We start from the raw sequence: 57,671 nt of genomic DNA on the forward strand, positions 1-57,671 counted from the left end.
TTGGTGCCGGGGGTGTTGGCGGCTGCGTTGAACGGGCCGGCTTCGCCTTCCTTGGTGATGCCGGTGACGTCGGCGGTGACGGTGCCGGAGACCCAGGCGGTGCGGCCTGCGCCGTTGGCGGCCAGCGACGGGGAGATCAGGGCGCTCTCTCCGGTGCGGGAGACGACCGCACCCGGTCCGGCCTTCTGCCCGTCGGGCAGCGGGACGAAGGTGTCGGCGTGCGCCACGCCGGTGGACATCAGGCCGATCGCCAGGGTGGCGGCGCCGACACCGGCACGGAGACACGTTGCGCGGGCGCGGTGGGCGCCACGGCGCCCACGGGAGTAGTTCGAATTCATGGGTTCCTTCTCGATCTGGGTGGAGTTCTTGGCTTCGACAATGCAAAAGCGGTCGCCGAAGAGACCTGGCCGCAGATGCGGCCAAGCGGTGAAGAGTTGTGTGTTGCGATCGCTCCGTCGTCAGGTCGAACTGACGAGGGTTCCCCGAGGTGACTAGTCGTTCACTCCGTGGCGCTGAATGACGTGGCGATGAGTGTGGCCATCCGGGTGAGGGCAGTGACCTCGTCCGGATCGACCAGCCGCCGTTGTGCCTCTGCACGGCATGCGGCGCCGAAGAACGCGTCGTAGATGATCTCGGCCGCGGTGTGAGCGTTCTTCGGATCGTCGTCACCGCGGAGGTCGGCTATTGCGTGAACCAGTGGCTGCAGGAGTTGCTCGCGCATCGCTGCGAGTTCGGTGGGAAACATCGTCTCCCACCGGTAGGTGTGGAGCAGGATTGCTCGATACCCCTGCAGTACATCCTGGGTATAGGGGACGACGACGGCTCGAACCCATGCATCGATACGTTCGAGCGGTGTGCTCGCCGATGACATTCGTTCGATGACGTAGCTGGTTTTCGTGGTGGTGCCGTCTTGCAGGACGGCGATGATCAGCTCTTCCTTCGAGTTGAAGAGCCGGTAGAACGCGCGGGTTGCCAGGCCCGCGCGCTCGAGGATCGCGGCAACGGGGGGATCCACCTGACCGGTTTCGGCGATGAGGCTGCTGCAAGCGCGGATGAGGCGTTGCGCTTCGGTGAGGTATTCGTCGCGCTGCCGGTCGAACAGCCGATCGACGGCGGCGGTCGCGATGGGGTTCACAGCCTCTTGGTCTGCGGAAGTCACCTTGTGTCCCTCATGGTTGTGGCGAGATTGCCGTTCTCGAAGTCGAGGATAGCTATAGCGATCGGTCCGAGGAGCGGTGTCGAATTGCGGGTCGGGTTTGTTCGCTCGACGCTGCTCAGTGCGTTACGGCACCTCCTGTGGCGGGAGCCCGGCCGTGTCGCATCTTTATCGCGACGGCGAGGCCCGCGAGGCCGACCACCGCTGCGAGAATGAAGGAATGCTGGAATGCCGCGTCCGTGTAGGTGATTCGTCCCGTTTTGGGGTTCTGGCTCGCGATGTTCTGTGCCATGACGACGCTGAGGACCGTCACCGCGATCGCATTGCCGAGCTGGCCGACCACCCCGAGCATGGCCGCGCCCACCGCACTCTGCTCGGCAGGCACGGCGTCCATCACCAGGTTCGGTCCGGACGCGTAGTACAGCCCCATTCCGATGCCGAAGACCGCGGAGATCACCATGATCTGCCAACGATGTTCGGGCAACGCCGCGGCGGCGACCAGGCCGGTGATCATGGCGCAGACGGCACCGATGAGGGTCAGCCGGGCACCCCTTCTGCGTGCGATGGCGCCGCCGAGCGGTCCGCAGACCATGGTGAGCAATCCGGTGGGAAAGGTCCACAACGCGAGCGCTGTCGCCGTCAGCCCCACGCCGTACGTGATCCCGACCTGGGCCGGGGTCTGCAGCATCTGCGGCATGAGCAGCCCGTACCCGGCGATCATGAACCCGATGAACAGGTAGGCCACCAGTGTGGAACGCAGCGCACCGCCGGCCAGCAGCCGGAGGTCGATGGCGGGTGCGGCGACGCGTAGCTCCCAGGCGACGAATGCGATGAGCAGTCCGGCCCCGCCGATCAGTGTCCCGAGCGTCCCGCTGCTGACCCAGCCCCATTTGGGTCCCTGACTGACACCGACCAGGATCAGCCCGACCCCCGATCCGAGCAGTGCGACGCCGAGCAGGTCCAGGCGCTGATGGAGTCGCAGCGAAGACTCGGGCACGAGTACCGCCACCGCCGGGATCAGCAGTACGGCGTAGCCCAGCATGAACCAGAACAGCGATTGCCAGCCGTGGTTGTCGATGAACCAGCCCGCGACGAACGGCGACGCGAGCGAGCTGACGCCGATTCCGGCGGCCACGGTGCCGAGTGCGACCGGGACCCAGCGACGCGGGAACGTGTCGCGGACCAGCGCGTAGGACACCGCGACCATTCCGCCTGCGGTTCCCTGGAGAGCCCGGCCGGCCAGCAGCATCGGGAACGAGTCCGCGGTCGCGCAGATCAGGGAGCCGATGGAGAAGAGCACGGCAAGGCTCAGCAGCACCCGCTTCTTGCCGTAGGTATCGGCGAGTTTTGCCGACCAGAGGCAAGGTGACCACGGCGACCAAGCTCACCATCGTCAGGACCCAGCCGAGATGCAGGGTGCGGAAATCCTGCGTCATGTGTGGAATTGCCGGATACACCAGGGTGATCTCCATCGGCGCGAGCTCAGATATCAGCACGATGAGCGCGAGCGCGGCACCGTATCGCCAGCGCTGCCGCCGACTGATCGGCGGGTCGTCATCGGGTTGTGGGGGAGGTCGGTTGGTCGTGGTCTCAGTCATGTTGATCTCGATCCAGTAAAGCGGACCCGACCACCCGATCTGTCAGGGGCGTGTAGGTTCGCGCAGGTCGTCGGTTTGGGAGGATCCCGGAGGCAGTCGGTACTAGTGGCTGTTGCGTAGATGTGCGGACCGGCGACGGAGTCGAATCTGCTCCGTGCGCTCGGTGGGGGTCACGGTCGGCGTTTCCGAGGGCAGGTACTTCCGGACGTCCTCGAGGGGCACGAGCCGCATGGTCGGATTCGGAACGCTGTCGGTCAGCAGCAGGCGGCCGTTGATGGTGCCGTGGGTGTGCCCGCCGGTGTCCAGCCAGTTCGGCACGCCCGGATCCTGGTGGGAGATGACCGCGCGGAAGACGCCGTCCGCATCGAGGCGGGCCTGGGCATGATTGAGCGAGGACTGGCGAGAGAACCAGTTGACGGTCTCCCAGTACCAGTTCCCGGTACCGAAGCTCCAGTAGTGGCACTGCGGAGGAGTGAACTCCAGAATCACCGCTTCATCGGGGGCACACCGGAAACTGCCCATGCCGTATGCCTGATTCTGGAAGCCACCCCACGCACTCTCGCTGAGCGGAGTGAATTCCAGGGAGTTGGCGGGAGCGGTGAGAGACAGCTTGCACATGTTGTCCCAGTAGGATCCGGCCTTGTCCAGCCAGCGAACGAGCCGCTCGGCACGCGCCGCGACATCGGCCTCCGACAGCGGGGCGGGCGGCGGGTAGACGGCGTCCACGCACTCGATCACCAGGTTGGCCGGGCGCTCGGTCGCCCAGTCACTGAAGACCTGTCGAACGCACAGCGAGCCCGCATCGGCGTCGATCGTCAACCAGTTTCCGGTGTAGCCGGCCGGCCGCTCGGGACCGAGGAGCAATTCGAACGCCCCGTCACTTCCGGCCGTCAGGGTGCGACTGTCGATATTGGAGTTGATCCGGTAATCGGGAGCCTCGCAGAAGTGTGGCGAGTGGACCTGGACATCGAAGTAGTGGGCAGTTCCCCGGTCGCCGTGGATCCGGTAGGTGCGGTCGCCGCTGACCGCGGCGAGGGTGTAGATCACATCGGGGTTGTCGATGCCCCAGCTGCAGGTGGTGTCGGCCCAGCGGCCGAACTCCGGATAGGCCGGATCGGCCAGTTCCATGCTCAGGAGGGCGCCGGCCGCCAGGTACCGGGTGGCGAAGCGAAGACCTTCTGCCCGCAGCAGGGGCGTATCGGTATCCGGATCGTCGAAGACGATGGTGCGCCCGAACTGACGCCATGCCTCGCCCACCTGATCGAACAGGGCGCCTGAGCGAACCGATTCCACGCGTTCCGTCATGGGTCCTCCTCCAAGTTTCTGTGATGCCTCTCACTCGGAAGCTCCGAGTGCAAATGACATACTCAGAGTTGAAAACGTCATTGTCAACCCCCTTGTCCGCCTCCGCGGACCGGCAGGGCGGGATTCCCGATACCTGGTGAAGGCCCAGGTAGAGGCCCCTTGCCGGGGGAGTAGTCAGAAGGAGGTCCGGTGTCGCAGGAAGAAGCGGGTGCCGAGGAGCGTGAACCCGACTACCGATTCACGCTTGCCAACGAACGGACGTTCCTGGCGTGGATACGCACGTCGCTGGGGCTGCTCGCCGGCGGTGTGGCCGTCGATCAGCTCGCCGTCGCGTTCCATAACCCGGGCGCGCGCGTCGCCCTCGCCCTGAGCTGTATCGGTCTCTCCATTGCCCTTGCGGGCGGTGCGTTCTCGCACTGGCGCAAGGTCCAGAGGGCGATGCGGCGTGATGCGCCCCTGCCGGATTTCGGCCTCATCCGGGTCCTGGCCGCGGGGACATTCGCCGTCGCGGCGTTGGCGGGTGCGGCGGTTGTGTTCTCGTGAGTGCGCAAGCGTCGAGAGACGGTGGCCTGCAGGCGGAACGAACGGCGCTCGCCTGGCGCCGAACTGCGTTGTCCGCCACCGCCGTCACGGCGGTGGTCGTCGTGCACGGAGTGGCGGGCCGTGGCTGGGGGCTGTCGGCATTGCCGTTCGCATTCTCGGCTTGCGCGGCCTTGGTGGTCGTGGTCGTCAGCCTTGTGACGGCGCGGCGTAGGCGCGACGATGTCAGCGCGAGCCCCCGCGCGGTCGCTGTGGTTTCCGCGGCGGTGCTGTGTTGCGCGCTGTGGGTCGGAGTTGTGGTTGCCTGCGTGCCGCGATGAGATCGGCTCGGGAAACCAAGGGGGCCAGGATCTTTGCGGGTCGTGAAGTCGTGGGCGCGGACTGTGGAGAACCCAGCAGCTGTGGCTGGTCACGATTACCGACGAAACCAGCGGAAAAGATCTCGCCAGAGGACAATTGCGGCTCCAGAACGTCCCGCTACCTGCTGGGGGTCCTGCCCCGACGTAGCAGCGATCGGGCTGCGCCCTCACCGACCGACCGGCGACGTGAACGACAGCCGCGAGCGGCAGGATCGGCGCCAGGAGCAGCGACAGCTACGCGAGCAGCAGACGAGAATCTCCAGGAGCGGCGCGAGGCGTATATGCAGAACGCCGTCCTATCCGAGCACGCCGCCGATGGGGTAGTCAGCGCACTCAGAGTTGCGGACCGTGTTGGGCACGGATGTCGATCAGAGTCCGGTGGTCAGGACCACACGGAATCGAGCTTTGCCGCTGAGTGCGTGGCGGTAGGCGGCCGGAGCCTCGGTCAGCGGCACCTCCTCGATCATGGGGCGGATGCCTGTGAGAGCCGCGAAGTCGAGCGTCCGTTCGACATCGCGCGCGGTGCCGGCCGGATGCCCGTGCACCGAACGGGACTGGAAGATCAGTTGTAACGGGCTGACCGGTATCGGATCCGGGACGGCGCCGATGACGATCAGTTCGCCGTCCGCCGAGAGGCCGTCGATGGTGGCGGCCATGGCCGCCGAGTTCGCGGCGGTCGCCTGGACGACCCGAGCGCCGCCCAGACGGCGTAGTTCGGCGGCGACGTCCTGTGTCGTGGAGTCGATGTAGTGCCGCGCACCCAACTGGGTGGCCAGCGGTTCCTTGTCCGGGCCGCGGGCGATCGCGACGGTGTCGAAACCCATCTTCGCCGCGAACTGGACACCGAGGTGCCCGAGGCCGCCGAGGCCGAGGATCGCGACCAGGTCACCGGGGCGGGCCGAGCTCCGGCGCAGCGAGTTGTACGTGGTCACGCCTGCGCAGGCCATCGGCCCGGCATCCGCGGCGGTGAACTCGTCGGGGATGCGGGCGATCGCCGTGGCGGGTACGACCACGGCGTCGGCATAGCCACCTGGGTAGTGCCAGCCGGGTATCTGAAGGTTCTCGCAGTGCATGAAGTCGCCGTCGCGGCACGGATCGCAGTACAGGCACGCGCCGCCGAACCAGCCGACGGCCACCCGATCCCCGGGACGCCAGCGGGCGACGGCGTCGCCGACCGCGTCGATGCGGCCGGCGATCTCGTGGCCGGGCGTCACTGGGAACGTCACGCCGGGAAGGGCATTGGTGACGAACGCGTCGTCGGAGTGGCAGATGCCGCAGGCCTCGACGGTGACCCGCACCTGACCCGGACCGGGGTCGGGTATCTCGCGGGTGGTGAGGCGCAGTTCGGCGTTGGGATGGTCTACCTGGACGGTCCGGATGGTGGACATGACGAGATGTCTCCTCTCGGATGGTGAATTGAACCGAGTATGCGCAGGGAAACGTTTTGCGCGGCAAGGATTGTCGATGGCTCCGGAATCTGGGTGCGTGGGCACCGCCTCCGCGCGGACACGCTTCGGTAGGTATTCGGTCTCGAGCAGAACAGCCATGCGGCGCGTCCTGTCATGACGGGGCCCGCCGGATATTGGCGGCGATGCTTCGAGCGTAATGCGCATCCGCCCAGCGCGGGGGCGTTCCCGGACCGTCCGTGTGCACGGTTCGGCCGCCATCTCCTTTGCATAGCTACGGGATATGGACTTTCGGCGATTCGTGGTGGAAGTGTGGATGGGGTGCCCACCTCAGTGGCATCGACGCTGGTGACCGGCATCAACGGGAGGAACCGAGGCCGTGGACACGAAGCTAGAGATTGTGGTGTTGCCAGTCTCCGATGTGGACCGGGCCAAGGACTTCTATCAGGCACTCGGGTGGCGGGAGGATGCGGACGTCGCCACCGGCCCGGACTTCCGGGTGGTGCAGCTGACACCGCCCGGTTCGGCGTGCTCGGTCATCTTCGGCACCGGAGTCACTTCGGCCGCGCCAGGCTCGGCGGACGGCCTGCACCTCGTGGTGACCGACATCGAGGCGGCCAGGCCCGAGCTGGCGAGCCGCGGGGCGCCGGTCAGCGACGTCTTCCACGACGCCGGCGGGGTGTTCCACCACGCCGGGGCGACCGCGCGGGTCACCGGCCCGGACCCGAACCGCCAGAGCTACGGGTCGTGGCTGTCCTTCGCCGACCCCGACGGCAACAGCTGGTTCGTGCAGGAGGTCACCACGCGCGCGCCTGGCCGCGTCACGCCGGGGCCGGTGGCCTACGCCTCCGCCGTCGAGCTGGCCGGGGCGATGCGCCGTGCGGCCGCCGCACACGGCAAGTACGAGGAACAACTCGGTCGATACGACACGGACTGGCCCGACTGGTACGCGCAATTCATGGCGGACGAGTCGAACGCTCGGGCGACCGACGAATAGCCGGCCGCGGGCCTCTCAGTCGACTCGATGGCGTCCGCCGACGGCGCCGATCGGGACCTCCCGCATGCCCTCGGCGTGGCTCAATTCGGCTTCCGCGTTGCGTTCGACGAGTAGCGGGACGAAGTCCCGCACCCGGCGGCCATCGAAGTGCCTGTGGGCGTGGGCTACCGTGTCGAGCACTGTCGATGCTGAGAGTTCGGGGTGTTTCTTGGTGAGGCGTTCGACAACGAACTCGATGTGACGCCCCTCGTCGTCCGTGGTCATACCGAAGTGTTGAACATCTTCGTGGAATGGTCAAGACGATGGACCGTCCAATGTGGGGAGGGGCCGGTCAGAGATGTCCGGCGAAGAGCGCCGGTGCGACGCGGGCCGATCCGATACCGCGGTCCGACTTGCCGAGCCGGAACCGCACCCGCGACTTCAGCACGGTCCCCGACTGAGCCAATCCATCGATCAGCTCCTCACCGGCAAACAAAGTGAAGGTCCACCGATCATTGTGCTCAGAATCCGGAAGGAACGCGTTACCGGCCTGAAGCACGCGCGCACCCCACAACTGACGGGTCATGCCTGCACGAACGTCATTACCAGCGACGTCGAAATTCACCGCTTCGGCTCCCCGGATCTGCTGATAGCTACCCGCCGACACGCCATACCGACCAACACACGTGACGAAGAACGCCCCAGCCGCATCTTCCTGAACCGCGTCGACGCCGGCGTCCAAACGGCCATCGAAGACATCCCCGGTCAGGTCGGGATGCTGCTGCCGCCGAATGCCCGCCTCCACCGGCTGTCGGGTATCCAGCACCCGCACCGAGGGCACGAACAGCAGCCCGACCTCGACATCGTCGGCGAATCGCTTGTCCGCCACCCACTTCTCAAGTTCGCCCCCCAGCGTTTCAACCCTGCCCCACCACCGTCGCCCCTGCTTACTGAGGAATCGATGTGGATCGTTCGGCAGGAGCGTCCGCAACCCAAGAACCCGAGTCCACCCACTCTCCTCGAACCGCGCGACCTCCCGCTCCGCCGTCAGCCCACGGCGTGTGGTCACAGCCCTACACCGATCGTCTCGCATATATCGGGCGAGGGACGCGACTGAAAGAAACGGCGACGATCACGGCATCCACCTCCACTACGCACCGTACGACCCCACCCCGACAACCACCCCTGTGCGTGGGGTGAGGATTCGATGGGAGGGAGCCCGATGCACCGCGTTCCGGTACCTGCGGACCCGTCTGCTGGATATCCTCACTTCAGCCGGATGTCGTTTGTGACGGTCCGGGTCTGGGATTGCGGTGCTGTGCGGGGGAGTGCGCCCCGCAGGACGGGTATCGGTTCCGCCCCTTTTGGAGGGTGACGATGGATCTGCATCTCGACGGGAAGATCGCGGTGGTCACCGGCGCGAGCAAGGGCATCGGTCTCGCGATCACCGACCGCCTCGCCGAGGCGGGGGCACACATAGTCGCGGGATCACGCACCCGCAGCACACGGCTCGAGGAACTCGAGTCCGATGGACGGGCGACGTTCGTGCCCGCGGACCTGTCGACGAGCGATGGCCCTGTCGCGCTGGTCGAGGCCGCCGCGCGGCTGGGGGGCGTCGACATCCTGGTCAACAACGCGGGCGGGGTCACCCCGCGGCCGGGTGGGTTCGTCACGGTCACCGACGAAGACTGGAATGCCTCGTGGTCGCTCGGGGTGATGGCCGCGGTGCGCACCACGCGGGCGGCGATCCCGGAGATGGTCCGTCGCGGTGGCGGGGCGATCGTCACGATCGGCTCGGTCAACGCGTTCTACCCGGACCCCGGCGTTGTCGACTACTGCGCGGTCAAGGCTGCGGTAACGAACCTCACCAAGGCTCTGTCGAAGGAGCTCGGCCCGAAGGGTATTCGTGCGAACTCGATCAGCCCTGGCCCAGTGCTGACGGATCTGTGGCTGGGCGAGGGAGGTGTCGCCGAGGTGATCGCAAAGGCCAGCGGGGCCAGTCCGCAGGACGTCGCGGACGGCGCGGTGTCCGGCACACCCACCGGGCGGTTCACAACCCCCGACGAGGTCGCTGACCTGGCGCTTTTCCTGGCCTCGGACCGGGCGGCGAACATCACCGGCGCCGACATGACGATCGATGGCGGATTCATCACGACGGTGTGAGCAGGCGCAGCCCGTCCGTCATGGACCATCGGGGAGGTCCCCGGTTCAGCTCATCATGTCGGCAGCCGCAGTGAGGAATTCGGACGGTACAGGCGGCTGGCCCGATGGCCACCGGCCGGCACGCTGGTCCTCGAGGAGTGCCCGTAGAACAGACTGCAGCTGGGGGCCGCCGTCTGGAAGGAAGCGGATCATCCCGTGATCGGCGCACACTGACGCCGCTCCTGCGAGTATCGACTTGGCCTGGTCGGTCCGTCCAGCCGTGGCCAGGCAGGCTACGAGGAGCCGGGCGGATTGCAGGGCCGCGCGCTTACGGGCACCTCCCGCGAGTACCTGAACCCATTCCTCGGCCCACCCACACGCCGATTCGATCGAGTCCGGCTCCCCGGAGGCGAGCATCAGCCGGATCGCGGTGTCGTCCTCGAGTTGGGCGGTGATCGCCTCCGGGCCATCGGTCGAGCGGACCCGCCGCGGCCGCTGCACGGGCCGATAGCCGGGCCGCACCGGGAAATCCCACACCACCCGCTCGTTGTCCATCCGCGCCAACAGTCTTGGGAGCGAGAGCGATTCGGCCGCGGCCGTCCCGTCGCCCAGACGTAGCGCCGCCGCGGCGCGGTCGCCTCGGAGGGCCTTGATCCGGGCCCCGATGGCGTATTGGGAGATCATGAACTCGACCACCCCGCCACCCGAACCGAGCTCACTGCTCTCGTCCAGCAACCTCTCAGCCTCCTCGATCCGGCCCCGCTCGTAAAGCAACTGCCCGAGCAACGCGCCCCCCAGGCGTGCGGCGTGTGAGTGGGTCCCACCCGCCTCCACCGCGAGGCGACGAGCCGTCAGGAAACTGTCTTCGGCCTGATCGAGGTCGAGCTGCGCGTCCGAGACCAAGCCAAGGCAACAATGCCCGTACATCACGCTGAACGGGCCCCCTGTTCGATGGTGGTAGGTGCCGGCCCAGTGTTGGAGCCGGCGTGCGGCGTCGAAGTCGAAGCGGTGGAGGGCGAGAAAGGAGGCCACATTGGCCGCGACAGAGACGACCCAGGGGCGCAGGGTGTCCGGCCTGGACAGGCTGGGCGCGACGAGTTCGTCGACCCCGCTGACCTGGTCGGCGAAGACCATGAGGACGGCGCGCACCACATCGGCTTCGAGCTGCAGATCGGCGATCGCCTGATCGGGTTCGGCGCACTGGTCGAGCGCGGCGCATGCCCGATCGAGCGCGGACAGCCCGGCGGAGCCGCGCTGCAGGAGGACGTTCGCCCAGGCCTGCGCGAGTAGCAGTCGCGGCCGGGTATCCACGACGTCGGCGGGGAGCTTGTCGATCAGGGCGAGCAGGGTCGCCATCTGCGAGTGTTCGAGCAGGACGGTTCCGTCCCGCTCGACGAGCTCCACTGCGCGCCGTATGTCGCCTGCGGCCAGGCCATGGTGGACGGCCTCGCCGAGCAGACCGTGATCGGCGAACCACGATGACGCTGTGCGGTGCAGTGACCTGACACGGGCGGGCTGGTCGCGTTCGAGACGACGGCGTAGGTGGTCCGCGAACAGTCGGTGGTAGCGGAACCAGAAATCGTCCTCGGTTCTGCTCAGGAACAGGTCGCGCTCCTCGAGCGTTTCGAGCATCGCCTGCCCTCGGGGGATGTCGGCAAGATCCGCGGCGAGGTCGCCGCACACCCGCTCGGTGAGACACGTGGCAAGCAGGAAGTCGAGGATCTCCGGCTCCAGTGCGTCGAGTACGTTTTCGGCCAGGAACTCTCCCAGCACATGCTGGCGGCCTGCCAGCCTGCCGATCATCTCGGCGGGGTTCGCAGCCCCGCGCAAGGACAGTGACATCAGCTGTAGCGCGGCCGCCCATCCATCGGTCGACCGCGTCAGCTCGCTGACCTCGTCGGAATCGAGCGCCAGCCCGCCGACGTCGGTCAGAAAGGACATCGATTCGTCGAGATCGAATCGCAGGGCGGTGGCGTCTATTTCGATCAATTCGTCGTGTACCCGCATGCGGCTGAGCGGCAACCCGGTCTGGGTGCGGCTGGTCACGATGACCTGTAGGTGATGACAGGCGTTGTCCAGCAGGTAGGTCAGGGCCGCAACGGTTTCGGGTCCGGCCGCGCGGTGCCAGTCGTCGATGACGATCGCGAGACGCTCGCCGGTGTCGTGGAAATCGTCTATCAGCGAGGACAGTACGTACCGTTCGGCACGATCGGCGTGCTGCTCGAGCGTCTGCTGTAGTTCATCGGCGAGGGTCGGGCGCACCCGCCGAACCGCCTCGATCAGGTGCGCGAGGAACCACACCACGTTGGTGTCGTCCTCGTCGACGGCGAGCCAGGCGACGGTAACTCCCTCGTGGGTCAGTACTTCACGCCATTGAGCGGCGAGGGCGCTCTTGCCGAACCCGGCGGGTGCGTGGATCGCTACCAACCTCCGGCGCTCACCGCCGCGCAACATGTCGATCAGGCGGGTCCGGGGAACCAGCGGACGAGAGGAGGTCGGTGGCCGGAACCGGGTCGCCGGTGCCGGCGGCGTGTCGATCGAGACCATGCGAATTCCGCTGTGCCGAGCCGCCGACGCAACACGGCCTCCGTTGGTTTCGGCGCCCGGGAGGCCGGCGGCGAGGTCCGCGGGCAGTGGCAACTCGTCGACGACCAGTTCGTGGCGGGCCTGCACCGCACGAAACAGCTCACCCATTTCGAGGGCCGTCGCGGGCCGCTCGGTGGGATCGCGCGCCATCGCCTTCTCGACGGCCGCGGACACGTCCGGCGGTATGTCCGCCCCGTGCAGCACCGGAACCGGTTCGCGGGTGATCCGGACGAACTGGGCGATCAGCTTTTCCCCGCTGCGGCGTTCGAACGCGGCGTGCCCGGTGAGGGCGCAGAACAGAGTTGCCCCGAGCCCGTAAACGTCCGATGCGGGGGTCGGTGCCCGCCCCTCCAGTACCTCCGGAGCGGTGAAGGCAGGGGATCCGGCGATGTCGCCGGAGGTGGTCTCGAAGCCACCCGAGAGTCGGGAGATACCGAAGTCGGTCAGCTGCGGCTCCCCGTAGTCGGTGAGCAGGATGTTCGCGGGCTTGACGTCGCGGTGCAGCGCGCCGGCCCGGTGCGCGGTCTCGAGTGCGCCGGCCATCTTGATGCCGAGGTGCAGGGCCTCGCCCCAGGAGAGTGGGCCGCTGCGTCGGATCCGGGACTCCAGCGAATCGTGTGGGTGGTACTCCATCACCAGGTACGGGCGTCCCGATCCGGTCGCCCCCACCTGGTAGATCTTCACGATGTTCGGGTGCCCGGAGAGGCGCCCCATCGCCCGCTCCTCGCGCAGGAATCTATCGAGGCTCTCGGGATCCGGATCGGAAGTCAGCACCTTGATCGCCACCGTCCGGTCGAGGGACCGTTGCAGGCATCGGTAGACGACGCCGAATCCGCCGCGTCCGATCTCCTCGGCGTTCTCGAATCCCGCGGCCCGCAGCTCAGTCGCGATCCGCGGCGCCGGACCGCGCTGCGTCGCCAGCGGATCGGTCTCCGCCACGTCGGCTCACCTCTCGCTCGTCGCCCTCCCAGAATATCCCCGTCCGGGCCGCTGGGAATCGAGAAATCGCTCGATCAGGGGCCCGAACACGTCGGCACGGGTGAGCAGGTCGACGTGCCCGCCGGCGTGGAGTTCGAGGGTGGAGTTCGGGAGCAGTCGACGCATGATCCGGGCGTTGACGACCGGGATGATCGGGTCGTCGGTCCCGGCGATGAGGAGGGTGGGCTGCCGGATCAGGGGCAGCGTGAACAGGCTCGTCCAGACGGCACCGGCCGCGAGTTGGTGCAGGTAACCGCGCATCGACCCGCCCGTGCGCTGGTAGCCCAGTGTCTCCACCAGATCCGCGCCGCCGTGCCTCGCGGTGCCTCCGTAGATCGTGTCGGCGACCATGGCCAGATGGTCGGGGTCGGTGAACCGGCGTGGTGTCATCATCTTCGCCAGCACCTCGAGCCGCGCCGGAACCATCAGCACGCCGGTTCCTGTCGCCGCCAGCACCACGCGGCGGCATCGGCGCGGATTCTGTAGGGCGAACTGCTGGGCCAAACCGCCGCCCCACGAGTAGCCGAATACGTCGACGCGATCGTGCTCGAGTGTGTCGAGCAGGCGACCGAGAGTGCATGCGAGGCGGGGAAACCCCTGTGGCAGTGCGCCGGTCGGCGAACCGCCTGACCCGGGGGCGTCGAATCGGATGACGGTGCGGTCGGGGCTGAGGTGGTCGACCAGCGGATCGAGCACCTCGAGTGATGCGCCGATCCCATTGCACATCACCAGGGGAGTCCCCGTTCCCGCCCGCACGTCAACCCGTAGTGGCTGCCCGCACACGGTCACGATCCGTCGGAAGTCACCCGTGTCCGCCGTCATCGGTAGATCACGACGCACTCGGCGACGCAGGCCGGCCTGGGCGAGCCGTTGACCTCGAACACCACCCCGAGCACGGCCTCGACCCCGGCGTCGCGTTGCTGCGCCGAGACGACCCGCGCGCTCGCCCGGACCTTCGAGCCCACTGGGACCGGCGCGGGAAAGCGGACCTTGTTCAACCCGTAGTTCACGGCCGCCTGGAGGTTCTCGATCGCCAGCAGCTCGGCGATCGCCCGGGAGGCGAGGGCGAGGGTGAGGTACCCGTGCGCGATGGTGCCCCGGAACGGCCCGGTGGCGGCGCGGGCCGGGTCCGTGTGGATCCACTGGCGGTCGCCGGTGGCGTCCGCGAACTCGTTCACCTGTTCCTGGGTGATCGGGTACCAGTCGGTGGTGCCGAGTTCCGTTCCGGCGAGATCGATCAGGTCCGTGGGGCGTTCGATGCTGGTGGTCATGACGAGCTTCCCTTCGAGAGTGTTTGTGGAGGTTCAGCGTTCGCGGACGTACGAGCCGGGTGCGGGCATCAATGGCGGCAGGTCGTCGCCGCCGAGCGCCGACGGCGCGGCCTTCTGCGGCCCACTCCGGTCGGCGAGCCAGGAGGTGTAGTGCCGCCACCAGGAGTCCGGGTGCTTCCCGGCTGCCGCAGCCCACTCGTCCGGGCTCTCCGAATCGGGGGCGCCGACGCGGAACGACGCGCGGGGGTTGCCGGGCGGGTTCACCAGCGAGGCGATGTGGCCGCTGGTGGACAGCACGAAGTCGACGCCGCCGCCGAGGAGTCTGGCACTGCGGTAGCAGGCCTGCCAGGGACTGATGTGGTCGGCCACGCCGGCCACCACGTAGGAGTCCGCGGTGACCTTCGACAGGTCGACCGCGGTGCCGAGCATGGTCGCGGCGCCGGGCTCGGCGAGTGCGTTGGTCAGGCCCGTCTGCACCATGTCGCGGTGCAGGGCGGCGGTCATCCGGGTGGTGTCCGCGTTCCAGAACAGCACATCGAACGGGGGCGGCGTCTTGCCCTGGATGTAGTTGTTCACCACGTACCGCCACACCAGATCGGTCGGGCGCAGCCAGGCGAAGACCTCCGCGAGCGACCGGCCGTCGAGGTATCCCCGCGCCGCCGAGACGCGGACGGCCTCCTTGGCGGTGTACTCGTCCAGCGCGGCAGACGCGAACCCGGCGCGACTCTGGTCGAGTACCGTCACCGCCAGCGCCAGACTCGCCACCCGGTCGCCCTCGCCGGTGTCCGCCAGATGCGCCGCCACCATTGCGGCAAGCATCCCGCCCGAGCAGGTGGCGAACAGGTGGGTCCGATCGCTTCCGGTGATCTTCTCGACCGCGTCCAAAGCGTCGACAATGGCCTTACCGTAGGTGTCGAAACCCCATGTGCGGTGGCGGGTTTGCGGGTTCCTCCAGGAGATGGTGAACACCTGCTGGCCCTGGTCGAGGAAGTACTCGGTGAGGCTGCGTCCGGGAGACATGTCCACTGCGTAGAACTTGTTGATCACAGGCGGCACGATCAGCACCGGCGTCGTGCAGACCTTCTCGGTCCGCGGGGTGTACTGGATCAGCTCGAGCACGCGCGACTGAAAGATCACCGATCCCGGTGTCGCGGCGACGGTCCCGCCGACGGTGAACGCGTCGGGTTCGACCATTGCCGGCACCCGCGGCATGGTGGTGAGGTCGCGGATCAGGTGGCCGGCGCCGCGCACCGCGCTCGCGCCGCCGGTGTCGATGATCGCCTTGTAGCCGAGTGGGTTGAGCAGCGGGTTGTTGGTCGGTGCCGCCGCCTCGACGAGGTTGTCGACGACGAACTGCATGCGTTCGCGGTCGCGCCAGTTCAGATCGGCGTCGCCGAGCAACTGGTTTGCGGTCTCGGAAGTCGCGAGGTAGGACTGCATGATCCTCCGCAACAGCGGGTTGCCGGACCACGCCGGGTCGGCGAACCGCTTGTCGGACTTGGCGGGTTGCCGCGCCGAGCGGCCGCGCGCGATTTTGGCCAGCTCCACGGTGAGCCCGCGTCCGCGACCGGCCACGAAATGGGGTGCGGAGGCGAGGCTGGTGGCCAGGCGAAGCCACGAGCGGTTGGGCAGCATCCGTCGGGTCAGGCCCAGCGCCGACTCGGCCAGCAGGAGGTCGAGCGGCGCGGCGAGTTCGTCGGCGCCGGCTTCCCCGTTCTTCGTAGTGGTCACAGCCTTCTTGGTGGTCATGAGATGTAGTCCTTCGTGTCGTCTCGGGTGAGCGCGTTCAGCGCGGAGGTGGCGGCGTTGTATCCGCCCATGCCGTGCACGCCCGCCCCGGGCGGGGTGGCGGCGGAGCAGATGTAGACGCCGGGGATGCCTGTCTTGTAGGGGTCGAGCGCGATACGCGGCCGCATCGCGACCTGCAGTGGGTCGTTGGAGCCGGTGAGGATGTCGCCGCCCACGTAGTTCGGGTTGTAGGCGGCCATCGCGGACGCCGAGCGCGCGTGTCTGCCGACGATCCGATCGCGCAGGCCGGGCGCGAACTGTTCGATCCGGTCGATCACGATTTCGGTCGCGTCGACCGGATAGCCGTGCGGGACATGGGCGTACGCCCATACTGGGTGTACGTCACCCGCGGAGCGGGACGGGTCGGCCAGGTACTGCTGACCGACGAGAACGAACGGGCGCTCGGGCATCACGCCCGCCGCGACCGCCCGTTCGGCGGCGGCGATCTCGCCGAAGGCGCCGCCGACGTGCACGGTCCCGGCCCGGCGGGAGTCCTCGTTGATCCACGGGACCCCGCCTTCGACTGCCAGGTCGACCTTGAACGCCGATGGGCCGTAACGCCATCGCCGGTAGGCGCGGGCGACCCTGGGCGGCAATCGATCCCCGGCGATGTGGGCCACGGCGGTGGGCGAGAGGTCGAGCATCACGATGTCGGCGGCGGGCAGCTCCGACAGCGACCGGACGAACCTACCGGTCTCGATGCTGCCGCCGTTCGCGAGGAGCAGCGATGCGAGCGCGTCGGTGACGGCGCGCGAACCGCCCTTGGCTACCGGCCACCCGTATCGGTGCCCGGCGGCGATCATCATCAGTGCCACTGCGGAGGTGGTCGGCCGCGACAAGGGTTGAAGGGCATGCGCCGCGATCCCGCCGAACAGGGCCCTGGCCTCTGGGGTGCGCCAGCGCCGCGCGGTCCACGTCGCGGGGGTCGCGGCGTCGAGCCCGAACCGGGCGAGCGCCAACGGGTGCCGCGGCGCGTGCAGTATCGGCCGGAACAGCTCGCCCGCGAGGACGTCGAAGTTCGCCGCGCGAGGACCGAAGTAGCGAGCCCAGGCCGCGCCGTCGCGGCCGAGGCCTGTCGCGGTGTCCTCGATCGACCGGTGCAGGACCCCCGCCGCACCGGATTCCAACGGGTGCGCGACGGCGACCTCGGGGTGGAGCCACTGGAGCCCGTGCGATTCGAGGTCGAGGGACCGGAAGAACGGGGACGCCACGCCCATCGGGTGGACCGCCGAGCAGTGGTCGTGCAGTACGCCCGGCACGGTCAGTTCGCTGGTGCGGGTGCCGCCGCCGATCGTGTCGGCGGCCTCGACAACGGTGACGTCGATGCCGGCCTCGGCCAGGGTCACGGCGGCGGCGAGGCCGTTCGGTCCGCTGCCGACGATGATTGCGTTCGTCATCGCCGCTCACCCTTCGCGCTCAGCGCGCCAGGAACGTATCCCGGCCTGGTCCATTCGACGGTGAGCGGGATCGGACCATCGGGCAGCCACGGCTGCTCGCTGACGGCATCCGACACCCGCCAGGTCCCACGTTCGACCACCCCGAGTGCCGCGTCGATGACCCGGTAGGACTGGGTCTTGGACTGGACGGGCTGGGACTCGACGTACATCACCTGCAGTTCGCCGGGGGCGAAGTTCAGGCGGCTCTGGACCGCTCTGATCAGCCCCTCGTCGTGCAGGTGCCCGTCCCCGAAGTTCCAGCCGACCAACGTGTTGCACACGAACTCCGCCTCCCGCACGGTGCGGGTGTCGAGATCGTCGACGTGCCGGATCAGCAGCGAGTTCAGTCCTCGCCCCTGGCTGTGCATGGATCGCCAGGCAAGCGTCATCTGCATGGTGATCTCGGCGGCATCGGGCTCGTAGCCCATCGCCTGCAGCTGGTCGACCTGGTTGCGGGCTGGATTGTCGAGCTCGTTGAGTCGCGCCTCGCACCCGGGCGCGAAGACCCAGATCGCCGACGCCCAGTTGCCGGCGTACTGACGCATCGATGGCAGGAAGGAGACCAGGTCCGGACGAAGGTTTCCCAGCACCGGGAAGAACAGCAGTCCGGCCACGATCACGGGCAGCATCCAGGGCTGGGAGAAGTCGAACACGCTGAACCCGTCGCCTGCCGGGTACCCCACGAAGAGAAACACCGCGGCGAACGCGAACAGGACGTTCCATTCCAGCGGCACCGCCAATGGGAAGGTCGAGATGATGAACAGGTGGAACGCCACCATCGCGATTGCCGCGATCACGGTGATCGTGGGGTTGGTGGAGAACAACAGGACCAGCGGGATCGCGATCTCGACGGTGGTGCCTGCCACGTGCGCCATGAACCAGGCGAGGCGTGAGGGCCGCAGGTCCGCGGGGTACTCGCGGTAGTGCTCGCGCTTGAGTCTGCGGACCGGGTTGAACGGCGCATTGGAGACCATCGGCGGGATCACGTTGATGAAGTGCTCGCCGATCTTCGAGAACCCGGCGCCCATCCAGGCGACGAGGATCACCAGCTTGAAGGCGATGATCATGTCGACGAAGCCGAGAGTCGCCGAGAACAGCAGGACCGGAAGGTACTGCTCGGCCCGCGCGGCGAGGAAGACGACCTTGTCGCGCAGCCCGATGATCACGAGCAGCGCCATGATCGGCACCAGAGATCCGGCCCGCAGCAGGCCGCCGGTGCTGTCCGGGACGGCCTCGCTGAGGCCATGGCTGGCCACCCCGGGCAGGGCGAGCGCGACCACGAGGCTGATCAGCAACGCCAGGTAGAGCAGGACGTCGCCGGTCGTGCGACGGTCGCCGCCGGTGAAGGGGACCTTCGTCGGCCACGGCGCGAGGCGTATGGTGCCGGGGCGCAACCAGTAGGTGATCCCGCCGGTCATCGGCTTGAAGTGCCCGGCCAGCGGACCCCAACTGCCTGCCAGTCCGCAGACCTCGAGCAGGACGGTCCACAACACCAGCTTCTGGTAGACGATGGGTTCGTTCCACCAGGAAGCGATGTCGAACGGCGAGCCGACGTCCGAGGTGAGCGTCGCGACTGCCACGCCGCCGACGATGTACAGCAGCGCCAGCTTGGCCAGGTAGATGACGTGCACGATGCGGGGTGTGCCGAACCCGTTGTCGACCCAGTGAGTCGCCAAAGTTCGCATGCGGTCGAAGAACGGCTGTCGAAGGAAGGTCGACGGGTCGACCTGAGGGGATGTCTGTGTGAGGAATCCCATGACGTCACGCTCCTTGGCGTGTAGTGGAGGGGGTGGTGGGAACCGAGCGGCCGGCGGGCGTCAGCGTGCGCAGGGCACGTTTGTCCACCTTCCCGATCGGGTTCTTGGGGAGGTCGTCCAGGATGTGAATCGCGACCGGGACCTTGATCTTGGTGAGGTGGGTGCGGCACAGCGTGCGCAGATCATCGGCGTCGAGCGCGACGTCGGGATAGGTCGAGACGTAGGCGACGGGAACCTCGCCGTAGAGGGCGTCGCCGGCGCCCACGACCGCGGCCTCCAGCACATGCGGGTGGCTGTGCAGGACGGATTCGATCTCCTTGGGATAGATGTTCTCGCCGCCCCGGATGATCATGTCCTTGATCCGATCGACCAGGGTCAGGTAGCCGTCCTCGTCGAGCACGCCGACGTCGCCGGTGTGCAGCCAGCCGTCGCCGAGCGCGTCCGCGGTGGCCTCCGGACGATTCAGGTAGCCCTGCATCACGTTGGGGCCCTTGACGACAACCTCACCGCGCTCGCCGGGTGGCAGGACGGTGCCGTCGTCGCCCATGATCGCGACGCGTTGCCCGGGCAGTGGTACTCCGACGGTGCCGAGTTTGCGTGGCCCGTCGACCGGATTGGCGGTGCACGCGCAGGTGCTCTCGGTGAGCCCGTACCCCTCCACGAGCCCGAATCCGAATCGCTTCTCGGTCGCGGCGAGCAATTCCCTTGACGCGGGCGCCGCACCGCAGATCGCGAATCGGATCGAGGAGGTGTCGGCGACGACATTTGCGGGCTGCGAGACGAGGTGCGCGTAGATCGTCGGCACAGCCGAAAAATAAGTCGGGCGAAGGGTTTTCACCGCAGCCAGGAACTCCAGCGGGCGGAATCGCTCCTGGAGGGTGAGCTGTCCGCCCACCGAGATCGGCGTGACGAAGCCGACGCAGATCGCGTTGACATGGAACAGCGGCAGGACGAGCACGCAGTGGTCGTCTCGGGTGATACCCAGGTGCTCGGACATCATCGATGCCATCGACCCGACGTTCCCGTGGCTGAGCATGACGCCCTTCGGCCGGCCGGTCGATCCGCTGGTGTAGACGAGTAGCGCGATCTCGTCGGCGGTCGTGGCCGGTTCCGGCAGCGGACAGAGGCCAAGGGGTACCCACCGCAGGTCCCTCACCGCGATACTCGGGCGCCCGGCGTCGGGTGCTTCAGGTCCGGCGTTGACGACGACCACGGCGTCGGCGTCGTTGATCTGGTAGGTGGCCTCGGTGGCGGTGAACACGGGGTTGATCGGTGTCACCGCAGCGCCGAGCCGCCATGCCGCGACCATCGCGACGAGCAGCTCGACCCGGTTCGGGAGCATGATGGCGACGGTCGAGCCGGGGACTACGCGGTGGTCGGCGAGCTGCTCGGCCACTGCGTCCACCCACTGCGAGAACTCGGCGTAGGTCAGTGCGCATCGTTCGTCGCGCACGCAGGGCAGCTCGTCGAAGGCCCGCGGCCGCAGCCAGGGCAGGTAGGCGAGTGTTGTCACGATGAGGTCTCCTCAGGGGCTGGTGTGGGGAATTGCCGTCTCCCGCCGGGTCTTCGGCCGGGATGGGGTGGTGGCGATGAATTCACGCTAGGAGCGGGAGGCGTCCGGATTCCTGTGCCCGAGACACCAAGGTTCGCGACACGTTCGTGCCCGGCCGCCGATCTTGCGGCCGAATTGTCTTGTCAGAACCAGCGACACGGCGCAGAGTTGGTTCCGGGACACAAACGCGGCGATGTCGACGGGAGGTGTTCGATGGCTTCCGCGGAGGACCCCGACCTGCATCGCCGGGCGGCTGCACTGGTCGTGGAGGTCGCGACCACGCTCAGTATCGACGCGCCGAGGCTGACGAGGCCCCTGGCCGCTGAGCTGGCCCGATCCATCGAGGACGTCCGGGAGGGTCCGCAGATCCTCGACCTCCTGCGGGCAAGCGTCGAGAGCAACCTGGAGATGCTCGCCGACACGCTGCGGTACGACATACCCGTGGGCGAGATCTCGTCGCCGTCGGTGGCCAAGGAGTATGCCCGGCGGCTCGCCCAGCGGGGGATCTCACCGAATGCGTTGGTGAGGGCCTACCGGCTCGGGCAGCAGCACGTTCTCAATTGGGCCTTCGACGAGATCTCGAAACGTGAAACGGATGCCAGGGTGGCCTTCGCCGCCGGTCAGCTCATCATGGGAACCACGTTCGAGTACATCGACGCGATCACGGAGCAGGTCGTCGACGAGTACGAATCCGAACTCGAGCGTTGGCTGGCGACCCGCAACACCGTCCGGTCCGTCACGCTCGACGAGTTGCTCGGAGGCAGGCGGATCGATGTGGCCTCCGCCGAGGCCTCTCTCGGGTACCGCCTGCGGCAGCATCACCTGGGCGTGGTGCTCTGGAGATCCGATCGCGGGGATTCCGGCGCAGACCTGCGACGATTCGAACGCGTGCTGCAGCAATTGAGCCGGACGGCTGGCGCGGCGGGGGATCCGCTCTTCCTTCCGAAGGACAGTATTACGGCTTGGGGATGGATCGGTCTGGGACGCACACCCGCCCCGCCCGCCGTGGACGGCCTGGAAGCGGTGTTGGACCACGACGGGAGAGGCGTGTTCGTGGCGGCCGGCAGTCCTGTCGCCGGCGCCACCGGCTTCCGGGTCAGTCACCTCGAGGCGGTCCGTGCCCAACAGGTCGCCCTGGTCGCGCAGGGCGACGCCCGCGCGCTGACCAGTTTCTCGGATGCCGAGGTGCGGGTGGCCGCCATGCTCGCTGCGGATGTCGAGGGCGCGCGACGGATGGTCGGTCGGGCCTTGGGCCCGCTTGCCGCCGACACCGAGCACGCGGCCCGGCTCCGGGACACGCTGCTGACCTTCCTCGATGCGCAGGGGAGCTACACGGCGACTGCCGATCGCGTCCACCTGCACAAGAACACGGTCAAGTACCGCGTCGACAAGGCGCTCGAGGAGCGGGGCCGGCCGCTCGACGACGAGCGTCTCGACCTCGAGTTGGCCCTCATCGGGTGCCGGTGGCTCGGACGGTCGATACTCACGCCGCCCGCAACGTGAGTGTCTCAGTCGCTCCGAGGTCTGTTCCGTGGCCAAGGCTGTCCTTCGTGCACAGAACCCCGGAACGCCCGAATACGTGATGGTTCCTCTGCCAACACGTAGCGCCGAGCCAAGGCCAGAAGTGGCTATCTCGGAATGGAACATGCTGGGGGAGGCAGCTCAGTCCCGCAGGCTGGTCGCCGGGGCCGGGGCCGGGGCCGGAGCCGGAGCGGGTGGCCGTGCGCGGCGTTATGGACGTGGTGTTCGTACCTCGCACTCAGTTGGTAACCTCGACTGCGCGCTCTACGTCTGGTCATCGGACACCGTCGTCCGCAAGATCGCAGCCAACCATGCTCCCTCTGGTACGCGACACCCTCGCCGAGTCGGCGAGCGGAGGTCGGCAGGCAAAGCCGCCGCCGGCGCACTACTGACCAGCCTCACAAACACCTGGAGGTAGACAATGGACATCGTCGTTCTCATCGGCCGAATTCTCTTCTCCGCGTTGTTCCTCACATCCGCGCTGGGCCACCTGACCCAGTCCAAGACCATGGCGCAATACGCCGAGAGCAAGGGCGTACCCATGGCGCAGGTCTCTGTCTTGCTCTCAGGTGTGCTCTTGGTCGTGGGCGCGCTGAGCGTGCTCCTCGGCGTGTGGGCCGATCTCGGCTCGCTCCTGCTGGTGGCCTTCCTCGTTCCGACCGCGGCCATCATGCACAACTTCTGGTCCGAATCCGACCCTCAGGCCCGGCAGATGGAGATGATCCAGTTCAACAAGGACATCGCGTTGGCCGGTGCGGCACTGATGCTGTTCGCCTTCTTCGCCCACACCGGTGATCTCGGGCTGACCATCACCGGACCGCTGTTCACGATCTCCTGATCCGGTGCGTATGGGGAATCCCGTCCCTCCTCCGGATGGTTCACGGCGAGACGAGGACGACCTTGCCGAAGGCTCGGCCGCTGTACAGGAATTCGTGCGCCTCGGCGGCCAGGGGCATGGGTAGGACGGTGTCGACCACTGGGGCGATCACCCCTTGGTCGATCAGAGGCCACATGTACTTGCGGACCCGGGCGACGATGGCGGCCTTCTGGCCGGGTGGTCGGGAGCGTAGTGATGTTGTCGCCACGCTGGCACGCTTGCTGAACAGCAGTCCGAGGTCGAGTTCGGTGGGTGCGAGGGTTCCACCGATGATGACGAGATGTCCGTCAGGTCCGAGACATTCGAGGTTTTCCTGCAGATACGGCGCACCAGCGATGTCGAGGATCGCGTCGACGCCGCGGCCGTTGGTGGCGTCGAGCGCACGCGTCACGAAATCGTCGGTTCGATAGTTGACGGCGACGTCCGCACCGAGACGCATGACGGGGTCGAGCTTGGCGCGGTTTCCGACGGTGGTGATCACCCGGGCGCCGGATGCTTTGGCCCATTGGACGGCAATCGTCCCGATGCCGCCGCCGCCGCCGTGCACGAGAACCCACTGCCCAGGGCGCAGGTGGGCCTTGAGTGTCAGGTTGGCGTACGCCGTGCACGACGCCTCGGGCAGCGCCGCCGCGTGCGGAAAGTCCAGGCCGTCAGGGATGGGAAGCAGCTGGCGTGCCGGCACCACGGCCTGTTCGGCGTACCCGCCGCCGTTGAGCAGCGCGCAGACCCGATCGCCCTTCGACCACCCGATCACCCGATCGCCGACCCAGCGGATCGTGCCCGCGCACTCGAGGCCGAGAACGCGGGGTGCCCCGGTCGGGGCCGGATACCGGCCTTCGCGCTGGAGGAGGTCGGCCTGGTTGATCCCGGCGGCCCGGACGTCGACCACGACGTCGGACGGCGTCGGCTCGGCCAGTGCCGTCTCCCGCCACTTCAGCACCCCGGGAGGTCCCGGTTCGTCGAAGTCGATTCCTCGCATGTATCCACTGTCGACCAACCCGACCAGCAGGTCGAGCACATAGCTATCTCGGTGTCCCGGTCTGCTTCGCTGATGCGGGCGTTATGGCGCCACTCACGATCTCAGTCATCGTGGCCTCCCTCCGGGCCGGCGAGCGGAATGCGGACGACGAATTCGGTGTGTCCGGGCCGCGATTCCACGCGGATGTCGCCCCCATGTTTGTTGACGATCCGCCACGAGATGTCGAGTCCGAGCCCGGTACCTTCCCCGACCGGCTTCGTGGTGAAGAACGGCTCGAATATGCGGTCGCGGGCCTCGTCGGGGATGCCCGGTCCGGTGTCCCCGATGGCCACGCCCAGGCAGTCGCCGTCCCGGTAGGTGCGGATGGTGAGGGTGCCGCGGCCGCCCATCGCGTCCACCGCGTTGTCGATGAGGTTGGTCCAGACCTGGTTGAGTTCGGCGGCGTGCACGGGAACGTGGGGCAGGGCGCGGTCGTAGTCCTTGACCACGTCGATGTCGTGGCCGATCTTTCGGCTGAGCATGACCAGTGTGCTGTCGAGCAGTTCGTGCACATCCGAGACCTGGAATGGGGCGCGGTCCATCTGCGAGTACTGCTTGGCGGCGCCGACGAGCGAGGAGATCCGCTTGGTGGAGTCCGAGATCTCGTTCATCAACAGCTCGGTCTCGATGGTGTAGTTCAGCCAGGCGACGGCGCCCCCGAGGATGGACGGCGCGGTCGAGGCCGCGACCCGCTCGAGCCAGGCGACGTCGAGGCCGGCCTGCACGAAGGTCGGCGCGAGGTTCCACCCGCCGGCGATGCCGTGGTCGTCGAGCCACTCGCTCAATGCCTCTTCTCGGTCCGATTCCTCCAGCGGGCTCAGGGGCGGGGCCTTGGCGACCAGTCTCACGGCCTCCTCCTGGATCTCGATGAGCGCCTGGAGGGTGGCGGGTTCGTATGCCCCCGAGGCGATCATCCCCAGTTTGTGCCGCATGCCGGCGACCCGGTCCCGCAGCGAGTCCGTTGCCCGGACCGCGGCCGCGGCGGGGTTGTTGAGCTCGTGCGTGAGTCCGGCAGACAGGGATCCGAGCGCGAGCAGCCGCTCCCGTTGGTCGAGGATCTCGCGGGAGTTCTGGTTGCCGAAGAACAGCCCCTCCAGTAGATGAAGGGCCATCGGGAACCATTCCTCCATGAACCGCGCGAAGTCGCCGGCGTCCAGGACGAAGAAGGTGGAGCGCTCGGGGACGGTCATCGATGCGCTGTAGAGCTGCGGTACCCGGTCACCCATGTAGGCGGTCCACGCGCCCGAATACGAGCCGCGATGAGAGGTGCGCACCATCTCCACCTCGTGACCGCCCGAGAGTTTCGTGAGTACCACCGCGCCCTCGATGAGTACGTAGAAGCAGGTGGCCGGGTCGCCCTCGCGGTAGACCGGGCCCGGCTCGAGCACCTCGAGTCGCCCGGCGCGGCTCAGCTGCCCGAGTTGTTCGTCGTCGAGCTTCTCGAACAGGAACAGCGTCCGCAGTTCCTCTGCCGTAACCGCTCGTTCGGCGGTCACGGCTTGGCCAGGTATCGGTGCACGAGCATCACTGCCATTGCTCCCTCTCCCACCGCGGACGCGACCCGTTTCGCGGAGTCCGAGCGCACGTCCCCGGCCGCGAAGACCCCGGGCACGCTGGTCTCCAGGTGCTGGGGCATACGCTCGAGTTCCCAGCCGCGCGGCCGTTTGCCGTCGACGACCAGGTCCGGACCGGAGACGACGTACCCGTGGTCGTCGCGCACCACGACGCCGTCGAGCCAGTCGGTACGCGGCGCCGCGCCGATGAACAGGAAGAGCCAGTGCGCGTCGACGGTCTCGGTGCGGCCCGTGGTGTTGTCGCGCAACGTGATCCGCTCCAGATGGTCGTCACCCTCGACGCCAACCACCTCCGCGCAGGCCCGGACCGCGATCCTCGGGTTCTGTTTGATCTGCTGGATCAGGTAGTGCGACATGGAGTCGTCCAGCGAGCGGGCCCGCACCACGATCGTCACCGAGCGCGCACCCCTGGCGAGATAGACGGCTGCCTGACCGGCCGAGTTCGCGCCGCCGACGATGTACACGTCCTGGTCGCTGCACCGCGCGGCCTCCGTCACCGCGGATCCGTAATACACCCCGCGGCCGGTGAACTCGCCCAGTCCGGGGACCGACAGCTGCCGGTAGGAGACCCCGGTCGCCAGGATCACGGTGTGTGCGTCGAGCGACGCGCCGTCGGCGAAGCGGACCGTGCGCGCGGACCCGTTCACCTCCAACGCGACGACGTCCCGGGTGGTGATCACCTCGGCGCCGAACTTGGCGGCCTGCCTGCGGGCCCGGTCGGCCAGCTGGGCGCCGGACAGGCCATCCGGGAATCCCAGGTAGTTCTCGATCCGGGAACTCTGCCCGGCCTGCCCACCGGTGGCGGTGCGTTCGATCAGGACGGTGCGTAGACCCTCGGACGCCCCGTACACGGCCGCGCCGAGCCCGGCCGGTCCGCCGCCGATGACTACGAGGTCGTAGAAGTCCGATGCGGGGGTGGTGGCCAGTCCGACGTGATGCGCCAGCTCCGAGTCGCTCGGCTCCACCAGGGCATGCCCGGCGCATGTGATCACCACGGGCAGACACATGCCGTCGGCCCCCGCGGCCTCGAGCAGACGCTGACCCTCCGGTTCGTCGGACATGTACCACCGGTAGGGGAGCTGGTTGCGCGCCAGGAACTCCCGTACCTCCGAGGACCGCGCCGACCACCGGTGCCCGACCACCTTGGTCTCGGTCACCGGCTTGCGATCGGAGGTCACCCAGGCGTCGAGCAGGGCGTCGAGCACCGGGTACAGCTTCTCCTCGGGCGGATCCCACGGCTTGAGCAGGTAGTGATCGAGATCGACGACGTTGATCGCGTCGATCGCGGCATCGGTGTCGGCATAGGCGGTGAGCAACACACGCTTTGCCGCGGGATACAGGTCCATGCCCTGTTCGAGGAACTCGATGCCGCTCATGCTCGGCATCCGGTAGTCGGCGAGCAGGACGGCGACCGGGTCGCCGCGCAGCTTCATCTCCTTGAGCGCGGCCAGTGCCTCCTCGCCGGACTGCGCCCGGATGATCCGGTACTTCTCGCCGTAATTGCGGCGTAGGTCCCTGACGATGGCGCGGGACACGCTCGGATCGTCATCGACGCTGAGAATTGCCGGCTGTACCATCGGTCTCCCATTCGCGGCTGCCGTTCGCCAAACCGCCTTCCAGTATGGTCCTACTCCCGGTTCAGGGTTGCCTCCTCGAGGTCGAGTTCGCGCAACACCTGGCGCAATACCTCGTCGTCAATTCGTCCGTTGTCACGCTCCGCGACGAACACGCCTCGCTCTGTATCCAGCATCTGCAGGCGCAGTGCGCGGAATGCGGCGGATGGGCTTTCGCCCAACTCGGCTTCGCTGCGCCCGAGCCGCTCCCATGCCGCGTGGGCGCGGTGCTCGCTCCACGTGCGCAGGATCTCTGCGGCCCGCTCACGGACGGCGGCGGGGTCCCCGTCGGCGTTTGCGACGAGACTGTCGAGCAACTCCGTCGCGGCCCGTGCGGCCTTGTCCTGCGCAGCGGCCAGTGACAGCGCGTCCTTACGGCGCTCTTCCTCGTTGTCGACCCCCAGTCTGGTGATCAGCCACGGCAGGGTCAGCCCGTGCAGGAGGAGGGTTCCGACCACGACAGCGAAGGTGATGAACAGGATCATGTCGCGCCCGGGGAAGGGGGCGCCCGAATTGACGGTGAGGGGAATCGCGAAGGCCGCGGCCAGCGAGACCACCCCGCGCATGCCGGACCACGCGACCACGAACACCCCGCGGGGAGGCGGCGCCGGCTCCCGCTCGCGGATCCGCACCGATAGCAGACGGGGGAGGTAGGTCGCGGGGTAGACCCACAGCAGTCGGACGGCGATCACGGCGGCGAGCACGGCAATGGACGCTCCGATGACTTCGGCGACACTGCGGCCGTGGAGCCCCTGGACGACGCTCGGCAGTTGCAGCCCGATCAGCAGGAAGACGAACGACTCGAGGACTACGTCGACGGCCTTCCACACCGCGGTGTCTTGCAGGCGGGTCGCGTATCCGGCGCGGGTCGACCGCTGGCCCAGGTACAGGCCGGCGACAACGACCGCGATGACCCCGGAACCGTGCACTTCCTCGGCCGCCAGGTAGGCGACGAAGGGAACCACGAGCCCGATGGCACTCTCCATCACCGGGTCCGTGAGCCTCGAACGGATCACGGCGACGACGATCCCGACCCCGAGGCCTATCAGCGTGCCGCCGACCGCGGCACCGAGGAAGGTGCGCACTCCCTCCAGCAGGGTCACACCGGTTCCGACCGCCGCGGCGAGCGCGACACGGTAGGCGGTGAGCGCCGTCGCGTCGTTGAGCAGGCTTTCGCCGCCGAGCAGTGTCATGATCCGTCGGGGCAGGCCGAGGCGTCGTCCGATCGCGCTGGCGGACACCGCATCCGGCGGAGCCACGACCGCCCCGAGTACCAGCGCGGCGGCGAGGGGAAACTCGGGAATGCTGAGGTACGCGACGACCCCGACGACGGCGGTGGTGGCCAGCGGCAACCCGACCGCGAGGAGCCCGATTGCACGCGCATTGCGGCGCAACGCCAGCGAGGAACTGTCGAGTGCGGCCGAGTAGAGCAGCGGCGGTAGCACCGCGAACATCACGAGATCGGGGTCGAGCGCGGTGTCGGGAAGTCCGGGGATCTGCGACCCGGCCAGTCCGACCGGCACCAGCAGCAGCGGTGCCGACCAGTTCAAGCGGCGCGCGAGGGCGGCGGTGAGCAGCGCCGCCACCGCGACGGCGAGCAGGGCCACGTTCACGGCGGTCTCCGTCCCAGCGGTCGGATGTGTGGATATCCCACCCTGCAGCATGCAGGATGAGAGGTGATGAAGAGAGTTCTCCGGCGCGCGGCCGACCACATTCGTGTCGGATCCCCGGATCCGGCCGCGGCCGAGTCCTGCGACGAACTCGCGGCGGCGACCGGGCCGGACCCAGAGCCGCGCACACCCGGCCTCTGCGAGGAATGCACGGCGCTCGGCGAACAGAACTGGGCGCACCTGCGGATGTGCCTCACCTGCGGGCACGTCGGGTGCTGCGACTCGAGCCCTCACCGGCACGCGACCGCGCATTTCGACCAAACCGGACACCCCGTCATGCGATCGCACGAGCCCGGCGAGTCATGGCGGTGGTGCTACCAGCACGCCGAGATGGGCTGACCCTGTGGGAGCACAGTGACCTACCTGCCGCTGCGTTGCTCCAGGGCGGTCGCCGCGGGGGCCGGGTATCGAGAAGCGTTTGCCCTCGATCAGCTCTCTTTCGCGATGTTCGCGCGAGTGGTGTGCTGGAGGTGTCAAACCCCCCGGCTCTTCGGGACCGGAGCGGATCATCCAAGTGTCAGGAAGCGGCCATGACCACGATCCATCTCCACCAGACGACCACCGCGACGCCCGAGCAGGTCCTAGCAGGCCTCACCGACTTCGGGCCGGGTCGCGAGGAAATCTTCGGCAACAGCGCAGACAGTTACCTCAAGGTGCACCACGAAGGCCCCCACGATGCCGATGTCACGGAGGGGTCGAACGGTATCTGGGAAACTCTGCACTACGACTGGACCGACCCCCATCACGTCGTGATGACGACAACGGACTCCAACCTGTGGGGTGGTGCCTCGGGCCACATCTACACCATCACACAGCAGCCCACGGGTGAGACCGAGGTGGATGCGGTCATCGTCCGCGACGGCAAGAACCTCAGGGGACGGCTTCTCGCGGGTGTGCTCGGAGTCTTCGGCACCCGCGTCCTGGGAAAGCCGTTCAGGAAGTCCGTCGAGGCGATCGAAGCTCGCAACGGCGGCGCGACCGGAAAGAACACGCAGACGCGAGACCGGTGAACTAACGCCGCCCGTTGGTTCGTTCGGGCCAGATATGACCGCGTGGTGTTCGTCGTCGGAAGGCGTCAATCAGGTTCGCGGACAGAAACTTTGAAGATACCGACCGTGGAAATACTCGCGTGACCAACTCGAGAATCACCGGTTGCGCAGGGAGATCGAAACGAGATGAGGCCACGCTCATCCGAGCGCGAGCTGGCGCCGATGGAAGTCGAAATGCTCTCCCGGGTACCGGTACACCTGCTCGAGGGTCATGTAGTCGGCGAAGAACGGATCCCAGCGGGTCGGGAAGTGCATGCCGCGACGGAGGTCGGCCTCTGACTCGTTCCAGAGGCGATGCTCGAGCGAAGCGATGACTCGATCGCATTGCCGCCCCATCCGCTGACGATCGAACACCCGTGCCGCCAAGCATGATCCCCGGTAGTTGACCTCGTCGAACACTGGCGTTGTAGCGTTGAGCGCCCGCGCGAAGAGTCGACTCACGCTCTCGGGTAGTCGCGAGAACACCCAGATCACGACGAGCAGCCGACGAACGACCATGTAGCCGAACACCATGTGAAACAGCAGCTGCTCGTTGGTCCACCGAGTTCCCGTCGAGAGTCGGTCGAGGTCATCGTCGCCCGCGCCTTCGACGAGTTTGTGTAGCGATACCCGCCGCCACTCGAGGTCCGCGGCAATGGCGGCGCGATCCACCGGTGTCTGTCTGGTCATCACGGGTGCCTGCTCCGACGTGGGGAACCCCCGTTCATCATTGTCCCGCCCACGCAGCGACGGGGGCTACCGGTCGGACGATTGAGTTGGTGCGCCTAGCTGTCCGGCGGCGGAACGGCGCTCGAGGAAGACGGTGTCGCGCCACTGTCCGTCGAGTTGGGCGATTCGTTCGCGTACACCGATGGTCCGGAATCCGGCGGAGTGGTGCAGAGCGATGGAAGCACGGTTCTCCGGGAAGATCGAGGTCTGCAGAGTCCACAGGTCGTCGTAGTCGGCGGCGATGACCTGGGTCCGCAGCAGCGCCTTGCCGACCCCGCGGCCGCGCATGCCCTCGGCGACATACACCGAATTCTCGGCGACCCCGCGGTAGCAGTCCCGGGTCGAGACCGGGCTCAGTGCGGCCCAGCCGACCACGGCGCCGTCGATCTCGGCGACCCAACGGTGACCGGACAGCCACTGCTCGTCCAGAGCCTCCCGCTCGGGAACTTCGGTGGCAAAGGTCGCGATTCGGGTCGCGATGCCCTCGGCATAGATCCGGCGCACCGCGTCCCAGTCGTCGTCGCCCATCGCACGGATTGTGACGTCGGCGGGCGGATCATCTGGGCAGCACGGCCGCGGCGGGAGGACGCCCATGACTACGTCCGCGGCCTGCGGCAGGCCGGTGCAGCACGAGGGATTCACCACGACGACGGTGCTGGTGCCGTCCTTGTGAACGTTGACGAACCCGACGTCGGCGAGCTTGCGGACGTGATGCGACACGGTCGGCTGACCGACCCCGAGCGATTCGGCCAACTCGCCGACCGTGATCCCTGCCGGGTGGCTTGCGACCTGGTGCAGCAGCCGCACCCGCGTCGGGTCGGCAAGGCAGGCGAACCAGCCGGCGTAGGTCGACGCATCTTCGAGGGCCAGCGCGTCTGCCCCGGCTGGGCGGGCGGTCAGTACGACCGGCATCTCCAGGGAAGTCATGCCCTCACTATATCGATCAACGTCGATGGTTGTCTTCATCGATGGGCGTCGATATAGTCGAATCAGGTTCGATCGATGATCGTCGATGAAAGGAAGTTGTGATGACTGACCTGCCCGTGGTTGTTGTAGGCGCCGGACCAATCGGCCTGGCTGCGGCCTCAGAGTTGCGCGAGCGCGGCCTCACGCCGCTCGTGTTCGAGCGAGGCTCCAGCGCCGGCTCGGCCGTCGCGCAGTGGAACCACGTCCGACTGTTCTCCCAGTGGTCGGAGCTGGTGGACCCGGCAGCGAGGCGTCTGCTCGAAGAGACCGGATGGACTGCCCCTGAGGCCGAGACTTTCCCAACGGGACGGCAGTGGGCGAGTGCATACCTTGTCCCGCTGGCTGCTGCGCTTGGGGACGTGGTGAAGCTGAACACCGAGGTCCTCGGGGTGGCACGTCGCGGCCGCGACCGGGTCGTCGACGCCGGCTGCGATGGCGAGCCGCTGTCCGTGCATATCCGCCGCGCCGACGGATCCGAGGACCGGGTCCTCGCCAGCGCAGTGATCGACGCGACCGGCACTTGGGGGTCACCGAACCCGCTCGGCGGTGAGGGTTTGCCCGCCCTCGGAGAGCACGCTGCCGTGGCCCAGATCGAGTACCGCGTCCCCGACCTCGATGACGCGAAGGTTCGCGCCGACCACGCGGGCAAACACACAGTGGTCGCCGGCGCCGGCCACTCGGCTCTGACCGCGATCGTGGCGCTCTCGGCGCTAGCTGCCGAGGCGCCCGGCACCCGAATTACCTGGGCGGTGCGGCGCGGCGATGTCGGATCCACATTCGGCGGCGGCGAGGCCGATCAACTTCCGGCTCGCGGGGCGCTGGGGCTGCGGGCGAAGAAGGCCGTCGACGACGGGGTACTGCAGGTGGTGACCGGGTTCCGGACCGCCACCGTCGAATCCAACGGCGCGGGGCCGGTGGCGATGGTCGCCGATGGCGGGCAGCGTATCGAGGACGTCGATCGCGTCGTGGCGCTGACCGGGTTCCGCCCGGACCTGTCGTGGCTCTCGGAGATCCGTCGCGGGCTCGACCCGGTTCTGCAGGCCCCGGTCGAGTTGGCGCCGCTGATCGACCCGAACGTGCACTCCTGTGGCACGGTCTACCCGCACGGCGTCCGCGAGCTCAGCCACCCCGAACCGGATGTCTACCTGGTGGGCATGAAGAGCTACGGCCGTGCCCCGACGTTCCTCGCGATGACCGGTTACGAGCAGGTTCGAAGCATCGCCGCGCACCTCGCCGGTGACGAAGAGGCCGCGCACCGGGTCGAGCTGCCCCTGCCCGAGACCGGAGTCTGTGGCGGTGCGGGAGTGTTCGACGAGCCCGACACCGCGGCGGCCGAGGGTGGTTGCTGCGCCGCGCCCGAGTCCGAACTGGTGACCCTCGCTCCCGTCACCGGTCAGTAGTCGGCGTGACCGAGACGACGACGGCCCCACCGCAGACCGAGACGCTCGACAAGGGCGGCCTGCGGCGGGTGCTGGCCACGCTGTGCCTGACCGAGATCACCTGCTGGGGGATCCTCTACTAGGGGGCCGGCCGGAGTACGGCCGAAACGGGCCGCGTCCCCTGATCGGTGCCAGGCTGTGGCCGATCCGGCGGGGGCCGCTGATGATGTTGTCGGTGTCTTGGCTTGAACTTGAAGGTGGGCACGCCCATGATCTCGGCGGCGTCCCCAGGTACGGGTGTCACCTGTTGTGGCGACCGCAGACCAGTTCAGGGTTTGTCGTCCATCCGTGACCGTCGAGCCATGTCAGGACCGGCTTTGGCAGCTCGTCACTGGCGGCGCCGGTCACCAGGGGGCCGTCTCCGCAACGGCTGCAGCTGACGGTCAGGACGTGTCCGTGCGGCTGGCAGCTGACGCAATGATGCTGCTCGTGGACCCGGTTCTGCTCATCGAGGTGCAACCAGAGGATCGCGAGGTCGTCGCGCTGCGGAATGGCCTCGGCGCGGGTGGCGGGCCGGTGCCCGCAGGTCGGGCAGACCAAGTCCGCGGATTGCGTCTGCGCGACGGAAGACTTTGACGCGGAATCTCTCTCGCCCGGGCTGGCTGCGTCGGCGGTGACCGTCTCGGGTGCCCGGGGCGGTAGGTGCCGGTAGAGGGTGGAGCGGGTCAGCCCGGTCTTCGCGGTGATCTCCGCGACGGTGGCGCCGGCGTCGCGCAGCTGGGCGGCGTAGGCGAGCTGGGCGGCCCGCTCGATCGCGTAGGTCCGTTCCATCTGCCCGAACAGTGCCAGCAGCGCCACCGCCAGCTGGGCCATCGGATCGTCCGGGTTCGTCGAGTCGATCCGGATCGGGTCGGCCAGGTTCCGGATCCCGACGCCGCGCTCGCGTAGGTCGTGTATCAGGTTCAACGTGTCGCGTACGGTCCTGCCGAGCCGGTCGAGGGTGTGCACGACGATGACATCGCCGTCGCGCGCGTAGCGCAGCAGTGTGCCCAGTCCGGGACGGTCGGTGGTGGCCCCGGACTTCTTTGTCCACGTAGACGTTCGCCGGGTCGATCCCCGCCGCGGTCAGCGCGTCGATCTGCCGCTCGAGGTCCTGCTTGTTCGTCGACACCCGCGCGTACCCAAGCTCTACACAGAGGATCGTATCGAAAGTTTGTTCCGTACGGGAATTCTGACATGCAGAAGTGGAACTAACTTATGAGACGCTGCGACCTGGGGTAGTCCGCTCCGATGAGCCCGGGTCATGACCGTCTCACTTCCGAGGAACTGAGACGATCGACGTACGCGTCGTGTCTTCGGTTGGGGCGAAATGCGCTGCGTGCGTGTTCCAGTGGTGTTAGCTTGCTGAACGGTATTCCTCGCGTCGCATCGGGGCGGCGCGATACCTGGCTATCGGGGGGTCGAATGGCTGGCAAGGCTCGTTCACTGAAGGTTTGGTCGGCGTGTGGCGCAACGGCGATCGCGGCCGTTGCGGGCGTGACATTTTCGGCCGGGAACTCGGCGTCGTCAGCTCATCCGACACCAGAGCCACAGATGACGCGGATCGCGGGCACTGCGGACGACGGCAAGACCATCTTCAACGCCGTCGCATTCGCAAAGGGTCCGCTCACGAGCCTCATCTTCAAAGGCCAGGAACAGGGTGGTCCAATCCCTGTCACCGCGCAGCAGCTCGCTGCCTCCGACGCCGTCGTTGAGGCAATCAATTCCACCTCGCCGGGATACTTCTCCGCCTTCTCCACGAAGATGCGATCCGGCAACCCATTGGTGGTCCAAGCTGCGCTCGACAGTGCCAGCGCTGAGCTCGGATCGCAGGGAGTCACGCCGTTGACGACCGTCACTCCCAACGGCGTCCAGATCGATACGAACCTGTACCTCAACTCGAATGCGGCCTGGAATGTGAACGCCGCCCTCGACACGAACCTTGCATGGAATCAGAACGCCGTCTTCGCTGGTAGCAGTGGCGGCGGCGTGGCACCGCTACAGGCAATCGCTGAGCTCACTCAAGTACTGAAGAACGCATAGCAACGCTCGAGCATCCATGCCTTCAGCAGGCCCCGGGAGCGGCGTGGTGAGCGGCCGATCGGACGAGCACGACGACGAGCGCTTGCAGACTACCGATCCCGAGCACGCATCGCTTGTCCCAGCGGCAGCGTCGACTGATGCCCAAGATCGATCCGAGGACCGGAATCCCAACCAATTGGTTGCGATACCGCGCAAGGTCCTCCTTGCCCTCGCCGCGCCACTGCTTCTCATAGCCCTGTACGTGATCCAGGTACAGCTGCCCCATGGTGTTGCAGCCCTCCCCGGGGCGAGCTCGCCCGTAGCGACGGGAATGGCCCATCTGTTTCCGCAGGGATGGGCCTTCTTCACGCGGTCGCCGCAGGAAGAGTCTTTCGGAGCATTCTCAGACCGGGACGGGCAGTTAGTGCCTCTCGATGAGACACCGCACTCCAGCGTCGGAAACGCCCTGGGCCTGGACAGAGAATCGCGCAAGCAGGTCGCGGAACTGACCCTGATACTGCACGACATCAAGGACTCGGAGTGGACGAAGTGCCAGGTCGAGTCCGCCGATTCGTGCCGACAGTTCATAACGGAGAAGACCTACCAGGTGCACAACACACAGCCCGCCCCGTTGTACTGCGGCAGCGTCGTCGTGATCGGAAGAACACTCGCCCCGTGGGCATACCGAAATCTCCTGAGCGACAGCCTCGTCGACGAACGCGGAATTGGATTGGACATCACGTGCGATCCGCACTGAGTCAGTGGTTGAACGCACCGTTGAGTGTCCGGATGCCGTGGTCGAACACCTACGGATTGGCGAGGGCACTGCTCGCCATGACCCCGCTCCTCACCCTGCTGTTCACCCCCACCTCAGACCTCTTCTTCCCGACGGTCGGCAATCCGCAGTCGGTCCAATGCGACAGCGTGGCGAAGATCGGACTGTTCTGCGTGGGCGGCGCGGGAGACCTCGAGCTCAAGCGCTGGATCGCCATCTCGATTCTCGCCGCGGTGGTAGTCGGGTGGCGTCCGTGCGTGACCGCCATCCCGCACTGGTACGTGGCCTTCAGCGTGTTCTCGAATAGTTCGATTGTTGATGGCGGAGACCAGATTTCCGCGATCGTGGCACTGCTCCTGATTCCGCTCCTGCTGACGGACCGCCGCCGTTGGCACTGGCAACGAATGGAAGTAGATGCCGCCCCGGATTCGATGCGACAGTGGCTTCGCGTCGCCGTGGGAGCACTGAGCATCGCGGTGATCCAGCTGCAAGTCTCGTGGCTCTACCTCCAAAGCGGCATCGCGAAACTCAGCCACAGTGAGTGGATAACCGGCCAGGCAATGTACTACTGGTTCCGCCACCCCGAGTTCGGTTCGCCGGGCTGGTCGGCACCGCTGTCGTATGCGATCACGAACCACCCGGCCCTCCTCGCTCTGACGACGTGGCTGCCGATCGCGCTCGAGGTTGCACTGGGGATCAGTCTCTTGCTGCCGCGGGGGTTCAAGAAGCCGCTGCTGGTCCTCGGATTCTCACTTCATCTGCTGATAGGTATCAACATGGGGCTGTGGAGTTTCGCCCTGTCGATGTGGGGATGCCTGCTCATCCTCCTCGTGCCAGTCGGCGCGGATCTGTCGTGGATCACCCGCTGGCGAGTACCCGACAGCAAACCGGGCGAGCGCGAAGTGTCCGGCCGCCGACGACTCAGTGCTGCTTGACGAAATCGGGGTTGAGGAAGAACAGACCCGTGATCTTGCCATCTCGCTGAAACGCGACGCGGCCCACGAGTTCGCCGGCCTCGAACCTGAGCGGGATGTCGACCACCGTGTAGTCGCCCTGGCGCCGGACGGTTGGGGTGCCGGCACCGTCGTACTCGCCTACCTGGGAGATTGCTTGCGCCCAGTTGTTGGCGAGGGTGTCTGTTGGCAGCTTCTCGGTCATCGTCTCGTCGAAGTCGGCACCAGCGGCCTCGAACTGCGAGGTCGTGATCAGATCGAACAGATCGAGTGCGCGCGCCTCGGCGCCGGGCAATGTGGTCTTGTCCATGGGCTGTCCCGTCCTTGGATCGAGTGGGTGACCGAACCTCTGAAACGCCCCCTGGCGTGATATCCCCATCAGATCACCGATCTGCTGCCACGTGCAGCCCGTTCGGCGTGCCTCGTCAACGGCTAAGGCCAAGAGGCCCTCGGCCCGGGACCGAATGTCAATGGCCCCCTGTACCAGCAATATCGGGTGCGAGGCCGCTCCTTGCAGCTCTTCGGCCGCTTGACCGAGAGTCCGAAGAAGTCTCGCGATTCGCTCGGGATCTTCACTGCTACCCATGTTGTAAAGCTAACGTTTACGCCTTGCGGTGTCAATTAAAAGTTGACACCCTCTGCGGCGTTGGTCGAACGATACGACTGGCGGGCAACCTATGTCGTCCTCGCAGCAATCCTCGCCGCAGTCACCATCCCCGCCCACTTTCTGGGCTTGCGCGGCCAGTGGCCAGACCCACCCCGGCATCCAGGCACTTCCGCGGTCGATCACCGCGACGCCTCCCGCAGCCGGGCATTCACCGCCCTGGTGATCGCGCTGAGCCTGGCCGCATTCGCCGCATTCGCCGCCGTGTTCAACCTCGTGCCACTGCTCATCGAACAATGCTTCAGCCCCGGCCTCGCCGCACTGACCCTCGGACTAGGCGGAGCCGGACAGGTCCTCGGACGTATCGGCTACCTGCCGATCGCCGCGCACACCGGCCCCCGCGGCCGAGCCGTCGCGATCATCGCAGCAACCGCCATGACGACCGCACTGCTCGGCCTGGTAGGCGGGGTGATCGCTCTCATCGGCGTCGCGATCGGCGCCGGGTTGGTCCGCGGCGTCTTCACCCTCGTCCAAGCCACCGCCATCACCGACAGGTGGGGAGCAATGCACTACGGCCGACTCAACGGGCTCATGACCGCGCCGATCGTCATCGTCATGGCGCTCGCACCCTGGGCAGGGACCGCGCTGTCCTCGTGGACCGGTAGCTACGCCCGCACCTACCTCGTCCTCGGCGCGATTGCCCTCCTCGCCGCGGTGTTCGCCGCCGCCAGCATGCCCCGCCGAACCGCCGAAGCCGCAACCTGACCACCGGAACCCGCGTTCGATCCACGTGATTCGGCGGCGGGTGCGTCCAATTCGCGGCTGGTTCGTCTGAGGAAGCGAACTCCTATCCACCACCGGGTGGGAGCACACCTTCCGAGAGGAACCTCCGATGACCACCCACCTGTCCGCCCGCCCCGCCGGAGACCACCGTGGGGGTGTGCGATGAGCGCCCCGGCCGTCGTGGTCGAGGATCTGCACGTCGCCTACGGCAAAACATGGGCCCTCGACGGCGTCGACCTGGAAGCTGCCATTGGGACGACGCTCGGGGTGCTCGGCCACAACGGTGCCGGCAAGACGACCCTGATCCGGACGTTGACCACCCTGGTGCGGCCCACCATCGGCCGCGTTCAGATCGAGGGCCTCGACGTGGTCGGTGACGCCATCGCGGTGCGTCGCCGGATCGGGGTGACCGGCCAATACGCCGGACTCGACGAATTCCTCACCGCCCGGGAGAACCTGGAGCTGATCGGCCGCCTGACCGGGCTGCGGCGCACCGCCCGCGCCCAGGCCGACGCGCTGATCGACCGGCTCGGGTTGCACGAATACGCGACCCGGCGGGTCGGGGAACTCTCCGGAGGTTCGCGCCGCCGGATCGATCTTGCCGTCAGTCTCGTCGGGTCCCCGTCAGTGCTGTTCCTGGACGAGCCGACCACGGGCCTGGACCCCCTCGCCCGCGCCGGACTGTGGGACGTCGTGGACGAGCTCACCGCCGCGGGCGCCACCGTCGTGCTCACCACCCAGTACCTCGAGGAAGCCGACCGGCTCGCCGACCACATCGTGGTTCTGAGTCGAGGCAGGGTCGCCGCCCGCGGCACCCCCACACAGCTGAAACGGATTGTCGGCGGCAAGGTACTCAGCGCCACCATCCCCGCCGGCCAGCTCGCCGATCTGCCGTTCATCCCGGATGCCAATCGGGTCGACGGCGACCGGGCTCGGGTGTCGGTCACCGTTGACGATGCCACCGCCGCGACCGCACTGGTTTCCGACCTGCACCGCAGCGGCATCGAGATCACCGACCTCGACGTGACCTCCCCGAGCCTCGACGACGTCTTCACCCACCTCGCCCACACCCCCGGAGCACACCGATGACCACCACCACGCCTTCGATCGAGCGTCCCCGGATCGGGGACCAGCTCGCCGCCCTCACCGTCCGGAACCTGCGCACCAGCGCCCGAGTCCCGCAGTTGCTGATGTTCTCGCTGACCATGCCGATGGCAATGCTGGTGCTGTTCAGCCAGGTATTCCGCAGCGTCGCCGCCGGACCGGGTTTCCCGGCCGGGACCAGCTACATCGTCGTCTTCCTCACCCCAGCGATGCTCGCCGTCTCCACCGTGATGGCCGGCACCAACGCCGGTGTCTCCGCCGCGATCGATCACACCAACGGCCTGCACGACCGCTTCGCGGCCCTGCCCATGCGGGCGGCGCTGCCGGGGGTTGCTCGCACCATCAACGAGGCCGTATTCACCCTCGCCCGGGCTGCGCTGCTCGGAATCGCTGCCGTCGCATTGGGTTTCGAGTTCTACGGAACCGCGATGGATGCTGTCGCCGCGGTCGTGGTGCTGGTGACGCTGGCCGCGGCGATGAGCGCCCTGTTCGGGTTGATCGGGGACCGGCTTCGCCGCCCGGACGTGGTCCAGTTCGCCGGGATGATGGTGATGATGCCGCTGATGTTCATCTCGAGTGCGTTCGCGCCGCTCGAGACCATGCCCGGCTGGATGCAGGCCATGGCGACGGTGAATCCGGTCGCGCACGCCACCGACGCCCTGCGCGGACACGTGCTCGGCACCGCCACCGCCGGAGACACCGTCGCCGCCCTGGTCGCCGCGATCGGGTTGTGGGTCGCGGTCACCGCGGTCCCCGTCCTCATTCGACTGATTCGGTCGCCACGCGTCCGCTGAACGACGACACGCCCGCCCTTCCTTCCACCTCCGCACGGAAAAGACGGGCGGGTTCTTCGTGTGCGCTGTCCGTCCGGACCCCCGGCACTCTTGTGGCCCCTATCCGGTGGAGAGAGGTAGGGGCCAGGAGAGCGCTGTGGTCAGCGGATGCGCCCGGTGCGGGCGTCGGCGGCGCTCATGCGGCGGCGTCGAGCAGATGCAGTTCCTCCGCCACGATCAGATCGACCTCTTCGCTGGTCAGATCCGACAACAGATGTGTCGTCAGCATCGCTCACACCTCCTCATCACGCTTCTACTGGTACGTCGAACCGGAGAATCCGGAATCAACATCGACACCCATACAGACGAGGCACCCCCAATTCGGACGCAGAGTGCGTCCCATCGCGGTCACCGCCGTCGGTACCTCCGCGAGGACCCTGAATTCAGGGGTCGCGACCCCGCCGCCATGCGGGGATGCTGGAGACGGAGAGGAACCAGGATCATGAGCGAGGACACGGCCACCACCACGGCACCCCAACCGGAGTCAGCTGATCTCGACCAACTCTGGCGCCGCTTCTCTAGCGACTTGCGGGCCTTCATCGCCCGCCGGGTCTCGCGGCCCCAGGACGCCGACGACATTCTGTCGATCGTGTTCCTGCGGATGGCCAAGAGCCTCGACAACCTCCGCGAGCAGGACCGCCTCCTGGGCTGGATGTATGCGATCACCCGAAACGCGATCACCGACTACTACCGGTCGGCGCCACGTCGCCGCGAGCTGACCGTCGACAGCGTTCCCGACAATCCTCCCGACGGCGAGCCGGACGCCGACGAGGCGGCGGAGAAAGAACTCGCCTCCTGTCTGGTGCCGATGCTGTCGGCGCTACCAGCCGAGCAGGCCGCGGCGGTGAAGATGGTCGACCTCGACGCCCGAACTCACGCCGCGGCCGCCGACGAGGCGGGAATCTCGGTGTCCGGGATGAAATCCCGAGTCCAACGCGGCCGCGCCGCCCTCCAGGCCCAATTGCACGCCTGCTGTCAGATCAGCCAGGACCGGACCGGCCACGTGCACGATTACCAGCCCCGCAGCGGATCGTGCGCCTGCGGAGCCACCTCACCCGCGGACCAGTAGACAGGCATACCCGCACGAGATCGGCGACCGGACGACCGCGAGGTCACGGGCAAGACGACGGCGCGGTGTGAGCCCATTCGCTCGCACCGCGCCGCATCTTGCCCTGAGGGCTACTGGCAGCCGCATCCACCGCCGGCGGTCGCCGCCGGACCGCAGCACGTCGACTTCTCGCTGTGGTCGCAGCAGGTGGCCTGTCGTTCGGTGCTGCAACATGTGGGCGCCGCAGCCTGGGATGTCGCGTCTGTTCGATCCGTCGTTGGGGACTCGAAATCGTTGGGGTTGGTCATCGTGACTCCTCGATCCGTGGGGATGGGCATCAGATCAGACGGAGGAGATCGAGAATGGACGCACTAGCCGAGGCTCGGCCTGTTCTTCTGGGGTGGGTACGCACCCTTGAATCACGGGTAGGAAGCGCTGAATAGGCCTGTGGCACAGTTCTTCCTATGCCACTCATTCAGATCAGCCAGACACCCGGACTCACCACCGAACAGAAGAAGGCGACCATCGAGGCCGTCACCAAGGCATACGCCGAGGCCACTGGGAAGAACCCCGCGCAGGTGTGGGTCACCCTCACCGACGTGCCGCGGGAGAACTGGGGCGTCGGCGGCGTCCCGCTGGATTGATCGAGCGGCCCGCCCTCAGGCCTGGCCGTTGCCCGCGGCGAGGCCGCGGTCGAGCTGCGCGACCATCGCCGTGCCGAGGGTGAGGAGCTCGCGCACCTGCCGCTCGTCCAGCCCGTCGAACAGCAGCGCCTGCACCGTCTCGGCGTGGCCGGGCGCCGCCTCGACGACCTTCTGATAGCCGGTGTCGGTGAGTACGGCCAGAGATCCGCGGGCGCCGATGATGCTCTCGCGGCGCACCCAGCCGACCTTCTCCAGCTTGGTCACCACGTGCGAGAGCCTGGAGAGCGAGGCATTCGCCGCATTCGCCAGCGCGCTCAGCTGCAGCCGGCGGTTCGGTTCCTCGGAGAGTGCCGAGAGCACGAAGTACTCGAAGTGCGTCAGCCCGGAGTCGCGCTGCAGCTGGGTGTCCAGCGCCGCGGGCATACGGGTCATCACGTTGACCAGCTCGCGCCAGGCCTGCTGCTGCTCCGCGCTCAACCACCGCGTCATCGCGACCTCCATCGGAAATATTCGTCGTGCTGCTACGTTGATTTCTCAAGATACTTGAAGCTTCAATGTTAGGAGTCTTTATGAGCGATTACGCTATGCCAGCGCTCTACCTCAGCCACGGCGCCCCTCCGCTTGTCGACGACGATCTCTGGGTCTCCCAGCTCGGGGCCTGGTCGAGCCGGCTGCCGCGCCCGACCGCGATCCTGGTGGTCTCCGCGCACTGGGAGTCGGCTCCGCTCACCATCGGCTCCACCGCCACCGGGACCCCGCTGATCTATGACTTCGGTGGGTTCCCCCGCAAGTACTACGAGGCGACCTACTGTTCGCCCGGCGCCCCCGAGCTCGCCCGGCAGGTCGCCGCGCTGATGCCGGACAACGAGCCGGTCGCGCATCAGGAGAGCCGCGGCCTCGACCACGGCGCGTACGTGCCGCTCAGCGTCATGTACCCCGACGCCGATGTCCCGGTGCTGCAGATCTCGCTGCCCACCCTCGACCCCGAGCGGCTGATGCACCTGGGCGAACGACTGCGTCCGCTGCGCGAACAGGGCGTGCTCATCGTCGGATCCGGATTCACCACCCACGGACTGCCGTTTCTGCGCGATCCGTCGCCCACCGCGCAGGCGCCCGGCTGGTCAGCCGAGTTCGACGCCTGGGCGGGGGAGCGCTTCGCGGCCGCCGATGTGGACGCGCTGATCGACTTCCGCGCCAAGGCGCCCGGGATGCCCTACGCGCACCCGACCATCGAGCACTTCGCCCCGTTGTTCGTCACGCTCGGTGCGTCCAGCGACCCCGAGCAGGTGCCCTCGCAGGTGATCGACGGGTTCTGGATGGGCCTGGCCAAGCGCTCCATCCAGGTCGCGTAGGAGGGCTCAGTTCTCCCGCGCGGTGTTGCGGCTGCGCAGGAACTCCAGGGCCTGGTCGCCGTGGGTGTTCGCGCGCAGCTCGCTCGCGATCACCTTGAGCACCGTCCGGTCCGTGTCGATCACGAAGGTGGTGCGCTTGACCGGCGACAGCTTCGCGAGCAGCCCGCGACGCACGCCGAACTGCTCGGCCACCACGCCGCCGACGTCGGCGAGCAGCGGGTAATCGAAGGACTGCGCCGCCGCGAACGAGGCCTGCTTGTCGACGGTGTCTGTGCTGATCCCGGCGCGCGACGCGCCGACCGCGGCGAACTCGCCCGCCAGATCGCGGAAGTGGCAGGCCTCGGCCGTGCACACGGGGGTGGAGGCGGCGGGGTAGAAAAAGAGCACGAGGGGCCCGTCCGCGACCAGTCCGCTCAGGGTCCGGACGGTGCCGTCCTGGTCCGGGAGCGAGAAGTCGGGGGCCTGCTGTCCGGTCTGCATTCGGGTGAGGCTACAACGTGCGCTGCCCGGCTCCTCGGGACTAGCCTGCGTGCGGCGGACGACAGGGACACGGGGGAGCCGATGCGGAGGGTGGTGCGGGGCTTCTGGGGTCCTCGGCGCGAGTCGGTCGATGCGCTCGCCACACGCTGGATGACAACCCTGGACCAGCTCGCGCTGATGCTCCCTGCGGCAGGTCCACCGTGTGGGCCGGGCGAGCCGTGGAACTGGCGGCACATCCACGGGTCCGGCCCCGAGACCGACCTCCCGGCGGACCGGGATTCGCTGCTGGTGGCCCTGCGCGCAGCACAATCGGCCGACGACTGGTCGGACGTCGTCGGCATCGGACTGCGGCTTGCCACCGCGGGCGAGCCGCGCTGGGAGGTGGAGGTCAGCGCACTGGCGGGCGGCGCCCCGGAGTTCCTGCTGCAGTCGATCGTGATCGCGGTCGATGCCCCTGTCGAGGCCGCGGTGCCCGAGGTCGACCTTCTCGCGGCCGTCGCGCGGGCGTGGGAGCCGGACTTCGGCGACGTGACCGACGACGACGTGCTCGACGCTCTGGAGGACTCGGGTTTCACGATCGGCGATCCGGTCGTCGGACGTCTCGGCTACCTCTCCGCCGGCCGCGCGGCGGTGTTGCCGGACGACGTCCAGGCGGCGCACGAGAGCTCGACCGGGGGAGTGCTGATGCGCATCGCGGCACCGGGGGAGGTCGGCGACGTGGTCAGGGCCTACCGACGATTGCGCGAAGCGGGCGCACTCGAGCCGCTGGCCCGACCGATGGACCGGTCCGCATTGTAGGCGGGGCCACCACCTGTCCCCGGTCGCTCCGCCTGCGATGATGGACGGTATGTCCGGCGAGTCAACCACCGTCCAGCCCGCAGTCGCCGTCGCCGATGCGGATGACCACACCACCACCAGGGCGCAGTTCCGTGCCCTCGCGGCCGACCATCGAGTCGTCCCGGTGACGCGAAAGGTGCTGGCGGACTCCGAAACCCCGCTGTCTGCGTACCGCAAACTCGCGGGCGACCGGCCCGGCACCTTCCTGCTGGAGTCCGCGGAGAACGGCCGCTCGTGGTCGCGCTGGTCGTTCATCGGCGCAGGCAGCCCCGCCGCACTGACCGTCGTCGACGGGCAGGCCGGCTGGCTCGGCAACGTCCCGGCCGGCGCGCCGTCGGGCGGCGACCCGATCGCCGCCCTCGGACAGACCCTGGAACTGCTGCGCACCGAACGGCTGCCCGGCCTGCCCCCGCTCACCGGCGGCATGGTCGGCTTCCTCGGCTACGACATCATCCGCAGGCTCGAGCGGCTGCCCAGCCACGCGACCGACGACCTGCAGATCCCCGAGATGGTGATGCTGCTTGCCACCGACCTGGCCGCCGTCGACCACCACGAGGGCGCCATCACGCTCATCGCCAACGCCGTCAACTGGAACGGCACCGACGAGCGGGTCGACGAGGCATACGACGACGCCGTCGCCCGGCTCGACGCGATGACCCACGCGCTCACCGCGCCCGCGCCGTCCACCGTGTCCACCTACGCCAAGACCACCCCCGACTACCGCCGCCAGCGCACCACCGAGGGCTTCGGGGCCGACGTGAAGCGCCTGATCTCGGAGATCGAGGCAGGCGAGGCGTTCCAGGTGGTGCTCTCGCAGCGCTTCGAGATGGACACCGACGCCGACCCGTTCGACGTGTACCGGATGCTGCGCGCGTCCAACCCGAGCCCGTACATGTACCTGGTGCACGTCCCCGGCGAGGACGGCGAGACCGCCTTCTCCATCGTCGGCTCGAGCCCGGAGGCCCTGGTCACCGTGAGCGAGGGCGTGGCGACCACCCACCCGATCGCGGGCACCCGCTGGCGCGGCGCCACCGAGGAGGACGACATCCTCCTCGAGAAGGACCTGCTCGCGGACGAGAAGGAGAACTCCGAGCACCTGATGCTCGTGGACCTGGGTCGCAACGACCTCGGCCGGGTGTGCGAGCCGGGCACCGTCAAGGTGCACGACTACCGGCACATCGAGCGCTACAGCCACGTCATGCACCTGGTCTCGACGGTCACCGGCCGGCTGGCCGAGGGCATGCACGCGCTGGACGCCGTCACGGCCTGCTTCCCGGCAGGCACCCTCTCCGGGGCGCCGAAGGTGCGTGCGATGGAGCTGATCGACGAACTCGAGCCGACCCGCCGCGGCATCTACGGGGGAATCGTCGGATACCTCGACTTCGCGGGCGACGCCGACACCGCGATCGCGATCCGGACCGCGCTGATCAAGGACGGCACGGCCTATGTGCAGGCCGGTGCCGGCGTCGTGGCCGACTCGGACCCCGTCTACGAGGACACCGAGGCGAAGAACAAGGCGATGGCGGTGCTCAGCGCGATCGCGGCGGCGGGCACGCTCCGGGCCGTGGGCGGCACCGATGACTGAGCAGGAACCGGACCGGGACCCGGCCGCCGCGCCCGCAAGGGGGCGGGCGTCCGCGGCCGCCGTGCCGGTGCTGCTGCTCGCGGTCGCGGCGCTGTGCCTGTGGGCGTCCTCGCGGATGACCTGGGTGCGGGTGGAGTCGTTCGACGGCCTCGGTGGGGCCCGCACCAGCGAACTGATCGGCGGCACCTGGGCGGCCGCGACGACGCCGCTGGCCCTGACGCTGGTCGCGGCCATCGCCGCCTCCTTCGCCGTGCGCGGCTGGGCCCTGCGGGTGGTCGGGCTGCTGGTCGCGCTGGTCGCGGTCGCGGCGATCGTGCCGGCCGCGTCCCTGCTGATAGGCGGTGTCGACGACGACAAGGCCGGACGGCTCGCCGAGCTGCCCGGCCGCGCGGAGGTCACCGCGACCGAGGCCTTCACCCTGCCTGCGGTCCTCGTGCTGCTGGGTGGGGTCACGGCCCTCGTCGCCGCGGTCGCGCTGATCCGCAAGGCGGGCGCGAGTGCCGGGCTGTCGTCGAAGTACGCTGCCCCCGCCGCCCGCAGGGAAGAGGCGGGCAACCGCGCGGCGACCTCGAAGGAACCGCTCAGCGAGCGAATGCTCTGGGACGCACTGGACGCGGGGGAGGACCCGACCACGGGCGACGTGGCCGGGCCAAACGACCAGGACGGACCCGAGCCTGCCGGAGGCACAGACACCCGCCGTTAGTCAATATGGTGGCGCCCTCTAGGCTTGCCCAATCCGATGAGGTTGCTCACACGGCAACGGCCCAGAAAGGACTCGGGACACGATGACGGTTCTCGATTCGATTCTCGACGGGGTGCGTGCAGACGTCGCAGCCCGTGAATCCGTTCTGGACTTCACAGCCGTGAAGGCGGCCGCGGCCGCCGCTCCGGCGGCACTCGACGCCGCCGCCGCGTTGCGGGCTTCCGGTATCGGGGTGATCGCCGAGGTCAAGCGGGCCAGCCCGTCCAAGGGCACGCTCTCGGACATCGCGGACCCCGCCGAGCTTGCGTTGGCGTACCAGCAGGGCGGCGCGCGGGTGATCAGCGTGCTGACCGAGGAGCGTCGTTTCCGTGGCTCGCTCGCGGACCTCGACGCCGTGCGGGCGGCCGTGACGATCCCGGTGCTGCGCAAGGACTTCATCGTCGGCCCGTACCAGATCCACGAGGCCAGGGCCCACGGCGCCGATGTGATCCTGCTGATCGTCGCCGCCCTCGAACAGGACGCGCTCGCGTCGCTGCTCGACCGCACCGAGTCCCTCGGCATGACCGCCCTCGTTGAGGTGCACACCGAGGAGGAGGCCGACCGGGCCCTCGAGGCGGGCGCGAGCGTCATCGGCATCAACGCGCGCAACCTCAAGACCCTCGAGGTGGACCGCGACACGTTCGCCCGTATCGCCCCCGGGCTGCCGACCGAGGTCGTCAAGATCGCCGAGTCCGGAGTCCGCGGGACCGCGGATCTGCTGGCGTACGCGGGCGCGGGCGCGGATGCGGTCCTCGTCGGCGAGGGCTTGGTCACCAGCGGCGATCCGCGCACGGCCGTCAAGGATCTGGTGGCCGCCGGGGCGCACCCGTCCTGCCCCAAGCCCGCTCGCTGACCGACCCCTGGCGGTCGGACCCGACGTGAGTTCGGTCGCACCGACTAAGGCAGACTGGACGGGTGAGCACAGACGATCCCGTACTTTCCGCCAAGGGCCGCGGCCTTCCCCGCATGAGTGCCGGTGTGACCGAGCGCAGCGCCCACGAGCCCGATCAGGGCGGCCATTTCGGTGTCTTCGGCGGACGGTACGTCCCCGAGGCACTGATGGCGGTGATCGAGGAGGTCACCGCCGAGTACGACAAGGCCCGCGGGGACGACTCGTTCCTGAACGAGCTGGATCGGCTGCAGCGTGACTACACCGGCCGTCCGTCGCCGGTGTACGAGGCCACTCGGCTCAGCGAGCACGCGGGCGGCGCCCGGCTGCTGCTCAAGCGGGAAGACCTGAACCACACCGGTTCTCACAAGATCAACAACGTTCTCGGGCAGGCGCTGCTGGCCAAGCGGATGGGCAAGACGCGCGTCATCGCCGAGACCGGCGCCGGCCAGCACGGCGTCGCCACCGCCACCGCCTGCGCGCTGCTCGGCCTCGACTGCGTGGTGTACATGGGTGAGGTCGACACCAAGCGTCAGGCGCTCAACGTCGCTCGGATGCGTCTGCTCGGCGCCGAGGTGATCCCGGCGATGACCGGCTCGCGCACCCTCAAGGACGCCATCAACGAGGCGTTGCGTGACTGGGTCACCAACGCGCACAACACCTATTACTGCTTCGGCACGGCCGCCGGGCCGCATCCCTTCCCGGTCATGGTCCGCGACTTCCAGCGCATCATCGGTCTCGAGGCGCGGGCGCAGGTGCTGGCGCACACCGGTCGGCTGCCTGACGCGGTCGCAGCCTGCGTCGGCGGTGGATCCAACGCCATCGGCATCTTCCACGCGTTCATCGACGACCCGTCGGTTCGGCTCGTCGGCCTCGAGGCCGCGGGCGACGGCGTCGAGACCGGCAGGCATGCCGCGACCATCACCGGTGGCTCCCCGGGTGCACTGCACGGGGCCTACTCGTACCTGCTGCAGGACGAGGACGGTCAGACCATCGACTCGCACTCGATCTCCGCCGGGCTCGACTATCCGGGCGTTGGACCCGAGCATTCGTTCCTCAACGACATCGGCCGGGCCGAGTACCGCCCGATCACCGACACCGAGGCGATGGACGCGTTCGCGTTGCTCAGCCGCACCGAGGGCATCATCCCCGCCATCGAGTCGGCGCACGCCGTGGCAGGCGCCCTCAAGCTCGGCAAGGAGCTCGGCGAGGGCGCGATCGTTTTGGTCAACATCTCCGGCCGCGGCGACAAGGACGTCGACACCGCCGCGAAGTGGTTCGGCCTGATGCCGGACAGCGACACCGACCACTCCAACGAGGAAGGCCAGGCGAAGTGACCGCACCGCAGCCGCACGCCGCAGCACCGTCCCGCCTGGGTGAGCTCTTCGCGCAGTGTCGAGCGGAGAAGAGGGCCGCGCTGGTCGGGTACCTGCCCGCCGGCTACCCCGACCTGCCCGGCTCGATCGAGGCGTTCGAGACGCTGGTCTCCTCCGGCTGCGACCTGATCGAGGTCGGCATCCCGTACAGCGACCCGGTGATGGACGGACCCACGATCCAGGCGGCCGCGGACGCGGCCCTGGTCGCCGGGTTCCGGGTCCGGGACGTGTTCACCGTCGTCGAGGCGATCAGCAAGGCCGGTGGCAAGGCGGTCGTGATGACCTACTGGAACCTGGTCCTCAAGTACGGCGTCGACGAGTTCGCCCGGGACCTCGCCGCCGCGGGCGGCCTGGGGATCATCACCCCCGACCTCATCCCGGACGAGGCCGCCGACTGGCTGGCCGCCTCCGAAAAGTACGGACTGGACCGGACCTTCCTGGTCGCGCCCTCCTCGACCAACGAGCGCCTCGCCAAGACCGTCGACCTGTGCCGCGGCTTCGTCTACGCGACCTCGACGATGGGCGTCACCGGCGCCCGCGACGCGGTGTCCAACATGGCGCCGGAGCTGGTGGCGCGGGTGCGTGAGCACTCCGACATCCCGGTCGGCGTCGGGCTCGGCGTGCGCTCCGGCGCGCAGGCCGCCGAGATCGCCGCCTACGCGGACGCGGTCATCGTCGGCTCGGCGCTGGTGACGGCTGTGGCCGAGGGCCAGGAGGCGTTGCGCGCGATCACCACCGAACTCGCCGCGGGAGTCCGCTCGGCTACCGTGGCGTCGTGACTTCGACTGCCGACATCCTTGCCTATATCCCGAGCCCGCCCCAGGGCGTGTGGTCGATCGGCCCGATTCCGCTGCGCGCCTACGCGCTGTTCATCATCGTCGGCATCGTCGTCGCGGCGGTGTGGGGCGACCGGCGCTGGGTCGCCCGCGGTGGCGAGAAGGGCACGGTCCTCGACATCGCGATCTGGGCCGTCCCGTTCGGGTTGATCGGTGGCCGGCTGTACCACGTGGCCACCGACTGGAGCACCTACTTCGGTGAGGGCGGCAACCCGGTCGATGCGCTGAAGATCTGGCAGGGCGGCCTCGGCATCTGGGGTGCCGTGCTGTTCGGTGGTATCGGGGCCTGGATCGGCTGCCGACAGCGTGGGGTTCCGCTGCCCGCCCTCGGTGACGCCGTCGCGCCGGGAATCCTGCTCGCGCAGGCGATCGGACGGATCGGCAACTACTTCAACCAGGAGCTGTACGGGCGCGAGACGACCGTGCCCTGGGGCCTGGAGATCTTCGAGCGGGTCAACGCGGACGGCCGGCTGGATCAGCTGGCCGGCACCTCCACCGGGGTGGTGGAGAAGGTCGTGCACCCCACCTTCCTGTACGAGCTCGTCTGGAACCTGCTGATCGTCGTGCTGCTGGTCTGGGTGGACCGCCGCTACCGGATCGGCCACGGCCGGTTGTTCGCGCTCTACGTCGCCGGATACTGCATGGGCCGTCTCTTCGTCGAGCTCCTGCGCGACGACTACGCGACCCACATCGCCGGGATCCGGATCAACGTGTTCACGTCGATCATCGTGTTCATCGGAGCGGTGATCTACTTCCTCGCGGCGAAGAAGGGCCGGGAGGCCCCGGAGGAGCTCCAGCCGAAGCATCCTCGGGAGCCTGTGGCGACCGCAGTCGCGGCGACCGGTTCATCCGCGACCGGGGGGTCGGAAGGAGCACCCGACGCGGGCCCCGCGGGCCCCGCGGAATCCGGCGGTACCGAGGCGGGCAAGACCGACAGTTAGCTCATGAACAACCAGGGGGGAGATATCGACATGTCTGAGGTACCAGAGGGCGGATCGACACCGGGTCCCGTGTACGGACCCGAGGGCACCGGCCCGGGATGGCTCATGGACGCCGGCGCGACCGCGCCGCAGCAGGAGGCTTACGGGCAGCAGCCCACGCAGCCGCAGCCACAGGCTTATGGGCAGCAGCCCACGCAGGCACAACCGCAGGCCTACGGGCAGCCGCCCGTGCAGCCCTTCGGCCAGCCCTACGCGCAACAGCCCTATGGTCAGCAGCCCTTCGTGCAGCCGGCGTATTTCGGCGGCGCCCCGGAGGCGCCCTTCGGACGCGACCCGCTGACCGGCGAACCGCTGTCGGACAAGTCGAAGGCGACCGCGGGCCTGCTGCAGATCCTGCTGCCCTTCGTCGGGATCTGCGGTGTCGGCCGCCTCTACGTGGGCAGTACCGGCATCGGTCTGGCGCAGCTGCTGCTCTTCTGGTTGGGCGTCATCACGACGTTCCTGCTGATCGGTTTCGTCATATTCCCGGTCGTGTGGCTCTGGTCGTTCATCGACGGGATCATGATGTTCTCCGGCAACGTCAAGGACGGGCAGGGCAGGCCGCTCAGGGGCTGATCGGTCCTGGTTACGCCCCTATACTCGGGCGTTTCTGCTGCTAAACTGAGCACGCCCGAGTGTGACGCTCGGAGTTTTCTTTTCGGGCCAGAGTCGTCCCGGAACCCCGAACTGGTGTGATCTCCACCCGACCCGGTGGGACCCGCCAGCCGAGGCTCCGTGCGATGGCCCCGCGCGCCACACCCGGCAGCCTTCCCGGCCGATGTGGAGGTGCCCGTTGCTGTTCTCTCGCTCGCCCGCGCCGCAGGGTCTGTACGACCCGGCCCAGGAGGCCGATTCCTGCGGCGTCGCGATGGTGGCTGACATCCTCGGCAGGCGCTCACACTCGATCGTCGCGGACGGGCTCCTCGCCCTGGCGAATCTCGAACACCGCGGGGCCGCGGGCGCCGAGCCGAACAGCGGTGACGGCGCGGGCATCCTGCTGCAGCTGCCGACCGCCCTGCTGGCCGAGGTGGCCGGGTTCGAGCTGCCCGAGCCGAACCCCGACGGCGCGAACACATACGCCGCCGGGATCTGTTTCCTCCCGCGGGACCCGGATCGACGCGCCGCCGCCGTCGAGCGGATCAGTGCGATCGCCGAGGACGAGGGACTCGAGGTGCTCGGCTGGCGCGAGGTGCCCGTCGACCCCGACGGCGCCGACATCGGCCACTCCGCGCGCGACTGCATGCCGCACATGAGCCAGCTGTTCGTCGCGGCACCGGCGGGTCCGGACGGGCGGCCCGCGGACCTGGTACTGGACCGCCTGGTCTACGGGCTGCGCAAGCGCGCCGAGCAGGTGAGCCCCGAGGTCGAGGCGGATGGCACGGGGGTGTACTTCCCGTCGTTGTCGAGCCGGACGATCGTCTACAAGGGGATGCTGACCACCGCGCAGCTGCCCGCGTTCTTCCCCGACCTGCGCGATGACCGCTGCCACAGCGCGATCGCGATCGTGCACAGCAGGTTCTCCACCAACACCTTCCCGTCCTGGCCCCTCGCGCATCCGTTCCGATTCGTCGCGCACAACGGCGAGATCAACACCGTGCGCGGGAACCGCAACCGGATGCACGCCAGGGAGGCGCTGCTCGCCAGCGCGCTGATCCCCGGCGATCTCACACGGCTCTTTCCGATCTGCACACCCGAGGCCTCGGACTCCGCGTCCTTCGACGAGGTGCTCGAGCTGCTGCATCTCGGCGGACGCAGCGTGGCGCACGCGGTGATGATGATGGTCCCGGAGGCGTGGGAGAACGACGCCCAGATGAAGGCCGAGCGGCGCGACTTCTACCGCTTCCACGCCTCGCTGATGGAGCCGTGGGACGGCCCCGCCTGTGTGACCTTCACCGACGGCACCGAGGTCGGGGCGGTGCTCGACCGCAACGGCCTGCGTCCCGGCCGGTGGTGGCAGACGGCGGACGGGCGGGTGATCCTCGCCAGCGAGAGCGGCGTCCTCGACGTGCCGCCGTCCGAGGTGGTGGCCAAGGGCAGGCTCGAACCCGGCCAGATGTTCCTCGTCGACACCGCGGTCGGTCGGATCGTGCCGGACGCGGAGGCCAAGCTGCGGCTGGCCAGGGAGCGTCCGTACTCGGAGTGGCTGCACAGCGGGCTGCTCGAGCTCAGGGAGCTGCCCGAACGCGCGCACATGCAGCATCCGCACGAGTCGGTGGTGCTGCGGCAGGTTGTCTTCGGATACACGGAGGAGGACCTCCGGATCCTGCTCGCCCCCATGGCCTCCGCGCCGGGTGAGCCGCTGGGCTCGATGGGCACCGACACCCCGGTGGCGGTCATGTCGCAGCGTTCGCGGTTGCTCTACGACTACTTCATCGAACTGTTCGCACAGGTGACCAACCCGCCGCTGGACGCGATCCGGGAGGAGGTCGTCACGTCCCTCTCGCGGGTGATGGGACCGGAACAGAACCTGCTCGAACCGACCGCGGCCTCGTGCAGGCAGATCGTGCTGCCCTGGCCGGTCCTCGACAACGACGAGCTCGGCAAGATCATCCACATCAACGACGACGGCGACAACCAGGGCCTGGCCGCCACGGTGCTGCGCGCGCTCTACGACGTCGAGCGCGGCGGCACGGGCATGGCCGAGGCGATCGAGGAGTTGCGGTCGGCGGCGAGCGAGGCGATCGCGGCGGGGTACCGGACGCTGATCATCTCCGACCGCGACTCGGACCATGCCCGCGCGCCGATCCCGTCGCTGCTCGCGGTCTCCGCCGTGCACCACCACCTGGTGCGGACGAAGGAGCGCACCAAGGTGGCGCTGGTCGTCGAGACCGGCGACGCGCGCGAGGTGCACCACCTGGCGCTGCTGATCGGTTTCGGCGCCGCCGCGGTCAACCCGTACCTGGCGATGGAGTCCATCGAGGACCTGGTCAGTGAGGGCGAGCTGGTCGGCGTCGAGCCGCAGATCGCGGTCCGCAACTACCTGACCGGGCTGGGCAAGGGCGTGCTGAAGGTGATGTCCAAGATGGGCATCTCGACCGTCGGGTCCTACACGGCGGCACAGGTTTTCGAGGCCATCGGACTCGACCGCGAACTGGTCGACGAGTACTTCACAGGCACCGTCAGCAAACTCGGCGGCGTGGGCCTCGACGTGCTCGCCGAGGAGGTCCGGATCCGGCAGCGGATCGCGTACCCCGACAACCCGACCGATCGGGCGCACCGCCGCCTGGAGGTGGGCGGCGAATACCAGTTCCGGAGGGAGGGCGAGCTGCACCTGTTCACCCCCGAGACGGTGTTCCTGCTCCAGCACGCGACCCGATCGGGCCAGCACGAGGTGTTCGCCCGGTACAGCGAGGAGGTCAATCGGCTGGCCGCGGCCGGCGGCGCGCTGCGCGGGCTGTTCCGGTTCCGTGAGGGGCTGCGCGAGCCCGTACCGCTCGACGAGGTGGAGTCGGTGGAGTCCATCGTCACGCGCTTCAACACCGGCGCGATGAGCTACGGCTCGATCTCGGCCGAGGCGCACGAGACGATGGCGATCGCGATGAACAACCTGGGCGGGCGGTCGAATTCGGGGGAGGGCGGCGAGGACACCGATCGGCTCTACGATCCGCGCAGGCGCAGCGCGGTCAAGCAGGTCGCCAGCGGCCGGTTCGGCGTCACCAGCGACTACCTGGTGAACGGCACCGACATCCAGATCAAGATGGCGCAGGGCGCGAAGCCGGGGGAGGGCGGGCAGTTGCCCGCCTACAAGGTGTACCCATGGGTGGCCAAGACCAGGCACTCGACGCCCGGCGTCGGACTGATCTCCCCGCCGCCGCACCACGACATCTACTCGATCGAGGATCTCGCCCAGCTGATCCACGATCTGAAGAACGCCAACGAGCAGGCCCGCGTGAACGTGAAGCTGGTCAGCTCGGTCGGCGTCGGCACGGTCGCGGCCGGGGTGTCGAAGGCACACGCCGACGTGGTGCTCATCTCCGGCCACGACGGCGGCACCGGGGCGTCCCCACTCACCTCCCTCAAGCACGCGGGCGCGCCATGGGAGATCGGGCTCGCCGACGCGCAGCAGACGTTGGTGCTCAACGGCCTTCGGGACCGGATCACCGTCCAGTGTGACGGTGGCATGCGCACCGCCCGCGATGTGATGGTGGCGGCACTGCTCGGCGCGGAGGAGTTCGGGTTCTCCACGGCGCCACTGATCGTGGCCGGCTGCATCATGATGCGGGTCTGCCACCTCGACACCTGTCCGGTCGGGGTGGCCACCCAGAACCCGGAGCTACGCAAGCGGTACAACGGCAAGCCGGAGTTCGTCGAGGAGTTCTTCCGGTTCATCGCCCAGGACGTCCGGGAGTACCTGGCGCAGCTCGGGTTCCGCAGTGTCGACGAGGCGGTTGGCCGGGCCGACGTGCTCGAGACCGCGGAGGGCATCGCGCACTGGAAGAGCCGTGGGCTCGACCTGTCGGCGATCTTCGAGATCCCGACCGACCGCGACGGCACACCGATGACCCAGCGCCGCAGGCAGCGCGATCAGGACCACGGGCTGGAGCTGGCGCTGGACCGCACCCTGATCCAGCTCGCCGAGGGCGCGCTGGAGGACGCGCACCCCGTCCGGCTGGAGCTGCCCGTACGCAACGTCAACCGCACGGTCGGCACCCTGCTGGGGTCGGAGGTGACCCGCCGCTACGGCGCGGAGGGTTTGCCGGACGACACCATCCGGTTGGAGCTGACCGGCTCGGCGGGCCAGTCGCTTGGCGCCTTCCTGCCGCCAGGGGTGACGATCGACATGATCGGCGACGCAAACGACTATGTCGGCAAGGGGCTCTCGGGTGGCCGGATCGTGGTGCGGCCGTCCCCGGACGCGACGTTCGTGGCGCAGGCCCAGGTGATCGCGGGAAACACGATCCTCTACGGCGCCACGTCCGGCGAGGTCTACCTGCGTGGACTGGTGGGTGAGCGGTTCTCGGTGCGCAACTCCGGCGCCACCGCGGTCGTCGAGGGGGTCGGGGATCACGCCTGCGAGTACATGACCGGCGGGCGCGTCGTGGTGCTCGGGCGCACCGGGCGCAACCTCGCGGCGGGCATGTCGGGCGGCATCGCGTACGTGCTGGATCTGGATCCGGAGATGGTGAACCGGGCGATGGTGACGCTGCAGCCGCTCGATGCAGACGACCTCGCGTGGCTGTCCGAGGCGGTCGCGCAGCACCGGCACTGGACCGGGTCGCCGTTGGCGGCCTCGGTGCTGGCGGACTGGCCGCGCCGAAGCGCGTTGTTCACCAAGGTGCTGCCGGTCGACTACCAGCGGGTGCTCGACGCGACCCGGCTCGCGCGCGCCGAGGGCCGGGACGTGGACACGGCGATCATGGAGGCGGCTCGTGGCTGATCCCCAGGGCTTCATGAAGGTGGTCAAGAAGGACGCGCCCAAGCGCCCGGTCACCGAGCGCATCGGCGACTGGGACGAGGTCTATGCGGAGCAGCCCGCCGCCGAGCGGGCCAGGGAGGTGGCCGAGCAGGCGACCCGGTGCATGGACTGCGGGGTTCCGTTCTGCCACTCCGGTTCCGCGGGATGCCCGCTGGGCAACCTGATCCCCGACTGGAACGACCTGGTACGCCGGGACCGGTGGGGTGCGGCCAGCGAACGGCTGCACGCCACGAACAACTTTCCGGAGTTCACGGGGCGGGTCTGTCCGGCGCCTTGCGAGGCGGCGTGTGTGCTGTCGATCGCCGAGAACGACACCGGCGGCTCGGTGACGATCAAGCGGATCGAGCAGGCCATCGCGGACGCGGCGTGGGAGGGCGGCATCGTCGTGCCCCAGCACCCGGTGATCAGCACGGGCAAGAAGGTCGCGGTGGTCGGCTCGGGACCCGGTGGCCTGGCCGCGGCGCAGCAGCTCACCCGGGCAGGGCACGACGTGACGGTGTTCGAGCGCGACGACCGCCTCGGCGGACTGCTGCGGTACGGCATCCCCGCGTTCAAGATGGACAAGTCGATTCTGGAGCGGCGCCTGTCCCAGATGCGATCGGAGGGAACCCATTTCGTCACCGACTGCGAGGTGGGCGTCGATCTGACCGTCGAACAACTGCGCGCCCGGTTCGACGCCGTGGTGCTGGCCGTCGGTGCGCTGCGGGCGCGGGACAACACGATCGTGGAGGGCCGCGAACTCAAGGGCATCCACCTGGCGATGGACCACCTGGTGCCGTCGAACCGGGAATGCGAGGGCGACGGCGCGAGCCCCGTCACCGCGAAGGGGAAGCACGTGGTGATCATCGGGGGCGGCGACACCGGGGCCGACTGTCTCGGGACCGCGCACCGTCAGGGCGCGGCGTCGGTGACGCAGCTCGACTACAACCCGGAGCTGCCAACCGAGCGCGACGACGAGCGTTCCCCGTGGCCGTCCTGGCCGATGGTGCTGCGCACCTCGCCGGCGCACGCCGAGGGCGGCGTCCGGCGCTACGAGGTGGCGGTGCAGCGCTTCCTCGGCGACGAGCAGGGCAACGTGCGGTCGATGGTGCTGGCGGAGGTGAAGGTCAGCCGGGACGAGGAGGGGCGCAGGCACGTCCGGCCCGTCG

General features: G+C 68.2%; 50 protein-coding genes and 2 pseudogenes (1 of these 52 running past the window's edge). 28 read left to right on the top strand and 24 right to left on the bottom strand.

The features are described 5' to 3' along the window. The 4 genes and pseudogenes from C8K38_RS19910 to C8K38_RS19925 all read right to left on the bottom strand — a co-directional run. Positions 1-338: MspA family porin (locus tag C8K38_RS19910; RefSeq protein WP_179800644.1), on the bottom strand; the 338-nt coding region annotated here is incomplete at its 3' end. 161 nt (positions 339-499) lie between these two features. After that, complete coding sequence (locus C8K38_RS19915) at positions 500-1,159, bottom strand: TetR/AcrR family transcriptional regulator (RefSeq protein ID WP_097213160.1); 660 nt, start codon at positions 1,157-1,159, stop codon at positions 500-502. 115 nt (positions 1,160-1,274) lie between these two features. Next, positions 1,275-2,501, bottom strand: a pseudogene (locus C8K38_RS19920) (MFS transporter); the annotation flags it as partial. A gap of 355 nt (positions 2,502-2,856) precedes the next feature. Beyond that, positions 2,857-4,059, bottom strand: a complete 1,203-nt coding sequence (locus C8K38_RS19925; RefSeq protein ID WP_097213162.1) for a DUF1214 domain-containing protein — start codon at positions 4,057-4,059, stop codon at positions 2,857-2,859. A gap of 189 nt (positions 4,060-4,248) precedes the next feature. Here C8K38_RS19925 and C8K38_RS19930 point away from each other — a divergent pair, with 189 nt between their 5' ends. Beyond that, complete coding sequence (locus tag C8K38_RS19930; RefSeq protein WP_097213163.1) at positions 4,249-4,602, top strand: YidH family protein; 354 nt, start codon at positions 4,249-4,251, stop codon at positions 4,600-4,602. Next, positions 4,599-4,919, top strand: a complete 321-nt coding sequence (locus C8K38_RS28135; protein ID WP_108168843.1) for a DUF202 domain-containing protein — start codon at positions 4,599-4,601, stop codon at positions 4,917-4,919. Before C8K38_RS19930 ends, C8K38_RS28135 begins: the two co-directional genes overlap by 4 nt. A 407-nt stretch (positions 4,920-5,326) precedes the next feature. On the opposite strand, the gene C8K38_RS19940 is transcribed toward C8K38_RS28135, so the two are convergent. After that, positions 5,327-6,346, bottom strand: a complete 1,020-nt coding sequence (locus tag C8K38_RS19940; RefSeq protein WP_097213164.1) for an alcohol dehydrogenase catalytic domain-containing protein — start codon at positions 6,344-6,346, stop codon at positions 5,327-5,329. 397 nt (positions 6,347-6,743) lie between these two features. Between C8K38_RS19940 and C8K38_RS19945 the strand changes: the two genes are divergently transcribed. Then, the gene (locus tag C8K38_RS19945; RefSeq protein ID WP_097213165.1) at positions 6,744-7,361 is read left to right on the top strand and encodes a VOC family protein; all 618 of its coding nucleotides are present in this window, start codon (positions 6,744-6,746) and stop codon (positions 7,359-7,361) included. 15 nt (positions 7,362-7,376) lie between these two features. Here the strand turns inward: C8K38_RS19945 and C8K38_RS19950 are convergent, their stop codons facing one another. Both C8K38_RS19950 and C8K38_RS19955 read right to left on the bottom strand, forming a co-directional pair. Further along, on the bottom strand, positions 7,377-7,625 hold the full coding sequence (locus C8K38_RS19950) for a three-helix bundle dimerization domain-containing protein (protein WP_179800645.1): 249 nt from the start codon (positions 7,623-7,625) through the stop codon (positions 7,377-7,379). 67 nt (positions 7,626-7,692) lie between these two features. After that, positions 7,693-8,229 carry a hypothetical protein gene (locus C8K38_RS19955; RefSeq protein WP_097213166.1) on the bottom strand — a complete coding sequence of 179 codons (537 nt, stop codon included), beginning with the start codon at positions 8,227-8,229 and terminating at the stop codon, positions 7,693-7,695. Positions 8,230-8,717: 488 nt separating this feature from the next. On the opposite strand from C8K38_RS19955, the gene C8K38_RS19960 reads away from it, so the two are divergent. After that, a complete protein-coding gene (locus tag C8K38_RS19960; RefSeq protein ID WP_097213167.1) occupies positions 8,718-9,503 on the top strand; it encodes an SDR family NAD(P)-dependent oxidoreductase in 786 nt (261 codons plus the stop codon). A gap of 45 nt (positions 9,504-9,548) precedes the next feature. Here C8K38_RS19960 and C8K38_RS19965 read toward each other — a convergent pair whose 3' ends face one another. The 7 genes from C8K38_RS19965 to C8K38_RS19995 are packed head-to-tail and all read right to left on the bottom strand — an operon-like array spanning position 9,549 to position 20,811. Beyond that, a complete protein-coding gene (locus C8K38_RS19965; protein ID WP_097213168.1) occupies positions 9,549-13,007 on the bottom strand; it encodes a serine/threonine-protein kinase in 3,459 nt (1,152 codons plus the stop codon). Between the two features lie 6 nt (positions 13,008-13,013). Continuing rightward, positions 13,014-13,868, bottom strand: coding sequence for an alpha/beta fold hydrolase (locus tag C8K38_RS19970; protein WP_097213169.1), 855 nt, complete (start codon positions 13,866-13,868; stop codon positions 13,014-13,016). After that, positions 13,865-14,317, bottom strand: coding sequence for a MaoC family dehydratase (locus C8K38_RS19975; RefSeq protein ID WP_097213170.1), 453 nt, complete (start codon positions 14,315-14,317; stop codon positions 13,865-13,867). Before C8K38_RS19975 ends, C8K38_RS19970 begins: the two co-directional genes overlap by 4 nt. Before the next feature lie 33 nt (positions 14,318-14,350). Next, positions 14,351-16,066 (bottom strand): PHA/PHB synthase family protein, encoded by a 1,716-nt coding sequence (locus C8K38_RS19980; RefSeq protein ID WP_097213171.1) that lies wholly within the window; start codon positions 16,064-16,066, stop codon positions 14,351-14,353. Beyond that, the gene (locus C8K38_RS19985; protein ID WP_097213172.1) at positions 16,063-17,502 is read right to left on the bottom strand and encodes a phytoene desaturase family protein; all 1,440 of its coding nucleotides are present in this window, start codon (positions 17,500-17,502) and stop codon (positions 16,063-16,065) included. The genes C8K38_RS19980 and C8K38_RS19985 overlap by 4 nt, the downstream gene beginning before the upstream one ends. Further along, a complete protein-coding gene (locus tag C8K38_RS19990; RefSeq protein ID WP_097213173.1) occupies positions 17,499-19,298 on the bottom strand; it encodes a DUF3556 domain-containing protein in 1,800 nt (599 codons plus the stop codon). The genes C8K38_RS19985 and C8K38_RS19990 overlap by 4 nt, the downstream gene beginning before the upstream one ends. Positions 19,299-19,302: 4 nt before the next feature. Continuing rightward, positions 19,303-20,811, bottom strand: coding sequence for a class I adenylate-forming enzyme family protein (locus C8K38_RS19995; RefSeq protein ID WP_179800646.1), 1,509 nt, complete (start codon positions 20,809-20,811; stop codon positions 19,303-19,305). A 252-nt stretch (positions 20,812-21,063) separates the two neighbouring features. Here C8K38_RS19995 and C8K38_RS20000 point away from each other — a divergent pair, with 252 nt between their 5' ends. Beyond that, complete coding sequence (locus C8K38_RS20000; protein ID WP_097213174.1) at positions 21,064-22,353, top strand: PucR family transcriptional regulator; 1,290 nt, start codon at positions 21,064-21,066, stop codon at positions 22,351-22,353. Between the two features lie 439 nt (positions 22,354-22,792). After that, positions 22,793-23,209, top strand: a complete 417-nt coding sequence (locus tag C8K38_RS20005) for a DoxX family protein (RefSeq protein ID WP_097213175.1) — start codon at positions 22,793-22,795, stop codon at positions 23,207-23,209. A 40-nt stretch (positions 23,210-23,249) separates the two neighbouring features. Here C8K38_RS20005 and C8K38_RS20010 read toward each other — a convergent pair whose 3' ends face one another. The 4 genes from C8K38_RS20010 to C8K38_RS20025 all read right to left on the bottom strand — a co-directional run bounded on the left by C8K38_RS20010 (position 23,250) and on the right by C8K38_RS20025 (position 29,066). Continuing rightward, on the bottom strand, positions 23,250-24,227 hold the full coding sequence (locus tag C8K38_RS20010; protein WP_097213270.1) for an NAD(P)H-quinone oxidoreductase: 978 nt from the start codon (positions 24,225-24,227) through the stop codon (positions 23,250-23,252). 101 nt (positions 24,228-24,328) lie between these two features. After that, entirely contained in the window at positions 24,329-25,762 is a 1,434-nt protein-coding gene (locus tag C8K38_RS20015) for an ATP-binding protein (RefSeq protein WP_099459059.1), read from the bottom strand. Further along, entirely contained in the window at positions 25,759-27,417 is a 1,659-nt protein-coding gene (locus C8K38_RS20020; RefSeq protein WP_097213177.1) for an FAD-dependent oxidoreductase, read from the bottom strand. Before C8K38_RS20020 ends, C8K38_RS20015 begins: the two co-directional genes overlap by 4 nt. Positions 27,418-27,467: 50 nt before the next feature. Further along, positions 27,468-29,066 (bottom strand): Na+/H+ antiporter, encoded by a 1,599-nt coding sequence (locus C8K38_RS20025; RefSeq protein ID WP_097213178.1) that lies wholly within the window; start codon positions 29,064-29,066, stop codon positions 27,468-27,470. A gap of 66 nt (positions 29,067-29,132) precedes the next feature. Between C8K38_RS20025 and C8K38_RS20030 the strand changes: the two genes are divergently transcribed. Next, positions 29,133-29,462 carry a UBP-type zinc finger domain-containing protein gene (locus C8K38_RS20030; RefSeq protein ID WP_097213179.1) on the top strand — a complete coding sequence of 110 codons (330 nt, stop codon included), beginning with the start codon at positions 29,133-29,135 and terminating at the stop codon, positions 29,460-29,462. A gap of 191 nt (positions 29,463-29,653) precedes the next feature. Then, positions 29,654-30,133 (top strand): hypothetical protein, encoded by a 480-nt coding sequence (locus C8K38_RS20035; protein ID WP_097213180.1) that lies wholly within the window; start codon positions 29,654-29,656, stop codon positions 30,131-30,133. A 177-nt stretch (positions 30,134-30,310) separates the two neighbouring features. On the opposite strand, the gene C8K38_RS20040 is transcribed toward C8K38_RS20035, so the two are convergent. Both C8K38_RS20040 and C8K38_RS20045 read right to left on the bottom strand, forming a co-directional pair. After that, the gene (locus tag C8K38_RS20040; protein WP_097213271.1) at positions 30,311-30,841 is read right to left on the bottom strand and encodes a DinB family protein; all 531 of its coding nucleotides are present in this window, start codon (positions 30,839-30,841) and stop codon (positions 30,311-30,313) included. 66 nt (positions 30,842-30,907) lie between these two features. After that, entirely contained in the window at positions 30,908-31,807 is a 900-nt protein-coding gene (locus tag C8K38_RS20045) for a helix-turn-helix domain-containing GNAT family N-acetyltransferase (RefSeq protein WP_179800647.1), read from the bottom strand. Between the two features lie 101 nt (positions 31,808-31,908). Between C8K38_RS20045 and C8K38_RS20050 the strand changes: the two genes are divergently transcribed. Then, positions 31,909-33,246 carry an NAD(P)-binding domain-containing protein gene (locus tag C8K38_RS20050; RefSeq protein ID WP_097213182.1) on the top strand — a complete coding sequence of 446 codons (1,338 nt, stop codon included), beginning with the start codon at positions 31,909-31,911 and terminating at the stop codon, positions 33,244-33,246. Positions 33,247-33,525: 279 nt separating this feature from the next. Here C8K38_RS20050 and C8K38_RS20055 read toward each other — a convergent pair. Continuing rightward, a pseudogene (locus C8K38_RS20055) lies at positions 33,526-34,396 on the bottom strand (recombinase family protein). 293 nt (positions 34,397-34,689) lie between these two features. Here C8K38_RS20055 and C8K38_RS20060 point away from each other — a divergent pair. The 3 genes from C8K38_RS20060 to C8K38_RS20070 are packed head-to-tail and all read left to right on the top strand — an operon-like array spanning position 34,690 to position 36,996. Next, a complete protein-coding gene (locus C8K38_RS20060) occupies positions 34,690-35,307 on the top strand; it encodes a hypothetical protein (protein ID WP_143548496.1) in 618 nt (205 codons plus the stop codon). A 46-nt stretch (positions 35,308-35,353) separates the two neighbouring features. Next, positions 35,354-36,043 carry an SdpA family antimicrobial peptide system protein gene (locus C8K38_RS20065; protein ID WP_179800648.1) on the top strand — a complete coding sequence of 230 codons (690 nt, stop codon included), beginning with the start codon at positions 35,354-35,356 and terminating at the stop codon, positions 36,041-36,043. Positions 36,044-36,075: 32 nt separating this feature from the next. Next, a complete protein-coding gene (locus C8K38_RS20070; RefSeq protein WP_097213185.1) occupies positions 36,076-36,996 on the top strand; it encodes a sporulation-delaying protein SdpB family protein in 921 nt (306 codons plus the stop codon). Here C8K38_RS20070 and C8K38_RS20075 read toward each other — a convergent pair. After that, a complete protein-coding gene (locus C8K38_RS20075) occupies positions 36,983-37,600 on the bottom strand; it encodes a DUF3887 domain-containing protein (protein ID WP_097213186.1) in 618 nt (205 codons plus the stop codon). The genes C8K38_RS20070 and C8K38_RS20075 overlap by 14 nt on opposite strands. Positions 37,601-37,660: 60 nt before the next feature. Between C8K38_RS20075 and C8K38_RS20080 the strand changes: the two genes are divergently transcribed. From C8K38_RS20080 to C8K38_RS20100, 5 genes are all read left to right on the top strand, one after another. Beyond that, on the top strand, positions 37,661-38,383 hold the full coding sequence (locus C8K38_RS20080; protein ID WP_257017636.1) for a hypothetical protein: 723 nt from the start codon (positions 37,661-37,663) through the stop codon (positions 38,381-38,383). 180 nt (positions 38,384-38,563) lie between these two features. Further along, positions 38,564-39,490 carry an ATP-binding cassette domain-containing protein gene (locus C8K38_RS20085; RefSeq protein ID WP_097213187.1) on the top strand — a complete coding sequence of 309 codons (927 nt, stop codon included), beginning with the start codon at positions 38,564-38,566 and terminating at the stop codon, positions 39,488-39,490. Then, positions 39,487-40,299 (top strand): ABC transporter permease, encoded by an 813-nt coding sequence (locus tag C8K38_RS20090; RefSeq protein ID WP_097213188.1) that lies wholly within the window; start codon positions 39,487-39,489, stop codon positions 40,297-40,299. The genes C8K38_RS20085 and C8K38_RS20090 overlap by 4 nt, the downstream gene beginning before the upstream one ends. Positions 40,300-40,780: 481 nt before the next feature. Next, on the top strand, positions 40,781-41,407 hold the full coding sequence (locus C8K38_RS20095; RefSeq protein WP_097213189.1) for a sigma-70 family RNA polymerase sigma factor: 627 nt from the start codon (positions 40,781-40,783) through the stop codon (positions 41,405-41,407). Positions 41,408-41,850: 443 nt separating this feature from the next. Beyond that, entirely contained in the window at positions 41,851-42,030 is a 180-nt protein-coding gene (locus C8K38_RS20100; protein WP_097213190.1) for a tautomerase family protein, read from the top strand. A gap of 15 nt (positions 42,031-42,045) precedes the next feature. Here the strand turns inward: C8K38_RS20100 and C8K38_RS20105 are convergent, their stop codons facing one another. After that, on the bottom strand, positions 42,046-42,519 hold the full coding sequence (locus C8K38_RS20105; RefSeq protein WP_097213272.1) for a MarR family winged helix-turn-helix transcriptional regulator: 474 nt from the start codon (positions 42,517-42,519) through the stop codon (positions 42,046-42,048). 80 nt (positions 42,520-42,599) lie between these two features. On the opposite strand from C8K38_RS20105, the gene C8K38_RS20110 reads away from it, so the two are divergent. Continuing rightward, positions 42,600-43,382, top strand: a complete 783-nt coding sequence (locus C8K38_RS20110) for a dioxygenase family protein (protein WP_097213191.1) — start codon at positions 42,600-42,602, stop codon at positions 43,380-43,382. Positions 43,383-43,388: 6 nt separating this feature from the next. Here the strand turns inward: C8K38_RS20110 and C8K38_RS20115 are convergent, their stop codons facing one another. Further along, positions 43,389-43,862, bottom strand: coding sequence for a peroxiredoxin (locus tag C8K38_RS20115; protein ID WP_097213192.1), 474 nt, complete (start codon positions 43,860-43,862; stop codon positions 43,389-43,391). Positions 43,863-43,943: 81 nt separating this feature from the next. Here C8K38_RS20115 and C8K38_RS20120 point away from each other — a divergent pair, with 81 nt between their 5' ends. The 10 genes from C8K38_RS20120 to C8K38_RS20165 all read left to right on the top strand — a co-directional run. Next, on the top strand, positions 43,944-44,660 hold the full coding sequence (locus C8K38_RS20120) for a hypothetical protein (RefSeq protein ID WP_097213193.1): 717 nt from the start codon (positions 43,944-43,946) through the stop codon (positions 44,658-44,660). Positions 44,661-44,709: 49 nt separating this feature from the next. Then, the gene (locus tag C8K38_RS20125; RefSeq protein ID WP_179800650.1) at positions 44,710-46,284 is read left to right on the top strand and encodes an anthranilate synthase component I; all 1,575 of its coding nucleotides are present in this window, start codon (positions 44,710-44,712) and stop codon (positions 46,282-46,284) included. Then, positions 46,277-46,987: a TIGR02234 family membrane protein gene (locus C8K38_RS20130; protein WP_097213195.1), complete on the top strand. Its 711-nt coding sequence runs from the start codon at positions 46,277-46,279 to the stop codon at positions 46,985-46,987. Before C8K38_RS20125 ends, C8K38_RS20130 begins: the two co-directional genes overlap by 8 nt. Positions 46,988-47,069: 82 nt before the next feature. Then, on the top strand, positions 47,070-47,879 hold the full coding sequence (gene trpC, locus C8K38_RS20135) for an indole-3-glycerol phosphate synthase TrpC (protein ID WP_097213196.1): 810 nt from the start codon (positions 47,070-47,072) through the stop codon (positions 47,877-47,879). Positions 47,880-47,992: 113 nt separating this feature from the next. Further along, positions 47,993-49,252: a tryptophan synthase subunit beta gene (gene trpB, locus C8K38_RS20140; RefSeq protein WP_097213197.1), complete on the top strand. Its 1,260-nt coding sequence runs from the start codon at positions 47,993-47,995 to the stop codon at positions 49,250-49,252. Continuing rightward, a complete protein-coding gene (gene trpA / locus C8K38_RS20145; RefSeq protein ID WP_097213198.1) occupies positions 49,249-50,070 on the top strand; it encodes a tryptophan synthase subunit alpha in 822 nt (273 codons plus the stop codon). Before trpB ends, trpA begins: the two co-directional genes overlap by 4 nt. Next, positions 50,067-51,068, top strand: a complete 1,002-nt coding sequence (gene lgt / locus C8K38_RS20150) for a prolipoprotein diacylglyceryl transferase (RefSeq protein ID WP_097213199.1) — start codon at positions 50,067-50,069, stop codon at positions 51,066-51,068. The genes trpA and lgt overlap by 4 nt, the downstream gene beginning before the upstream one ends. A gap of 30 nt (positions 51,069-51,098) precedes the next feature. Then, a complete protein-coding gene (locus tag C8K38_RS20155) occupies positions 51,099-51,683 on the top strand; it encodes a TM2 domain-containing protein (RefSeq protein WP_257017639.1) in 585 nt (194 codons plus the stop codon). A 217-nt stretch (positions 51,684-51,900) separates the two neighbouring features. Next, complete coding sequence (gene gltB, locus C8K38_RS20160; RefSeq protein ID WP_097213200.1) at positions 51,901-56,484, top strand: glutamate synthase large subunit; 4,584 nt, start codon at positions 51,901-51,903, stop codon at positions 56,482-56,484. Next, positions 56,477-57,671, top strand: partial view of a glutamate synthase subunit beta gene (locus tag C8K38_RS20165; protein WP_097213201.1) — the 5' portion only. 311 nt of this gene lie beyond the right edge of the window; the window shows 1,195 of its 1,506 coding nt (coding positions 1-1,195); the start codon lies at positions 56,477-56,479; its stop codon lies off the right edge, out of view. The genes gltB and C8K38_RS20165 overlap by 8 nt, the downstream gene beginning before the upstream one ends.

It is taken from the genome of Rhodococcus sp. OK611, from assembly GCF_003050885.1.
Taxonomy (GTDB): domain Bacteria; phylum Actinomycetota; class Actinomycetes; order Mycobacteriales; family Mycobacteriaceae; genus Rhodococcus_G; species Rhodococcus_G oryzae.

Coding starts and splice junctions, on each gene's coding strand:
- C8K38_RS19925 (WP_097213162.1), bottom strand. CDS start 4,059: ATGACGGAACGCGTGGAATCGGTTCGCTCAGGCGCCCTGTTCGATCAG.
- C8K38_RS19940 (WP_097213164.1), bottom strand. CDS start 6,346: ATGTCCACCATCCGGACCGTCCAGGTAGACCATCCCAACGCCGAACTG.
- C8K38_RS19950 (WP_179800645.1), bottom strand. CDS start 7,625: ATGACCACGGACGACGAGGGGCGTCACATCGAGTTCGTTGTCGAACGC.
- C8K38_RS19960 (WP_097213167.1), top strand. CDS start 8,718: ATGGATCTGCATCTCGACGGGAAGATCGCGGTGGTCACCGGCGCGAGC.
- C8K38_RS19970 (WP_097213169.1), bottom strand. CDS start 13,868: ATGACGGCGGACACGGGTGACTTCCGACGGATCGTGACCGTGTGCGGG.
- C8K38_RS19975 (WP_097213170.1), bottom strand. CDS start 14,317: ATGACCACCAGCATCGAACGCCCCACGGACCTGATCGATCTCGCCGGA.
- C8K38_RS19980 (WP_097213171.1), bottom strand. CDS start 16,066: ATGACCACCAAGAAGGCTGTGACCACTACGAAGAACGGGGAAGCCGGC.
- C8K38_RS19985 (WP_097213172.1), bottom strand. CDS start 17,502: ATGACGAACGCAATCATCGTCGGCAGCGGACCGAACGGCCTCGCCGCC.
- C8K38_RS19990 (WP_097213173.1), bottom strand. CDS start 19,298: ATGGGATTCCTCACACAGACATCCCCTCAGGTCGACCCGTCGACCTTC.
- C8K38_RS20000 (WP_097213174.1), top strand. CDS start 21,064: ATGGCTTCCGCGGAGGACCCCGACCTGCATCGCCGGGCGGCTGCACTG.
- C8K38_RS20005 (WP_097213175.1), top strand. CDS start 22,793: ATGGACATCGTCGTTCTCATCGGCCGAATTCTCTTCTCCGCGTTGTTC.
- C8K38_RS20010 (WP_097213270.1), bottom strand. CDS start 24,227: ATGCGAGGAATCGACTTCGACGAACCGGGACCTCCCGGGGTGCTGAAG.
- C8K38_RS20020 (WP_097213177.1), bottom strand. CDS start 27,417: ATGGTACAGCCGGCAATTCTCAGCGTCGATGACGATCCGAGCGTGTCC.
- C8K38_RS20030 (WP_097213179.1), top strand. CDS start 29,133: ATGAAGAGAGTTCTCCGGCGCGCGGCCGACCACATTCGTGTCGGATCC.
- C8K38_RS20035 (WP_097213180.1), top strand. CDS start 29,654: ATGACCACGATCCATCTCCACCAGACGACCACCGCGACGCCCGAGCAG.
- C8K38_RS20040 (WP_097213271.1), bottom strand. CDS start 30,841: ATGACCAGACAGACACCGGTGGATCGCGCCGCCATTGCCGCGGACCTC.
- C8K38_RS20045 (WP_179800647.1), bottom strand. CDS start 31,807: ATGACTTCCCTGGAGATGCCGGTCGTACTGACCGCCCGCCCAGCCGGG.
- C8K38_RS20050 (WP_097213182.1), top strand. CDS start 31,909: ATGACTGACCTGCCCGTGGTTGTTGTAGGCGCCGGACCAATCGGCCTG.
- C8K38_RS20060 (WP_143548496.1), top strand. CDS start 34,690: ATGGCTGGCAAGGCTCGTTCACTGAAGGTTTGGTCGGCGTGTGGCGCA.
- C8K38_RS20070 (WP_097213185.1), top strand. CDS start 36,076: ATGCCGTGGTCGAACACCTACGGATTGGCGAGGGCACTGCTCGCCATG.
- C8K38_RS20075 (WP_097213186.1), bottom strand. CDS start 37,600: ATGGGTAGCAGTGAAGATCCCGAGCGAATCGCGAGACTTCTTCGGACT.
- C8K38_RS20085 (WP_097213187.1), top strand. CDS start 38,564: ATGAGCGCCCCGGCCGTCGTGGTCGAGGATCTGCACGTCGCCTACGGC.
- C8K38_RS20090 (WP_097213188.1), top strand. CDS start 39,487: ATGACCACCACCACGCCTTCGATCGAGCGTCCCCGGATCGGGGACCAG.
- C8K38_RS20095 (WP_097213189.1), top strand. CDS start 40,781: ATGAGCGAGGACACGGCCACCACCACGGCACCCCAACCGGAGTCAGCT.
- C8K38_RS20100 (WP_097213190.1), top strand. CDS start 41,851: ATGCCACTCATTCAGATCAGCCAGACACCCGGACTCACCACCGAACAG.
- C8K38_RS20105 (WP_097213272.1), bottom strand. CDS start 42,519: ATGACGCGGTGGTTGAGCGCGGAGCAGCAGCAGGCCTGGCGCGAGCTG.
- C8K38_RS20110 (WP_097213191.1), top strand. CDS start 42,600: ATGAGCGATTACGCTATGCCAGCGCTCTACCTCAGCCACGGCGCCCCT.
- C8K38_RS20115 (WP_097213192.1), bottom strand. CDS start 43,862: ATGCAGACCGGACAGCAGGCCCCCGACTTCTCGCTCCCGGACCAGGAC.
- C8K38_RS20120 (WP_097213193.1), top strand. CDS start 43,944: ATGCGGAGGGTGGTGCGGGGCTTCTGGGGTCCTCGGCGCGAGTCGGTC.
- C8K38_RS20125 (WP_179800650.1), top strand. CDS start 44,710: ATGTCCGGCGAGTCAACCACCGTCCAGCCCGCAGTCGCCGTCGCCGAT.
- C8K38_RS20130 (WP_097213195.1), top strand. CDS start 46,277: ATGACTGAGCAGGAACCGGACCGGGACCCGGCCGCCGCGCCCGCAAGG.
- trpC (WP_097213196.1), top strand. CDS start 47,070: ATGACGGTTCTCGATTCGATTCTCGACGGGGTGCGTGCAGACGTCGCA.
- trpB (WP_097213197.1), top strand. CDS start 47,993: ATGAGTGCCGGTGTGACCGAGCGCAGCGCCCACGAGCCCGATCAGGGC.
- C8K38_RS20155 (WP_257017639.1), top strand. CDS start 51,099: ATGTCTGAGGTACCAGAGGGCGGATCGACACCGGGTCCCGTGTACGGA.